This window comes from Burkholderia sp. MR1-5-21 (genome assembly GCF_053427715.1).
The window spans coordinates 1-55,249 of the sequence record NZ_JBSAXD010000008.1; the positions used below are offsets into that span (position 1 = coordinate 1).

General features: G+C 68.4%; 55 protein-coding genes, 1 tRNA gene, 1 other RNA gene, 1 pseudogene and 1 riboswitch. Of the genes and pseudogenes, 30 read left to right on the plus strand and 28 right to left on the minus strand.

All coding sequences use genetic code 11. The features are described 5' to 3' along the window. Both ACV229_RS12920 and ACV229_RS12925 read left to right on the plus strand, forming a co-directional pair. Positions 1–192: pseudogene (locus tag ACV229_RS12920) on the plus strand (ABC transporter ATP-binding protein); the annotation flags it as partial. 331 nt (positions 193–523) lie between these two features. Beyond that, on the plus strand, positions 524–1,195 hold the full coding sequence (locus ACV229_RS12925; protein WP_448083519.1) for a DUF2278 family protein: 672 nt from the start codon (positions 524–526) through the stop codon (positions 1,193–1,195). A 41-nt stretch (positions 1,196–1,236) separates the two neighbouring features. Here the strand turns inward: ACV229_RS12925 and ACV229_RS12930 are convergent, their stop codons facing one another. The 3 genes from ACV229_RS12930 to ACV229_RS12940 form a co-directional block, all read right to left on the minus strand. Continuing rightward, positions 1,237–1,692, minus strand: coding sequence for a GNAT family acetyltransferase (locus tag ACV229_RS12930; protein ID WP_448083520.1), 456 nt, complete (start codon positions 1,690–1,692; stop codon positions 1,237–1,239). A 13-nt stretch (positions 1,693–1,705) separates the two neighbouring features. Further along, entirely contained in the window at positions 1,706–2,890 is a 1,185-nt protein-coding gene (locus tag ACV229_RS12935) for an acetylornithine transaminase (RefSeq protein WP_448083521.1), read from the minus strand. Positions 2,891–3,200: 310 nt separating this feature from the next. Beyond that, positions 3,201–4,232 carry a CDP-6-deoxy-delta-3,4-glucoseen reductase gene (locus ACV229_RS12940; protein ID WP_448083522.1) on the minus strand — a complete coding sequence of 344 codons (1,032 nt, stop codon included), beginning with the start codon at positions 4,230–4,232 and terminating at the stop codon, positions 3,201–3,203. 83 nt (positions 4,233–4,315) lie between these two features. Here ACV229_RS12940 and ACV229_RS12945 point away from each other — a divergent pair, with 83 nt between their 5' ends. After that, complete coding sequence (locus ACV229_RS12945; RefSeq protein ID WP_448083523.1) at positions 4,316–5,347, plus strand: NAD-dependent epimerase/dehydratase family protein; 1,032 nt, start codon at positions 4,316–4,318, stop codon at positions 5,345–5,347. On the opposite strand, the gene ACV229_RS12950 is transcribed toward ACV229_RS12945, so the two are convergent. Together ACV229_RS12950 and ACV229_RS12955 are read right to left on the minus strand one after the other, a co-directional pair. Further along, positions 5,330–5,518 carry a hypothetical protein gene (locus ACV229_RS12950; RefSeq protein ID WP_448083524.1) on the minus strand — a complete coding sequence of 63 codons (189 nt, stop codon included), beginning with the start codon at positions 5,516–5,518 and terminating at the stop codon, positions 5,330–5,332. The two genes, ACV229_RS12945 and ACV229_RS12950, sit on opposite strands and share 18 nt — an antisense overlap. Before the next feature lie 106 nt (positions 5,519–5,624). Continuing rightward, positions 5,625–6,341: a pseudouridine synthase gene (locus ACV229_RS12955; RefSeq protein WP_448083525.1), complete on the minus strand. Its 717-nt coding sequence runs from the start codon at positions 6,339–6,341 to the stop codon at positions 5,625–5,627. Positions 6,342–6,467: 126 nt separating this feature from the next. Between ACV229_RS12955 and copC the strand changes: the two genes are divergently transcribed. From copC to ACV229_RS12975, 4 genes are all read left to right on the plus strand, one after another. Then, positions 6,468–6,842: a copper homeostasis periplasmic binding protein CopC gene (gene copC / locus ACV229_RS12960; RefSeq protein WP_448083526.1), complete on the plus strand. Its 375-nt coding sequence runs from the start codon at positions 6,468–6,470 to the stop codon at positions 6,840–6,842. Positions 6,843–6,915: 73 nt separating this feature from the next. Then, entirely contained in the window at positions 6,916–7,416 is a 501-nt protein-coding gene (locus tag ACV229_RS12965) for a DinB family protein (RefSeq protein WP_448083527.1), read from the plus strand. 133 nt (positions 7,417–7,549) lie between these two features. Continuing rightward, positions 7,550–8,323 carry an SDR family oxidoreductase gene (locus ACV229_RS12970; protein WP_448083528.1) on the plus strand — a complete coding sequence of 258 codons (774 nt, stop codon included), beginning with the start codon at positions 7,550–7,552 and terminating at the stop codon, positions 8,321–8,323. Positions 8,324–8,641: 318 nt separating this feature from the next. After that, positions 8,642–9,571, plus strand: coding sequence for a LysR substrate-binding domain-containing protein (locus tag ACV229_RS12975; RefSeq protein ID WP_448083739.1), 930 nt, complete (start codon positions 8,642–8,644; stop codon positions 9,569–9,571). A 25-nt stretch (positions 9,572–9,596) separates the two neighbouring features. Here the strand turns inward: ACV229_RS12975 and ACV229_RS12980 are convergent, their stop codons facing one another. The 5 genes from ACV229_RS12980 to ACV229_RS13000 form a co-directional block, all read right to left on the minus strand. Further along, on the minus strand, positions 9,597–9,764 hold the full coding sequence (locus tag ACV229_RS12980; RefSeq protein WP_448083529.1) for a hypothetical protein: 168 nt from the start codon (positions 9,762–9,764) through the stop codon (positions 9,597–9,599). A 98-nt stretch (positions 9,765–9,862) separates the two neighbouring features. Beyond that, positions 9,863–11,224, minus strand: coding sequence for a TAXI family TRAP transporter solute-binding subunit (locus ACV229_RS12985; protein ID WP_448083530.1), 1,362 nt, complete (start codon positions 11,222–11,224; stop codon positions 9,863–9,865). A 278-nt stretch (positions 11,225–11,502) separates the two neighbouring features. Then, positions 11,503–11,587: transfer RNA gene (locus ACV229_RS12990), tRNA-Leu, on the minus strand. 87 nt (positions 11,588–11,674) lie between these two features. Next, positions 11,675–12,832: an ABC transporter substrate-binding protein gene (locus tag ACV229_RS12995; RefSeq protein ID WP_448083531.1), complete on the minus strand. Its 1,158-nt coding sequence runs from the start codon at positions 12,830–12,832 to the stop codon at positions 11,675–11,677. Positions 12,833–12,988: 156 nt separating this feature from the next. Next, positions 12,989–13,930: a CysB family HTH-type transcriptional regulator gene (locus ACV229_RS13000; RefSeq protein ID WP_448077415.1), complete on the minus strand. Its 942-nt coding sequence runs from the start codon at positions 13,928–13,930 to the stop codon at positions 12,989–12,991. Positions 13,931–14,144: 214 nt separating this feature from the next. Between ACV229_RS13000 and ACV229_RS13005 the strand changes: the two genes are divergently transcribed. The 6 genes from ACV229_RS13005 to cobA all read left to right on the plus strand — a co-directional run bounded on the left by ACV229_RS13005 (position 14,145) and on the right by cobA (position 20,359). Beyond that, positions 14,145–15,824 carry a nitrite/sulfite reductase gene (locus ACV229_RS13005; RefSeq protein WP_448083532.1) on the plus strand — a complete coding sequence of 560 codons (1,680 nt, stop codon included), beginning with the start codon at positions 14,145–14,147 and terminating at the stop codon, positions 15,822–15,824. 25 nt (positions 15,825–15,849) lie between these two features. Beyond that, complete coding sequence (locus ACV229_RS13010) at positions 15,850–16,401, plus strand: DUF934 domain-containing protein (protein ID WP_448083533.1); 552 nt, start codon at positions 15,850–15,852, stop codon at positions 16,399–16,401. After that, entirely contained in the window at positions 16,398–17,144 is a 747-nt protein-coding gene (locus ACV229_RS13015; protein ID WP_448083534.1) for a phosphoadenylyl-sulfate reductase, read from the plus strand. The genes ACV229_RS13010 and ACV229_RS13015 overlap by 4 nt, the downstream gene beginning before the upstream one ends. A 75-nt stretch (positions 17,145–17,219) precedes the next feature. After that, entirely contained in the window at positions 17,220–18,182 is a 963-nt protein-coding gene (cysD, locus tag ACV229_RS13020; RefSeq protein WP_448083535.1) for a sulfate adenylyltransferase subunit CysD, read from the plus strand. Positions 18,183–18,204: 22 nt separating this feature from the next. Continuing rightward, a complete protein-coding gene (locus ACV229_RS13025; protein WP_448083536.1) occupies positions 18,205–19,521 on the plus strand; it encodes a sulfate adenylyltransferase subunit 1 in 1,317 nt (438 codons plus the stop codon). Between the two features lie 88 nt (positions 19,522–19,609). After that, positions 19,610–20,359, plus strand: coding sequence for a uroporphyrinogen-III C-methyltransferase (cobA, locus tag ACV229_RS13030; protein ID WP_448083537.1), 750 nt, complete (start codon positions 19,610–19,612; stop codon positions 20,357–20,359). Between the two features lie 58 nt (positions 20,360–20,417). Here cobA and ACV229_RS13035 read toward each other — a convergent pair whose 3' ends face one another. The 3 genes from ACV229_RS13035 to lptF are packed head-to-tail and all read right to left on the minus strand — an operon-like array spanning position 20,418 to position 23,082. After that, entirely contained in the window at positions 20,418–20,810 is a 393-nt protein-coding gene (locus ACV229_RS13035) for a sirohydrochlorin chelatase (protein ID WP_448083538.1), read from the minus strand. Positions 20,811–20,835: 25 nt separating this feature from the next. Further along, on the minus strand, positions 20,836–21,984 hold the full coding sequence (gene lptG, locus ACV229_RS13040) for an LPS export ABC transporter permease LptG (RefSeq protein ID WP_448083539.1): 1,149 nt from the start codon (positions 21,982–21,984) through the stop codon (positions 20,836–20,838). A 3-nt stretch (positions 21,985–21,987) separates the two neighbouring features. Beyond that, positions 21,988–23,082: an LPS export ABC transporter permease LptF gene (gene lptF / locus ACV229_RS13045; RefSeq protein WP_448083540.1), complete on the minus strand. Its 1,095-nt coding sequence runs from the start codon at positions 23,080–23,082 to the stop codon at positions 21,988–21,990. Between the two features lie 122 nt (positions 23,083–23,204). Between lptF and ACV229_RS13050 the strand changes: the two genes are divergently transcribed. From ACV229_RS13050 to ACV229_RS13060, 3 genes are read left to right on the plus strand one after another with little or no spacing between them, the layout of a single operon-like run. Continuing rightward, positions 23,205–24,716, plus strand: coding sequence for a leucyl aminopeptidase (locus ACV229_RS13050; protein ID WP_448083541.1), 1,512 nt, complete (start codon positions 23,205–23,207; stop codon positions 24,714–24,716). A 34-nt stretch (positions 24,717–24,750) separates the two neighbouring features. Then, complete coding sequence (locus ACV229_RS13055) at positions 24,751–25,167, plus strand: DNA polymerase III subunit chi (protein ID WP_448083542.1); 417 nt, start codon at positions 24,751–24,753, stop codon at positions 25,165–25,167. 25 nt (positions 25,168–25,192) lie between these two features. Next, positions 25,193–25,879, plus strand: coding sequence for a DUF2486 family protein (locus ACV229_RS13060; RefSeq protein ID WP_448083543.1), 687 nt, complete (start codon positions 25,193–25,195; stop codon positions 25,877–25,879). A gap of 85 nt (positions 25,880–25,964) precedes the next feature. On the opposite strand, the gene ACV229_RS13065 is transcribed toward ACV229_RS13060, so the two are convergent. Continuing rightward, positions 25,965–26,288, minus strand: a complete 324-nt coding sequence (locus tag ACV229_RS13065; RefSeq protein ID WP_448083544.1) for a c-type cytochrome — start codon at positions 26,286–26,288, stop codon at positions 25,965–25,967. A gap of 124 nt (positions 26,289–26,412) precedes the next feature. Beyond that, entirely contained in the window at positions 26,413–28,086 is a 1,674-nt protein-coding gene (gene ilvD / locus ACV229_RS13070; RefSeq protein WP_448083545.1) for a dihydroxy-acid dehydratase, read from the minus strand. A 141-nt stretch (positions 28,087–28,227) separates the two neighbouring features. Here ilvD and ACV229_RS13075 point away from each other — a divergent pair, with 141 nt between their 5' ends. After that, positions 28,228–29,145 (plus strand): LysR substrate-binding domain-containing protein, encoded by a 918-nt coding sequence (locus tag ACV229_RS13075; protein ID WP_448083546.1) that lies wholly within the window; start codon positions 28,228–28,230, stop codon positions 29,143–29,145. A gap of 90 nt (positions 29,146–29,235) precedes the next feature. Further along, positions 29,236–30,126: a prolipoprotein diacylglyceryl transferase gene (lgt, locus tag ACV229_RS13080; RefSeq protein ID WP_448083547.1), complete on the plus strand. Its 891-nt coding sequence runs from the start codon at positions 29,236–29,238 to the stop codon at positions 30,124–30,126. A gap of 91 nt (positions 30,127–30,217) precedes the next feature. Here the strand turns inward: lgt and ACV229_RS13085 are convergent, their stop codons facing one another. From ACV229_RS13085 to ACV229_RS13105, 5 genes are all read right to left on the minus strand, one after another. Next, entirely contained in the window at positions 30,218–30,958 is a 741-nt protein-coding gene (locus tag ACV229_RS13085) for an SIMPL domain-containing protein (RefSeq protein ID WP_448083548.1), read from the minus strand. Between the two features lie 183 nt (positions 30,959–31,141). Continuing rightward, positions 31,142–31,603 (minus strand): EVE domain-containing protein, encoded by a 462-nt coding sequence (locus tag ACV229_RS13090; protein ID WP_448083549.1) that lies wholly within the window; start codon positions 31,601–31,603, stop codon positions 31,142–31,144. A gap of 290 nt (positions 31,604–31,893) precedes the next feature. Further along, positions 31,894–32,075: non-coding RNA, 6S RNA (gene ssrS / locus ACV229_RS13095), on the minus strand. An 81-nt stretch (positions 32,076–32,156) separates the two neighbouring features. Further along, entirely contained in the window at positions 32,157–32,471 is a 315-nt protein-coding gene (locus tag ACV229_RS13100; protein ID WP_448083550.1) for a cell division protein ZapA, read from the minus strand. Further along, positions 32,468–32,818: an ATPase gene (locus ACV229_RS13105; protein ID WP_448083551.1), complete on the minus strand. Its 351-nt coding sequence runs from the start codon at positions 32,816–32,818 to the stop codon at positions 32,468–32,470. The genes ACV229_RS13100 and ACV229_RS13105 overlap by 4 nt, the downstream gene beginning before the upstream one ends. A 166-nt stretch (positions 32,819–32,984) precedes the next feature. Continuing rightward, positions 32,985–33,237: riboswitch (cobalamin riboswitch) on the plus strand. A gap of 65 nt (positions 33,238–33,302) precedes the next feature. Between ACV229_RS13105 and ACV229_RS13110 the strand changes: the two genes are divergently transcribed. From ACV229_RS13110 to cobC, 6 genes are read left to right on the plus strand one after another with little or no spacing between them, the layout of a single operon-like run. Next, positions 33,303–35,228 (plus strand): TonB-dependent receptor domain-containing protein, encoded by a 1,926-nt coding sequence (locus tag ACV229_RS13110; protein WP_448083552.1) that lies wholly within the window; start codon positions 33,303–33,305, stop codon positions 35,226–35,228. 42 nt (positions 35,229–35,270) lie between these two features. Beyond that, positions 35,271–36,287 carry a FecCD family ABC transporter permease gene (locus ACV229_RS13115; RefSeq protein ID WP_448083553.1) on the plus strand — a complete coding sequence of 339 codons (1,017 nt, stop codon included), beginning with the start codon at positions 35,271–35,273 and terminating at the stop codon, positions 36,285–36,287. Continuing rightward, positions 36,284–37,096, plus strand: a complete 813-nt coding sequence (locus tag ACV229_RS13120) for an ABC transporter ATP-binding protein (protein ID WP_448083554.1) — start codon at positions 36,284–36,286, stop codon at positions 37,094–37,096. Before ACV229_RS13115 ends, ACV229_RS13120 begins: the two co-directional genes overlap by 4 nt. Positions 37,097–37,148: 52 nt before the next feature. Continuing rightward, positions 37,149–38,201: a nicotinate-nucleotide--dimethylbenzimidazole phosphoribosyltransferase gene (gene cobT, locus ACV229_RS13125; protein ID WP_448083555.1), complete on the plus strand. Its 1,053-nt coding sequence runs from the start codon at positions 37,149–37,151 to the stop codon at positions 38,199–38,201. Then, positions 38,191–38,967: an adenosylcobinamide-GDP ribazoletransferase gene (locus tag ACV229_RS13130; protein WP_448083556.1), complete on the plus strand. Its 777-nt coding sequence runs from the start codon at positions 38,191–38,193 to the stop codon at positions 38,965–38,967. Before cobT ends, ACV229_RS13130 begins: the two co-directional genes overlap by 11 nt. Then, on the plus strand, positions 38,952–39,554 hold the full coding sequence (cobC, locus tag ACV229_RS13135; RefSeq protein ID WP_448083557.1) for an alpha-ribazole phosphatase: 603 nt from the start codon (positions 38,952–38,954) through the stop codon (positions 39,552–39,554). The genes ACV229_RS13130 and cobC overlap by 16 nt, the downstream gene beginning before the upstream one ends. Before the next feature lie 24 nt (positions 39,555–39,578). On the opposite strand, the gene ACV229_RS13140 is transcribed toward cobC, so the two are convergent. Genes ACV229_RS13140 through cobU form a run of 4 tightly spaced genes read right to left on the minus strand, consistent with a single transcriptional unit; the run spans position 39,579 to position 43,006 of the window. Further along, positions 39,579–40,499 (minus strand): cobalamin-binding protein, encoded by a 921-nt coding sequence (locus tag ACV229_RS13140; RefSeq protein ID WP_448083558.1) that lies wholly within the window; start codon positions 40,497–40,499, stop codon positions 39,579–39,581. A 2-nt stretch (positions 40,500–40,501) separates the two neighbouring features. Further along, positions 40,502–41,521 carry a threonine-phosphate decarboxylase CobD gene (gene cobD / locus ACV229_RS13145; RefSeq protein WP_448083559.1) on the minus strand — a complete coding sequence of 340 codons (1,020 nt, stop codon included), beginning with the start codon at positions 41,519–41,521 and terminating at the stop codon, positions 40,502–40,504. Then, entirely contained in the window at positions 41,514–42,458 is a 945-nt protein-coding gene (gene cbiB, locus ACV229_RS13150) for an adenosylcobinamide-phosphate synthase CbiB (protein WP_448083560.1), read from the minus strand. Before cbiB ends, cobD begins: the two co-directional genes overlap by 8 nt. Further along, positions 42,452–43,006 carry a bifunctional adenosylcobinamide kinase/adenosylcobinamide-phosphate guanylyltransferase gene (gene cobU / locus ACV229_RS13155; RefSeq protein WP_448083561.1) on the minus strand — a complete coding sequence of 185 codons (555 nt, stop codon included), beginning with the start codon at positions 43,004–43,006 and terminating at the stop codon, positions 42,452–42,454. Before cobU ends, cbiB begins: the two co-directional genes overlap by 7 nt. A gap of 60 nt (positions 43,007–43,066) precedes the next feature. Between cobU and ACV229_RS13160 the strand changes: the two genes are divergently transcribed. The 4 genes from ACV229_RS13160 to ACV229_RS13175 all read left to right on the plus strand — a co-directional run bounded on the left by ACV229_RS13160 (position 43,067) and on the right by ACV229_RS13175 (position 46,219). Next, positions 43,067–44,611, plus strand: a complete 1,545-nt coding sequence (locus tag ACV229_RS13160) for a cobyric acid synthase (protein WP_448083562.1) — start codon at positions 43,067–43,069, stop codon at positions 44,609–44,611. Positions 44,612–44,724: 113 nt separating this feature from the next. Then, positions 44,725–44,859: a hypothetical protein gene (locus ACV229_RS13165; protein ID WP_448083563.1), complete on the plus strand. Its 135-nt coding sequence runs from the start codon at positions 44,725–44,727 to the stop codon at positions 44,857–44,859. A gap of 161 nt (positions 44,860–45,020) precedes the next feature. After that, positions 45,021–45,434 carry a DoxX family protein gene (locus tag ACV229_RS13170; RefSeq protein WP_448083564.1) on the plus strand — a complete coding sequence of 138 codons (414 nt, stop codon included), beginning with the start codon at positions 45,021–45,023 and terminating at the stop codon, positions 45,432–45,434. Positions 45,435–45,568: 134 nt separating this feature from the next. After that, complete coding sequence (locus ACV229_RS13175; RefSeq protein ID WP_448083565.1) at positions 45,569–46,219, plus strand: ParA family protein; 651 nt, start codon at positions 45,569–45,571, stop codon at positions 46,217–46,219. A 194-nt stretch (positions 46,220–46,413) separates the two neighbouring features. On the opposite strand, the gene panD is transcribed toward ACV229_RS13175, so the two are convergent. From panD to ACV229_RS13195, 4 genes are all read right to left on the minus strand, one after another. Continuing rightward, the gene (gene panD, locus ACV229_RS13180; protein WP_448083566.1) at positions 46,414–46,806 is read right to left on the minus strand and encodes an aspartate 1-decarboxylase; all 393 of its coding nucleotides are present in this window, start codon (positions 46,804–46,806) and stop codon (positions 46,414–46,416) included. A gap of 44 nt (positions 46,807–46,850) precedes the next feature. After that, positions 46,851–47,690, minus strand: coding sequence for a pantoate--beta-alanine ligase (gene panC, locus ACV229_RS13185; RefSeq protein WP_448083567.1), 840 nt, complete (start codon positions 47,688–47,690; stop codon positions 46,851–46,853). A 211-nt stretch (positions 47,691–47,901) separates the two neighbouring features. Continuing rightward, on the minus strand, positions 47,902–48,774 hold the full coding sequence (locus ACV229_RS13190; RefSeq protein WP_448083568.1) for a segregation and condensation protein A: 873 nt from the start codon (positions 48,772–48,774) through the stop codon (positions 47,902–47,904). Between the two features lie 4 nt (positions 48,775–48,778). After that, the gene (locus tag ACV229_RS13195) at positions 48,779–48,967 is read right to left on the minus strand and encodes a DUF3460 family protein (protein WP_448083569.1); all 189 of its coding nucleotides are present in this window, start codon (positions 48,965–48,967) and stop codon (positions 48,779–48,781) included. 315 nt (positions 48,968–49,282) lie between these two features. On the opposite strand from ACV229_RS13195, the gene ACV229_RS13200 reads away from it, so the two are divergent. Together ACV229_RS13200 and ACV229_RS13205 are read left to right on the plus strand one after the other, a co-directional pair. Beyond that, complete coding sequence (locus ACV229_RS13200) at positions 49,283–51,040, plus strand: autotransporter assembly complex protein TamA (protein WP_448083740.1); 1,758 nt, start codon at positions 49,283–49,285, stop codon at positions 51,038–51,040. A gap of 23 nt (positions 51,041–51,063) precedes the next feature. Next, positions 51,064–55,113: a translocation/assembly module TamB domain-containing protein gene (locus tag ACV229_RS13205; RefSeq protein WP_448083570.1), complete on the plus strand. Its 4,050-nt coding sequence runs from the start codon at positions 51,064–51,066 to the stop codon at positions 55,111–55,113. Positions 55,114–55,249 lie beyond the last annotated feature (136 nt).

A 55,249-nucleotide genomic window follows, 5' to 3' on the forward strand; every position in this document is an offset into this window, starting at 1 on the left:
AAGATCTTCGAAGTGGTGCGCACGATCTCGAACGAGGGCATCACGGTGCTGCTGGTCGAGCAGAACGCGCGTCTCGCGCTGCAGGCGGCCGACCGCGGCTACGTGATGGACTCGGGCACGGTGACGATGGAAGGCGACGCCAAGACGATGCTCGACGATCCGAAGGTGCGGGCCGCGTATCTGGGTGAGTGAGTGAACGAGTGAGTCAATGAGCGGGCCCCGCGTATCGGGGCGGCTGCGGCCGCACGCGATGCGCAAGGGCTTTCGAAAGGCTGTCACGGTGTGCCGTGACAGCCTTTTTTTCGCGCTGCGCGATGGCCGCAGAACTGTGCGCGCTTGCGTGACTCCATCAGACGAGCGCGTCGCACCCGCGGCGCGGGGCTGCAGCATGCCGTCCAACCGGCCGTCCGCAACCGGCGGTCCGCAACCGGCCGTCCGCAACCGGCCGTCCGCAACCGGCCGTCCGCAAACCGACACGCGCGCGGCGTAGCATGAGCAGCCCATCGGCACACGGAGAACACGCATGAGTCTGGACTACGGTTTCGTGAAGGCGAAGGTCAAGTCGGTGGCGGGGCTGAAGGCGTCGCCGCATGGCAGCGAGATTCAGTATCACATCCACCTGACGCTCGCGCTGCCGACGGGCGACTGGGACGTCGCGATCAACGTCGGCACCAACGACGCGGACGACCTGCTGAACTACAAGCTCGTCTACGACTTCCATCATCCCGTCACGCAGACGCTCGCAAACGCGCAGCAGGGGTACGCCGACCTGACCGGGACTGCCGCGCTGCCCGCGCTCGATTTCCTGCGCAGCGACATCCTGAACGAGACCGGCGCATGGCGCCCGAGCGACGTGATGGACGGAACCGGGCACCCGGAGCCGATTCCTTCGCTGCTGCGGCTCGTCGACGCCGCGCAGTCGCAAGGGCTCGACGTGGTCGTGTTCGGCCGCACGTACGTCGAGGGCAACGGCATCCACGATACGCACATGAACCAGGGGTCGTCGGGTCCGCACTTCCTGCATCGCGCGGGCGACGACAGCAACGACCACAACGATATCTGGCAGGACGGCGCGCTGATCGTCCGCGTGAGCGATACGCAATGGGCCGCGTATTTCGCCGCGTTCGAACAGCAGGCGGTGCCGACCGATGCGCTCGGCAATCCGCTGCCGGGCGCGGAGCCGATCACGCACTGATCATGCACTGACGCCGGCCGCTGCCGGCGCAAGCGGTGGCGTCACGTTGCCGGCAGCAGCTTGCCGAACGAGATGCGTTCCTCGACGTGATAGCCGAGCGCTGCGTAGAACCGGCACGCTTCGTCGTTGCCGGGCAGCACCTGCAGATTGATCTTCAGGCAGCCGCGCGCGGCGAGCGCGTCCTCCGCATGCGCGATCAGCGCGCGGCCGACGCCGAGCCCGCGCGCGTCGCTCGCGACGCCAAACGAATACAGCCAGCCGCGATGTCCGTCGAAGCCCGCCATCAGCGTGCCGACGACGCGCGCGCCGCACACCGCGACGAAGAACAGCTCGGGCTGCGTCGCGAGCTTCAGCTCGATCGATCGCAGCGGATCGCGGTGCGGCGGTGCGGCCGCCTCGTTGTACTGCGGGAACGCGTCGCGCCAGACCGCAAGCACGGCGTCGGTATCGGCGCGATCGAACGGACGGATCGCGACATCATCGGCGGCGGCATCCATCGGGCGGTTCTCCTCAGAGGGTGTCGAGCACCGACCGCAGCATCGCCATCATCTGGTCGATCTCTTCGGTGGTCACGTTCAGCGCGGGCATGAAGCGCAGCAGGTTCGGGCGCGCCGCGTTGAGCAGCAGGCCATCCGGCTGCATGTCGCGCGCCTTCTCGACGATCTGCGGGCCGATGTCCTTGCCGAGCAGCAGCGCGCGCAGCAGGCCCTCGCCGCGCTCGCCCTCGAAGCCGCGCTCTTCCGACAGCTCGAGCAGCTTGCGCTTCAGGTATTCGCCGCGGGCGCGCACGCCTTCGAGGAAGCCAGGCGCGACGAGCTGCGAGATCACCGCGTAGCCGGCCGCCGTCATCAGCGGGTTGCCGTTGTAGGTGCCGCCCTGGTCGCCGGCCTCGAACACCGCGACGTCGGCCTTCGACAGCAGCGCCGCGAGCGGCACGCCGCTGCCGATCCCCTTGCCGAGCGTCATGATGTCCGGCTCGATGTCGGCGAGTTCGTACGCGAACAGCGTACCCGCGCGGCCGCAGCCGCTCTGCACTTCGTCGACGATCAGCAGCAGGTTGTGCTGCTTCGTCAGTGCACGCAGTTCGCGCATGAACTCACGCGTTGCCGGGATCACGCCGCCTTCGCCCTGGATCGGCTCGAGCATCACCGCGACGGTCTTGTCGCTGATCAGCTTCTCGACCGAGTTGATGTTGTTCAGCTCGGCCTTCGGGAAGCCCGGCACCTGCGGCGCGTAGATCGTGTCCCAGCCCGGCTTGCCGCTCGCCGACATCGTCGCGAGCGTGCGGCCGTGGAAGCTGTGGTCGAACGTGATGATCTCGTACGCGCCGTTCCTGAACTTGCGGCCCCACTTGCGCGCGAGCTTGATCGCGCCTTCGTTCGCCTCGGCGCCGCTGTTCGTGAAGAACACCTTGTCGAACACGCTGTGCTGCGTGAGCAGGCCCGCGAGCTTCGCCATCGGTTCGTTGTAGAACGCCGGCGACGGGTTCAGCAGCTTTTCCGCCTGCGTCTTGAGCGCTTCGACGACACCGTCGTTGCAGTGCCCGAGGCTGTTGACTGCCCAGCCCTGGATGAAATCCAGATAGCGCTTGCCGGTGTGATCGTAGAGCCACGAGCCCTTGCCGTGCGTGAACACGATGTCGGGGCGGTTCGTGATGTACATCAGCGAGTCGATCGGATGGTCGTTCAGGGGCATGGCGGCAGACTCCAGCGGACGGTCAAATGGAAAGGACAATAAAAAAGCCACGGGGCATGCCGTGGCTGGGTGGTTCGAACAGCTTGTGCGTAACCGGTGAAGCGGGGTTGGGGGTTACGCGCGAGTCCGTGACGAGCCGGCGGCATCCGGGCGGAGCGGCGAGCGGCGACGTCGAAGGGTGGACAGGAAGCTATTCATGTGCGCAAGCATACGGTATCCCGCGCCCCGCTGTAAACCGCCGCGATGCAACAAATGTGTCGCGGCGGCGGCGGCGGCGGCGGCGGTGGTGGGGCGTGGAAGCCGACCGGGCTCAGACCGGATTCGCGAGATCGGCGGCGCTCGTGAACGAGTCCGCGTAGAACTCGTCAGCGGGCAGGCCGTGGTGCTGCGTGAAGTCGCGCTGCGCGGACTCGACCATCACCGGTGCGCCGCACGCGTAGACCTGATAGGCCGACAGGTCGGGCAGGTCCTCGATCACCGCGCGATGGACGAAGCCGGTGCGGCCCGTCCACGCGTCGGCGTCGTCCGGCTCGGACAGGACCGGCACGAACCTGAAGTTCGGGATCTCGCTCGCCCACTGCTCGGCGAGCTCGGCGAGGTAGATGTCCTTCTTGCGGCGCGCGCCCCAGTAGAGCGTCATCGGGCGCGTGATGCCGCGGTGCTTCACGTGCTCGATGATCGCCTTGATCGGTGCGAAGCCGGTGCCCGATGCGAGCAGCACGATCGGCTTGTCGGAATCCTCGCGCAGGAAGAACGTGCCGAGCGGGCCTTCGAAGCGCAGGATGTCGCGCTCCTTCATCGCGCCGAACACATGGTCGGTGAACTTGCCGCCCGGCATGTGGCGGATGTGAAGTTCGACCGGGCCTTCCTCGTGCGGCGCGTTCGCCATCGAGTAGCTGCGGCGCGACCCGTCCTTCAGGATGAATTCGATGTACTGGCCCGCGAGGTATTGCAGGCGTTCGTTGGCCGGCAACTGCAGCTTCAGCACCATCACGTCGTCGGCCTTGCGCTCGAGCGCGGCGATGCGGCACGGCAGCTTCTTGACCTGCACGCCGTCGACGCCGGCGATCTCGCGCACGTCGATCTCCAGATCGCATTGCGCCTTCGAGCAGCACAGCAGCGCGAGGCCGCGGGTACGCTCGTCGTTGGACAGTGCCGACGCGGCGTGCGGGCCTTGCTCGATCTGGCCCGACACGATCTGGCCCTTGCAGGAGCCGCACGCGCCGTTCTTGCAGCCGTACGGCAGGTGGACGTTCTGGCGCAGCGCGGCTGCCAGCACGGTTTCGTCCGACTCGACCTGGAACTGCCGGCCGCTTTGCTTGAGAGTGACGTTGAATGCCATAGAACCAACTAGAACAAAATGTGGGGACCGTGCAAGTTGCGCACGGCAGCTACAATGCTTCCGCTACTGATTTCGCAACCATCATGATCGCGACACGAATCCTGCGCCGGCCGCGCGTACTGATCGTCGGCTGCGGCGACGTCGGCCTGCGCTGCATCGCGCAATGGCGCGCGCGGCGCGGCGACCTGCGGATCGTCGCGCTGACGAGCCATCCGGCCCGGCGTGACGAACTGCGCGCCGCGGGCGCGACACCGATCGTCGGCGACCTCGATCGCCCGTGGACGCTCGGCCGGCTCGCGGGCCTTGCCCGCACGATCCTGCATCTCGCGCCGCCACAGTCCGACGGCAGCGAGGACCGGCGCACGCGCGCGCTCGTCGCGGCACTGACCGCGCCCGCGCGGCGCTCGCCGGTTCAGCCGGCGTATGGCAGGCTGCGCAGCGTTCGCGCGGCGGCACGGCCTGCCGGCGCGCCCGTCCGGGCAGCGCGTATTGTACCCGACGGCCTTCGCGCGCCGCGGCTCGTCTACGCCAGTACGACGGGCGTTTACGGCGATTGCGGCGGTGCGCGCATCGACGAGACGCGCCCGCTGCGTCCGGCGAATCCGCGCGCCGTGCGCCGTGTATCGGCGGAGCGCCAACTGCGCGCCGCGACGGCGCGCGGCGTGCTGTCCGCGCGGATCGTGCGCATTCCCGGCATCTATGCGGTGAACCGGCTGCCGCTCGCGCGCCTCGAGCGCGGCACGCCGGCGCTCGACCCGGCCGACGACGTCTACACGAACCACATCCACGCGGATGACCTCGCGGCGATCCTGCGGCGCGCGGCAGTGCGCGGCAGGCCGTCGCGCGCGGTGCACGCGTCGGACGACAGCGAACTGCGAATGGGGGAGTATTTCGACCGGGTCGCGCACGCATTCGGCCTGCCGCCACCGCCGCGCGTGAGCCGCGCCGACGCCGAGCGCCTGCTCGAACCGACGCTCCTGTCGTTCATGCGCGAGTCGCGGCGCCTGTCCAACGCACGCCTCAAGCGCGAATTGTGCGTGACGTTGCGCTATCCGACCGTAGACGAATTCCTTCAAACGCTCGGGCCCGGCAACGCGTCAGGTCAGCGCCGGTAGTGCCTCGATCAGCAGGAAGCACAGCAGCGCGCCGATCAGCGCGCCAATCAGGTTCGGATGATATTTGTGCTTCGCGCGCATGTACGCAAGCAGCCCGCCGATTGCGAGCGCACCTGCCACGGCGAACGCGAGCATCACGTATGACACGTCAGTCAGAATGTGGATTTGCATGATGTCTCCCCTGCATCGCTGCTCGTAACAGCTTGTAATTCGAGTATAGCGGGGGATAGGGCGGCCGCCACGCGGCCGACTACCGAACGGTCGTGCGGATTTTCCCTTACAGGGTTTTGGCGGTGTCGCGCAGCGATGCGAGATCGGCGTCGCTCAGCCAGCACCATGCGCCCGGTTCGAGGTCGGCGGGCAGCGTGAGGCCACCGATGCTTTCGCGGTGCAGCGCGTCCACGCGGTTGCTGGCGGCTGCGACCATTCTTTTCACCTGATGGTATTTGCCTTCGAGCACGGTCAGCGCGAGCACGTGCGTGTCGCGCGCGTCGGCGGCCACCGCGGCGATCGGTTTCGGCTCGCCATGAAGCTGCACGCCCGTGCGCAGCGCGTGCAGCTGCGCGTCGTCGAGCGGATGGCGCACCGTCGCGACGTAGGTCTTCGGCACCTTGCGCTTCGGCGACGTGTACGCATGAACGAACTGGCCGTCGTCGGACAGCAGCAGCAGGCCCGTCGTGTCCTGGTCGAGGCGGCCGACGCACTGCACGCCGCGGGCGGCGAATGGCGCCGGCAGCAGGCTGAACACGCTCGCGTGGTGCTGCGGATCGCGCGAGCACTCGTAGCCGGCCGGCTTGTTGAGCGCCAGATACGCGTGCGCATGGAATGGCCACGCGGTGTCGTCGACCGAGAACACGAGCGCGTCGGTAGCGAAGTCGGCATCGGGGTCGGTGCAGCTTGCGCCGGCGACCGTGACGCGCGCGGCCTCGATCAGTCCGCGGCACTGGCGGCGCGAGCCGAAGCCCTGGGAGAAGAGAATGCTTTCGAGATCCATAGCGCGCGCATTCTATCAAGCGGCACACGGTCGCTGTCACGGCGGCGCATGCGGCTGGTAAGCTGCCGGAACGTTTCGGACGGGCACGCTTCGTGCGCATCCGCTGATTTTCTTCCCGGACAATCCATGACTTTCGATCTGCTCTCGCTCGGCCGCAAGGCCGCCGCCGTCGCCCTCGCCGCGACCGTCTCGTCGGCCGCATTCGCGCACGCGCGGCCCGAGAAAACCGACCCGGCCGCGAACGCGGCGCTGACCGCCGCCCCCTCTGCCGTCACGATCGACTTCAGCGAGACGCTCGAGCCGGCGTTCAGTTCGATCGTCGTCGTCGACGGCGCCGGCAAGCCGGTGTCGGACGGCAAGGCGAGCGTCGACGCGGCGAAGCGCAAGCAGATGGCGGTGCCGCTGTCCGCAATCGGCGCTGGCGCCTATACCGTGAAGTGGGTGGCCGTCGCGGCGGACGGGCACCGCACCCAAGGCAGCTACCGCTTCAGCGTGAAGTGATGGCGGCGGCGGGCGGTCCTCGATGGCCGCGCGCCACCGCCGTTTCCCGACCATCCGACTGGGAGGCCCCCGCATGAACCCGACGACCCTCGACGCGCTCGCCGATTTTCCCCGCCTGCTCGAAGCGCATTTCGCGGCGGTGCCCGACGGCTATGCGCGCTGGACGCCCGGCGACTGGGACGGGATCCCGAGCGAACACTACTCGCCGCTCGGGCAGCTCTGCCACGTGCGCGACATCGAGACCGACGGCTATCACGTGCGACTGCGCCGGATGCTCGACGAGGACCGCCCGCTGCTCGTGTCGCTCGACGGCGACACGCTTGCGGTCGAGCGGCGCTACGACGACGCGTATGCGTCGGACGTGCTCGCCGCGTTTCGCGACGCACGGCGGCAGACGCTCGAGCGCCTGTCGCGTCTCACGCCGGAGCAGTTCGCCCGCACCGGCGAGTTCGAGGGCTACGGCGGGGTGACCGTGCGCGGGCTCGTCCATTACCTGTGCAGTCACGACCAGCAGCATCTGGCCGGGATGCAGTGGCTGCTCGGCAAGATCGACGCGGAACGGCACGCCCGCTGAGCGGCCGGGCGTCCGGCGCTGCGCATGCCGGATTGGAACGATTTCCTGGACAATCCATCCAGCCGCGACCGGCTGACCGGCGCCACGGACGTGCCTACACTCGGGATTTCGTTCAACGAGAAAGGAGTCAACCGTGGCCACTCATACGCTCGCAGACAAGGTCGTCCTGATCGCAGGCGGCGCGAAGAACCTCGGCGGATTGATCGCGAGGGATCTGGCGAGCCACGGCGCGAAGGCGGTGGCGATTCACTACAACAGCGCGGCGACGCAGCCGCAGGCCGAGGAAACGGCCGCCGCGGTACGTGCGGCGGGCGCGGACGCCGCGACGTTCCAGGCTGACCTGACGACGGCCGGCGCGGTCGAGCAGCTGTTCGACGCGGCGAAGCAGCGTTTCGGCAAGGTGGATATCGCGATCAACACGGTCGGCAAGGTGCTGAAGAAGCCGATCACCGAGATCAGCGAGGCCGAGTACGACGACATGTTCGCGGTCAACAGCAAATCGGCGTTCTTTTTCATCAAGGAAGCGGGGCGGCATCTCGAGGATCACGGCAAGCTCGTCACGCTCGTGACATCGCTGCTCGGCGCGTTCACGCCGTTCTATGCGGCATACGAAGGGTCGAAGGCGCCGGTCGAGCACTTCACGCGGGCGGCCGCGAAGGAGTACGGCGCGCGCGGGATCTCGGTGACGGCCGTCGGGCCGGGCCCGATGGACACGCCGTTCTTCTATCCGGCCGAAGGCGCCGATGCGGTCGCGTATCACAAGACTGCCGCCGCGCTGTCGCCGTTCAGCAAGACGGGCCTGACCGACATCGAGGACGTCGTGCCGTTCATCCGCCACCTCGTGACCGACGGCTGGTGGATCACGGGCCAGACGATCCTGATCAACGGCGGCTATACGACCAAGTAAGCGACCAAGCAAGCGACCAAGCAAGCGACCAAGCAAGCGACCAAGTAAGCGACCAAGTAAGCGGCCAAGCAAGCGGCCAAGCAAGCGGCCCCAGGCAAGCGGCCAGACAAGCGGCCAGACAAGCGGCCAGACAAGCGGCCAGGCAAGCTGCCGGGCGCGGGACGCGTACCGCAATGGCCGGTTTCCGTGGACAATGGACGGGCGCGCGGGCGTAAAGGCTGCGCGCCTTTTTCATATCGATCGCCGGATCGTATCGTGGTCGTCGCGCCTGCCGTGGCGGACGCGTCCGGTCGCCCGAACGAACCCCTGTCGTTGCCGATGGACAAGCTGGATCAGGTCAGAATCTTCCTGCAGGTTGCCGAGCTGGGCAGCTTCATCAAGGCGGCGCATGCGCTTGACGTGCCGCGCGCGACCGTGTCGGCGGCCGTCCAGCAGCTCGAAACGGGCCTCGGCACGCGCCTTCTGCACCGCACGACGCGGCAGGTGCAGCTCACTGCCGACGGCGCGCTGCTGGTCGAGCGCGGCCGGCGTCTGCTCGCGGAAGCCGACGAACTCGATCGCCTGTTCCGCGGCCGCGACCGCGAAGTAGTCGGGCGGCTCAACGTCGACGTGCCGAGCCGGATCGCGCGGCGCGTGATTGTGCCCGCGCTGCCGGCGCTGTTCCGCCGTCACCCGAAGCTGCAGCTGTCGCTCGGTTCGTCCGACCGATCGATCGATCTCGTGCAGGAGGGCGTCGATTGCGCGATCCGCGTCGGGCGTCTCGCGGAAAGCAGCCTGGTTGTACGGCCGCTCGGCCGGTTCCCGCTGATCAATTGCGCGAGCCCGGATTACCTGCGCGAATACGGCTTGCCGGATCACCCGGATGCGCTGGCGCACGGGCATTGGGCGGTCGGCTATGCGTCGCCGGCGACCGGGCGCGAGCTGCCGTGGGAATACGTCGCCAACGGCAATACGCACGCGCTGACGCTGCCGAGCCGCGTGATCGTCAACAACGCGGAGACCTACATCGCGAGCTGCCTTGCCGGGATGGGGCTGATCCAGATTCCCCGGTTCGACGTCGAGCACCTGCTCGACAGCGGCGCGCTCGTCGAGGTGATGCCGGGCTACCGGGCCGCGCCGATGGACGTGTCGGCCGTGTATCCGCACCGGCGGCACCGGTCGCGCCGGCTCAATGCGTTCATCGAGTGGTTCGAAGCGCTGATGGGCGGCGCGCTGGCGGAGCGGGCGCGCGGCGGCGGACCGGCGTGATGCCGGACGCGCGTGCGGCGCGCGCTCATTCGGTGCGATGCGGAACGTTGTCCGGGAACGGGTAGGGTGCGTGCGGGCCCGGCCAGTCCGGCACGGGCGGCTGGGTCAGGAGGTCGCAGCCGGACAGCGCGAACCAGAGCGCGGATGCGAGCACACCCGCGCAGATTCGTTTCGAAGTTGCTCGCAGGGACATAGGCCGCCTCCGTGTTGTGTCGTGCCTGTTGCTTGGACAAGCGGGCAAGCCGGTGCGTTGCGCTGCACGCGCGTGAGCGCCTGGGACGTCACTGTCTTTCAGTTCCGCGTCGTGGCGGAGGAGGAGGGGTGCTTGATTTCAGTCGAGATGCGCTCCCTTACAACGCCAATCGCCTGCTTGAGCGCGTAAAGGTCCTGAAAATAGCGCTTCGGCATCCGCATCTGGCTGGCGTGCGCGTCGATGTTGTCGATTTCCTGGTTCCATCGCGCGATCTGGTCGCGGGTCGGCTGCCGGTTGGCCCAGATTTCGTCATCCAGCAGCTTGAGCTCCCCGTAGCAGATCAGCAGCCGCTTTTTCAAATGCGCCTCCACCATGCGCGGCAGTGCCTGCAACAGGCCCAGGAGCAACGCTGCGAAAGGAACCAGGACGAGCAGGCGCCGTTCGATGAAGCTGGCCAGCCAGAACGGCAGGTAGCGCTGCAGGAAGGGGCGGCCGGACGTGAAATAGCGCGTGCTTTCGTCCGCGATCGGAAATTCCTGGGTGTTCAGGTTGGGGAACGTGCCGATCGGCGTGAAGTAGTCCTCGCGGCCGTGGACCATCTTCGCGACATCAAGCAGCAGATAGACGAAGGCGGGATGCAGCGTGTCCTTTGCCACGAGCAGCGCCGTGGCGGCCAGCAGGGTGACGTCTGCCTGCGGACGATCGTTGGCGATGCTGGTCGAGCCGCGCGGATAGACGATTCTGGACAGGGATGGAAACTTCTGCACGAGCGCGTCGGCCTGCGCGAAACTCATCAGCTTCAGATCGCTGTTCAGCAAGGTTTGCTGCATCGGCGCGTCGGGCCGGCCGATGAAAAAAGCGGCGTCGAGCTCTCCCCGCTCGAGGCGCTGATATGCGGTGGCTGCATCGACTTCCTCCAGGGTCGTGTTGTTCCCTGTGATGCCGCTATAGCCGAGCAAGACAAGGGAGACATTGAGCAGTCCGCTGCCGGGCACGCCTATGCCCACCCGTTTGCCGCGCAGTTGCGACAACCGGTCGACGATCGTGTTGCCACGATAGAACACCCAGATCGGCTCATACGAGACGGCGGCGATGGTCTGCAGGTGGTCGGTCTCTTTCGGCGTCGTCGTGCCCGATTGAATGAAACCCACTTCGTACTCGCTGTCGGGCTTCGTCAACCGCTCGTAATTTTCGACCGAGCCGGACGAGCTGCGGATATCGAGCGTGATGCCGTCGCGCTTGAGGATCGCCGCGTAGCGATCCGCAAAGCCGCGATAGATGCCGTTGTCGGCGCCCGTCGTAATGACGATCGTATGGCGCAACGCAGGCTGGATGACGCCGGCGAGCACCCATCCCAGCACGGCCAGGATCAATGCGGTGGCGGCCGCGACGAGGAATCGGTGTGCCGGCGACGCGGGAGGTTTCCCGTGCGGGCGAAGCGCTCCGTGATCTCTGGGCATCGTTGGGTCTTCTCTCATCGGGCCTCATGTGCGCCGCGAGGCCAACGTCAGGGCTCTCGAGGTTGATCTCGACGGTTTTCTTGCCTGGTGGTGCCGGAGGCTGCGGCGGATGGCGCGCCGGAATTGGCATGTGCTCCCGCGCAGACGGGGTTCTTCAGGGTGAAAGCGAGCGGGGCCAGGCGTCGCGTCGCAGCGCGGCAGTTACCGCAGAAGTTACCACAGAAAGACGCGCTTGAAGGCCGGGAAGCCTTGACTGATAAGGCTTTGAAGGAATTTGATGGTGCCCAGGGCCGGAATCGAACCGGCACGCCTTGCGGCGGGGGATTTTGAGTCCCCTGCGTCTACCAATTTCACCACCTGGGCTTTTCCGGACCGCGCACGCGATTGCGCGCGGCGAAAACGCAAATTATCGCTGAAAATGCGGCACCGGGCAAGCAGCCCGGCCGCCGGTCACTGGCTGAGATAGACGAACGCGCCGTGTTTCACGATGCCCATCACGCTCGCGCGCTGGTCGAGCCCGACATGATCCTTGTCGCTCGTGTTGACGACGCCGTTCGGCACGACGAGTTCGTGCGCGTGCTCCAGTTCGCGCCGCAGCACGTTGCGGAATTCGGGCGTGCCCGGCTGCGCGGTCTTCAGCGCGCGGCCGACCGCGTCGGCGAGGCGCGGATAGACGCCCGCCGCGTCGCCCGCGAACTGCGTGACGGTGCCGGCACCATACTTCGCCTCGTACGCATCGACGAACGCGAGCGCGGCCCTGCGGGCCGGATGGTCGGCCGGCAGCGTGCGCGCGACGACGACGGGCTGCGTCGGGAACAGCGTCCCGTCGACGTCCTTGCCGCCGAGCTTGATGAATTCCGGCGTCGCGATTCCGTGCGTCTGGTAGATCGGGCCCTTGTAGCCGCGCTCGATCAGCGTGCGCTGCGGCAGCACGGCCGGCGTGCCGGATCCGGCGATCAGGATCGCGTCCGGCTTTGCCGCGATCAGCTTCAGCGCCTGGCCCGTGACGCTCGCGTCGGTGCGGTTGAAGCGCTCGGCCGCCACCACGCGGATCTTGCGCAAGTCGGCGAAGCGCGTGAACTCGCCCAGCCAACTGTCGCCGTAGCTGTCCGCAAAGCCGATGAAGCCGACCGTCTTCACGCCGTGGTTCGCCATGTAGCGGATCATCACGTCGGCCATCGCGCGGTCGCTCTGCGCCATCTTGAACGCCCAGGTGCGCGCGCCTTCCTGCGGCTCGACGATCGCGCCGGAGCCGACCAGCGTGATCATCGGCGTTTGCGCGGTGGCCACCGCGTCGAGCGCCGCGAGCGCGGCCGGCGTGATGTTCGGCCCGATCACGACGTCGACGTGGTCCTCGGACACGAGCTTCCTGATGTTGCGCACCGCCGCGCCCGGGTCGGACGCGTCGTCGAGCAGCGTTACCTGCACGTTCTGCCCGGCGATCGTCTTAGGCCACATCAGGATCGCATTCTTGCTCGTGATGCCGATCGCGGCGGCCGGGCCGGTCGTCGACAGGTCGATGCCGACCTTCAGGTCCGCGTGCGCGGCAGCGCACGCCAGCACGAGGGCGGCGCCGGCGGCGCCGCGCAGCAGGGCGGAAAGCGTCATGCGGAGTCCTCCGTCGGACAGAAAAAGGGGCGCGATTTGCGCCCCTGTCTTTATACACGTCGCTTCAAGGTCGCTTCAAGAAAACGCCGGGCCGCCCCAAGTTTTCTTGACCCCCTCGGGGGGCCTGGCGCGAAGCGACAGGTCTGGGGGCGCCAATTAAAGCTCGTACGATTCGGATTCGCCCTTGAGCGCCTGCTCGATCAGCTTGCGGTTCAGCGTCGGCGACAGCAGCTCGACGAGCGTATACACATAGCTCCTCAGGTACGCGCCCTGCTTGAGCGCGACGCGCGTGACGTTGCTGCCGAACAGATGGCCGACCGGAATCAGCCGCAGGTTGCGGTCGCGCTCCGGGTTGAATGCGATGTCGGCCATGATTCCGACCCCGAGCCCCAGCTCGACGTAGGTCTTGATCACGTCGGCGTCGATCGCCTCGAGCACGATGTCCGGCGACAGCCCGCGCAGCGCGAACGCGTGGTTGATCTTCTTGCGGCCCGCGAACGCGTCGTCGTAGGTGATCAGCGGGTACTGAGCGAGATCGTCGAGGGTCGGCGTCTTGCGCTCGAGCAGCGGGTGATCGACGGGCACGACGGCCGCGTGGTGCCACTGGAAGCAGGGCAGCGACACGAGATCCTTGTAGTCGGCGATCGCTTCGGTCGCGATCGCGACGTCGGCCTGGTCGTGGATCACCATCTCGGCGACCTGCGTCGGGCTGCCCTGCAGGATCGACAGGTGCACCTTCGGGAAGCGCTTCTTGAATTCGGCGATCGCGGCCGGCAGCGAGTAGCGGGCCTGCGTGTGCGTCGCGGCGATCGTCAGGTTGCCCTGGTCCTGCGCCGCGTAATCCTTTCCGACCCTTTTAAGGCTCTCGACCTCCTGGAGGATCCGCTCGACGGACGCGAGGATGATCCTGCCGGGCTCGGTCAGCGAGCGCACCCGCTTGCCGTGCCGCGTGAAGATCTCCACGCCCAGCTCGTCTTCCAGCTCGATGATCGCCTTCGACACCCCCGGTTGCGACGTGTACAGCGCCTTGGCGGCCTCGGTGAGGTTGAAATTCTGCCGGACGGCCTCGCGCACGAAGCGAAATTGGTGCAGGTTCATTTATAACCCTTCCGCATATCAACAGAATTTTTTAGTCGTTTGAAATATAAGGCGAGTTTATTACGATTCACCGGAGTTTTTCAAATATGGATATCTGTTTTCGTCATTAGCAATCCACCGGGCAGCGGAACGCCGGGGGCGCGACGGAACGGAGATTCGGGCGCGACGTGGCTAGGACGTCGCGCGGTCACCACGAAAACCCTGGGGTCCCCGAATGTATCAGTACGACCAATACGACCAGACGATCGTCGACGAGCGCGTCGCGCAGTACCGCGACCAGGTCCGCCGCCGCTTGTCGGGCGAGTTGAGCGAAGACGAGTTCCGCCCGCTGCGGCTGCAGAACGGCCTGTACATGCAGCGTCACGCGTACATGCACCGCATCGCGATTCCGTACGGCAACCTGCGCAGCGACCAGCTCCGGATGCTCGCCCGGATCGCGCGCGAGCACGACCGCGGCTACGGCCACTTCTCGACCCGCTCGAACATCCAGTTCAACTGGGTCCAGCTGGAAGAGACGCCCGAGATCCTCGCGAAGCTCGCGTCGGTGCAGATGCACGCGATCCAGACGTCGGGCAACTGCATCCGCAACATCACGGCCGACCAGTTCGCCGGCGTCGCTCAGGACGAGGAGATCGATCCGCGTCCGTGGTCGGAAATCCTCCGCCAGTGGTCGACGTTCCATCCCGAATTCGCGTGGCTGCCGCGCAAGTTCAAGATCGCGGTGTCCGGCTCGAAGGACGACCGCGCGGCCGTGCAGATCCACGACCTCGGCGTCTACCTGAAGAAGAACGCGCAGGGCGACGTGGTCGCGAGCATCCTCGCGGGCGGCGGCCTCGGCCGCACACCGATCGTCGGCGCGGTGATCAAGGAAGACCTGCCGTGGCAGCACCTGCTGACCTACTGCGAAGCCGTGCTGCGCGTGTACAACCGCTACGGCCGCCGCGACAACCTGTACAAGGCCCGCATCAAGATCCTCGTGAAGGCGCTGTCGCCGGCGAAGTTCGCGCAGCAGGTCGAGGAAGAGTGGCAGCACCTGAAGGACGGCCCGTCGACGCTCACGCAGGCGGAAGTCGACCGCGTGTCGCAGTGCTTCAAGCCGCCCGTCTACGAAAAGCTCGCGGACACCGACGCGTCGTTCGAGCAGCACCTGCTCGACAGCAAGGCGTTCGCGCGCTGGGTCGAGCGTAACGTCGCGCCGCACAAGGTGCCGGGCTACGCGGCCGTCACGCTGTCGCTGAAGAACCACCGTGTCGCGCCGGGCGATGCGACCGATACGCAGATGGAGCAGGTTGCCGACTGGGCCGACACCTACTCGTTCGGCGAACTGCGCGTGTCGCACGAGCAGAACCTGATTCTCGCGAACGTGAAGAAGCGCGACCTGTACGCCCTGTGGGAAAAGGCGAAGGCGGCCGGCTTCGCGACGCCGAACGTCGGCCTGCTGACCGACATCATCGCGTGCCCGGGCGGCGACTTCTGCTCGCTCGCGAACGCGAAGTCGATTCCGATCGCGCTCGCGATCCAGCAGCGCTTCGACGATCTGGACTACGTGTACGACCTCGGCGACCTGTCGCTGAACATCTCCGGTTGCATGAACTCGTGCGGCCACCATCACGTCGGCAACATCGGCATCCTCGGCGTCGACAAGGACGGTGCCGAGTGGTACCAGGTGTCGCTCGGCGGCGAGCAGGGCACGGGCCGCAACGGCGCGCGCCTCGGCCGCGTGATCGGGCCGTCGTTCTCCGCGGAGGAAGTGCCGGACGTGATCGCGAAGCTGATCGACACGTTCGTCGAATCGCGCGTCGACGGCGAGCGCTTCGTCGACACGTACGATCGCATCGGCATCGCGCCGTTCAAGGAGCGCGTGTATGCGGCGCGCCAGGCTGTGAACGCGTAACCAACCGGGTAGAAGGAATTAGCAGATGGCTTCGATTATCAAGAACCGCGCAGTGATCGACGATGCATGGCAGGTCGTGCGCGCGGCGGAAGACGGTGCGCTGCCCGCGGTCGACGCGTTGCCGGCCGGCAAGGTGCTGGTGCCGTTCGTGCTGTGGCAGGCGGAGCGCGCGGCGCTCGTCGCCGCGAAGACGAAGGGCGAACTCGGCGTGTGGCTCGCGCCGGACAGCGAGCCGGCGGATCTCTCCGCCGACTTCGACGCGATCTCGCTGATCGCCGTCGAGTTCCCGCGCTTCGCGGACGGCCGCGGCTACAGCATTGCGCGCCTGCTGCGCGAGCGCTACGGCTGGACGGGCGAGCTGCGCGCGATCGGCGACGTGCTGCGCGACCAGCTGCTGTACATGTCGCGCTGCGGCTTCGACGCGTTCGCCGTGCGCGCGGACAAGGACATCCACGACGCGCTGAATGCATTCGGCGAATTCTCGCAGCGCTACCAGGGCGCGTTCGACGAGCCGGTGCCGCTGTTCCGCCGCCGCGGCGCGGCCGCAGCGACGTCCGACGCGAAGGTGAACGCATGAGCGCCGACGCCACCGCACTGACGCCGGAGCTCGCTGCGAAGGTCGAGCGCCTCGACGCGCTGCTCGCGCAGATCGCCGAGCGCCATCCGAAGGTGAAGTTCGCGAGCAGCCTCGCGGCCGAGGACATGCTGGTGACGCACGCGATCCTGTCGAAGGGCGTGTCGATCGGCATCTTCTCGCTGAACACGGGTCGCCTGCACGCGGAGACGGTCGGCATGATCGACCGCGTGCGCGAGCGCTACGGCTACGAGATCGAGCAGTTCCGCCCGCAGCAGGATGCGGTCGACCAGTACGTTGCCGAGCACGGGCTGAATGCGTTCTACGAGAGCGTCGAGCTGCGCAAGGCGTGCTGCCACATCCGCAAGGTCGAGCCGCTCAACCGCGCGCTCGCCGACGTCGGTGCGTGGGTCACGGGCCAGCGCCGCGAGCAGTCGGTGACGCGTGCGGAGCTGCACGAGGAGGAGCGCGACGATGCGCGCGGGATCGCAAAGTACAATCCGCTCGCGGACTGGACCGAGGCAGAAGTGTGGGCCTACCTGAAGGCGTTCGACGTGCCGGTCAACCCGCTGCATGCGCGCGGCTACCCGAGCATCGGCTGCGAGCCGTGCACGCGCGCGATCCGTCCCGGCGAGGACAGCCGGGCGGGCCGCTGGTGGTGGGAATCGCGCGATTCGAAGGAATGCGGGCTGCACATCTCGATCACGCCGATTCCCGCGACGGCCGAAGCCGGCGCGACGCACTGAACGACCGACACAAGACCGAACATGCGCCGCCTGCGAAAGCGGGCGGCACGAACCCAGAAGAGAAGGACTGAAATCATGAGCACGACGCTCGAGCAATCCGCCTTTGCCCCGCCCACCGGCGCCGACAGCCGCATGGGCCACCTCGACTGGCTCGAAGCCGAGTCGATCCACATCCTGCGCGAACTCGTGGCCGAGTGCAGCAAGCCGGCGCTGCTGTTCTCGGGCGGCAAGGATTCGGTCGTCGTGCTGCATCTCGCACTGAAGGCGTTCGGCCTCGGCGCGAACCGCAAGACCTCGCTGCCGTTCCCGCTCGTGCACATCGACACGGGCCACAACTACGACGAAGTGATCGACTTCCGCGACCGCCGCGCGAAGGAGATCGGCGCCGAGCTGATCGTCGGCCACGTCGAGGATTCGATCAAGCGCGGCACCGTCGTGCTGCGCCGCGAGACCGATTCGCGCAACGCCGCGCAGGCCGTCACGCTGCTCGAGACGATCGAGCAGCACGGCTACACCGCGATGATCGGCGGCGCGCGCCGCGACGAGGAGAAGGCGCGTGCGAAGGAGCGCATCTTCTCGTTCCGCGACGAGTTCGGCCAGTGGGACCCGAAGGCGCAGCGGCCGGAACTGTGGAGCCTCTACAACGCGCGCCTGCACAAGGGCGAGCACCTGCGCGTGTTCCCGATCTCGAACTGGACCGAGCTCGACGTGTGGCAGTACATCGCCCGCGAGAACCTCGAACTGCCGTCGATCTACTACGCGCACGAGCGCGAGATCGTGCGCCGCAACGGGCTGCTCGTGCCGGTCACGCCGCTCACGCCGATGCGCGAGGGCGAGACGAGCGAGGTCGCTCAGGTGCGCTTCCGCACGGTCGGCGACATCAGCTGCACGTGCCCGGTCGAGAGCGACGCGGACGACGTCGAGAAGATCATCGCCGAGACGGCGGTGACCGAGATCACCGAGCGCGGCGCGACCCGGATGGACGACCAGACCTCCGAAGCCGCGATGGAACAGCGCAAGAAGCAAGGTTATTTCTGAAGCACACGAGGACATTCACATCATGAGCATCATCGAGAACAACGAAGACCTCGGCGTGCTGCGCTTCATCACCGCAGGCAGCGTCGACGACGGCAAGAGCACGCTGATCGGCCGCCTGCTGTATGACAGCAAGGCCGTGCTGTCCGACCAGCTGTCCGCGCTGTCGCGCGCGAAGAACAAGCGCACGGTCGGCGACGAGCTCGACCTCGCGCTGCTGACCGACGGGCTGGAAGCCGAGCGCGAGCAGGGCATCACGATCGACGTCGCCTACCGCTACTTCGCGACCGCCAAGCGCAAGTTCATCATCGCCGACACGCCGGGCCACGAGCAGTACACGCGCAACATGGTGACGGGCGCGTCGACCGCGCACGCGGCGATCATCCTGATCGACGCGACGCGCGTGACGGTCGAGAACGGCGTCGCGGAACTGCTGCCGCAGACGAAGCGCCACAGCGCGATCGTCAAGCTGCTCGCGCTGCAGCACGTGATCGTCGCGATCAACAAGATGGACCTCGTCGACTACAGCGAAGCGCGCTTCAACGAGATCCGCGACGCGTACGTCGCGCTCGCGAAGCAGCTCGGCCTCGCCGACGTGCGCTTCGTGCCGGTGTCGGCGCTCAAGGGCGACAACATCGTCGGCGCGAGCGAGCGCATGCCGTGGTACGCGGGCGAGCCGCTGCTCGACGTGCTCGAGACGCTGCCCGTCGAGACGCAGGCGCATGACGCGCTGCGCTTCCCGGTGCAGTGGGTCGCACGCCAGGACGGCAGCTCGGCCGACGATTTCCGCGGCTACATGGGCCGCATCGAGGCGGGCGAAGTGAAGGTCGGCGACGAAATCACCGTGCTGCCGTCGAACCGCGCCGCGACGGTCGCCGAGATCATCGCGCCGGTGCCGGGCGGTACCGCGGCCGTCGAACGGGCGTACGCGGGCCAGACGGTGACGATCCGCCTCGCGGAAGACGTCGACGTGTCGCGCGGCGACGTGTTCGTCGCGACGGGCGAGCCGGTCGAGCCGGCGAAGAAGCTCGAGGCCGATCTGTGCTGGTTCGACGAAACGCCGCTGTCGCCGCAGCGCAAGTACCTGCTGAAGCAGACCACGAGCACGGTGTTCGCGAAGGTCGGCGCGGTCAAGCAGGTGCTCGACGTGCACACGCTGTCGCATGCGACCGACCGCCACGACCTGAAGATGAACGACATCGGCCGCGTTGCGCTGACGCTGCAGAAGCCGATCGTCTGCGACACGTACGACGCGCATCCGGGCACGGGTGCGTTCGTGCTGATCGACGAGGCGACGCATCATACGGTCGCCGCAGGGATGATCCGGGCGTTCTCGGCGTAATCAGGGAACCGCGCGGGAAACGGCGCGGCGAACCGCGCCGCTTCGTGCGGCGCGGACCGATGCCGGCGTTCGCAGGGAAGCGACCAACATGGGCAAGGTGTATCTGATCGGAGCAGGGCCGGGCGCGGCGGACCTCATCACGGTGCGCGGCGCGCGCCTGCTCGCGCAGGCCGACGTCGTGCTGCACGACGCGCTCGTCGAGCCGGCGATGCTCGACTATGCGCCGAATGCGCGCAGGATCGCGGTCGGCAAGCGCTGCGGGCAGCGTTCGAGCGCGCAGCATTTCATCAACAAGCAGATCGTCGACGCGGCGCGCGAGCATGCGTGCGTCGTGCGGCTGAAGGGCGGCGACCCGATGCTGTTCGGCCGCGCGGACGAGGAAATGCGCGCGCTCGAGGCGGCCGGCATCGACTACGAGATCGTGCCGGGCATCACCGCGGCGCTCGCCGGGGCGGCCACGCTGAAGCGCTCGCTGACGCTGCGCGGCGTCGCACGCAGTGTCGCGTTCGCGACGCACAGCCGTGCGCCAGGCAGCGACGAGATCCGCGAAGCCGCGCGCGCCGATTCGATCGTCTACTACATGGGCCGCGACAGCGCGCCGGGCATTGCGCAGCAGCTGATCGACGCGGGCCGCGCGAGCGCGACGCCGGTCGCGATCGTCGAGGCATGCAGCACCGCGCGCGAGCGCACGCTGACGTTGACGCTTGGCGAGATGGCGGCAGGCGCCGCACAGGCGTGGCTCGATCCGGCCGAGCCGAGCCTGCTGATGATCGGCGACGCGTTCGCCGAACGCGGGAAGCAGGCGAAGCAGGGCGGCGCGTTGCGCGACGCGGCCTGAGCGAAACGAAAAAACGCTGGCATCGGCCAGCGTTTTTTCTGTGTGGCGCTTGCTGCGCTTACGCGTCGTCGCCCGACTGCTCGAGGCAATAGCGCGCGATCGCGTCGAGCACGCCGTCGTCTTCGCCGACGGCAGTCGTGCAGCGGATCTCGACGCCCGGATGCGCGGCGCGGCACGCATCGACGAGCTGCGGCAGGTCGCGGCGGATATGGCCGCCCTGGCCGAAGAACACCGGCACCACGGTGATGCGCGTGCAACCGGCCGCCACCTGCGCGGCGACCGCGGTATCGAGCGACGGCGTCATCAGTTCGAGAAACGCGAGCGAAACGGATCCCGGCGGCGCATCGGCGCCGCGCGCGGCGCGCAGCCGCGCGGCGAGCCGCTCGAACGGCTCCGCCCAGCGCGGATCGCGGGCGCCATGACCGAACAGGACGATACCGTGCAAACTCATGCGGTTCTCCGTCGCGTGCCGGCGCTCAGTGCCGGTCGACCCATTTGAGCGCGAACAGCCCGAGCGCGAGGTAGATCAGGCCGGGGGTGGCCGCCGTCAGCGGCGCGGGCCACGTGTTCAGCGTGCCGATATGCGAGAACAGCGTATTGAGGAGCTGGAAGCTCATGCCGAGCATGATGCCACCGAACACCTTCACGCCGACCACGCCCGCGCGCGTATGCAGGTACGCGAACGGCAGCGACAGCACCAGCATCACGAACACCGCGAACGGATACAGCAGCTTGCGCCAGAGCGCGATGTCATAACGCTGCGTGTCCTGCTGGTTTTCCTTCAGATGCTGGATGTAGCGGAACAGGTTGATGATCGACATCCGGTCAGGCGACACGAGCAGCACCGACAGGATCTGTGGCGTCAGGTCCGAACGCAGCCGGTATTCCGGTAGCGTGACCTGCTGCGACCGGTACACGGGGTTCAGCGCGTCGGCGGGCTGGCCGCTGATCGGCTTGATCGGCGTGAGCTCCGTCTCGGTCACGGCCGTCAGCAGCCAGTGGCCGGGCGACTCGTAGCGGCCCGTCTGCGCGATCCGCACGTTCTGCAGCTGGAATTTTGAATCGAATTCGTAGATGCGCACGTTGCTGATCGTCGAATCCGGCGACAGGCTGCCGACGTTCACGAAGCGCGTGAGCTGCTCGCCGTTGTCTCGCGCCGCGAGCGTGTCCTTCACCCACACGCCGGACTGGAAGTTCGACGACACGGACGCGCCGAGCGCCTGCAACCGCACGCGCTCGGACAGCTGGTCCGCGTACGGGCCGACGAACTCGCCGATCAGGTAGGTGACGATCACGAGCGGAATGCCGATCTTCAGCAACGAGCGCAGCGCCTGGTTGGTCGCGAGGCCCGATACGCGGAAGATCGTGAACTCCGAGTTCGCGGCCATCTGTGCGAACACGTAGATCGCGCTGATCAGCGCGGCGACCGGGATGATCTCGTAAAAGCGCGACGGCGTCTGCAGCGCGACGCGCAGCACCGCGTAGCCGAACTTGTAGTTGCCGTGCCCGACCGAGTTCAGTTCGCTGATCAGGTCGAAGAAGAAGAACAGACCCGAGAACGCGAACAGGATGAAGACGAACGCGATGTAGATCTGTCGCGCGAAGTATTTTTCATAGAGCCGCATCGATCATGCTCCCGTCGAGCGGCTGAACAGCGCGCGTGTAAACAGCGGGCGGTTGCGCACCCGCAGCCAGAAGATGACTGCGACGATCGCCGCGACGATGAGGTGCAGCCCGACGAGGCCGACGACGAACGACAGCTTGCCCTGCTCGATCTGCGCCTGCACGACGTTGAGCAGGTTCGAGTAGGTCAGGTAGATCAGCACGGCCATCACGAGGTTGATCGTGCGGCTGCGGCGCGGGTTCTGGTACGCGAGCGGGATGCCGAGCACGAGCAGGTTGATCGCGATCAGCGGCAGGCCCGCGCGCCACGCGAATTCGGCGAGGTTGTCGCGCGTCGGGTTGCGCAGCAGCTCGAGGGTCGGCGTGCTGTTGGTGGTCGGCACATTGACGACCGGCTTGCTCGTGATCTTCACGCCGTAGCGCTCGAACTCCATGATCTTGAAGTTCGGCTGGCCGGGCGTGCCATCGTAGCGGCGGCCATTCTCGAGCACGACGAAGCGGTCGCCGTCCTTGGACTCCGTGTGGCCCGTCTGCGACACGACGACGTTCACCTTGCCGTTCTCGGTCGACGTCACGAACACGTTCTGCACCTTCGACTGGTCCGGCGTCATCTTCTCGATGAAGAACACGCGGTGGTTGGTCGCCGATTCGCGGAACTGGCCGGGCGCGAGCAGCGAGATCTCGTCGCGCTGCTGGAAGCGCGCCTTGATCATCTTGCTCTGCTGGTTCGACCACGGCCAGCCGACGAACGCGAAGAACGCGATCAGCAGGATGATCGGCGTCGCGAACATGCCGATCGGCTTGATGAGGCGCGTGAGGCTCACGCCGGATGCGAGCCAGACGACCATTTCGGAGTCCCGGTACCACCGGGTCAGCACGAACAGGATCGACACGAACAGCGTGACGACGAGCATCACGGCGAGGTAGCCGATCACGGTGAGGCCGATCAGCACGAGCACGTCCCGCGGATCGATTTCGCCGGACGCGGCATAGCCGACGATGCGGATCATCATCGTCGTGAGCATGATCGTGAGCAGCACCATGAACACGGCGCCAGCCGTATACGCAAGCTCGCGCTGGAGGGAGCGTTCGAAGATCATTCTTGATGAGAAGAGGGCGGGGCGCTACGCCCGCGTGGGTCGGCGCTCGCGCCGCCACGGGAAAAATAGCGGATAATTGCGGCTTTCATCCTTAGCCCAGATTTTATCCGAGGACAAGCGCGATGGACTTTAGCATAAAAGGCTGTGATTGGAGCAAAGGCGAGTCGAAGGGGTTCCTGACCGGGAAGTCCGACTGCATCGTGCTCGGCATCTTCGAGGCGCAGACGCTGTCCGGCGCCGCGCTCGACATCGACACGGCCACCAAGGGACTGATCTCGCGCATCGTGAAGGCCGGCGACATGGACGGCAAGCGCGGCAAGACGCTGTTCCTGCACGAGGTGCAGGGCATCGGCGCGTCGCGCGTGCTGCTCGTCGGTCTCGGCAAGCAGGATGCTTTCAACCAGAAAGCCTACAACGACGCGGTGACCGCCGCTTGGCGCGCGCTGCTCGCGACCAAGGTCGTTCAGGTCACCTTTACGCTGGCCCAGCTGCCGGTCGACGAGCGCAGCTCGGACTGGGGCGTGCGCGCGGCGATTCTCGCGCTGCGCAACGAGACCTACCGCTTCACGCAGCTGAAGAGCAAGCCGGAGCCGGCGTCGCATGCGCTCAAGCGCATTGTGTTCAGCGTCGACCCGGCGGACGAGAAGGCCGCGAAGGTCGCGGTCAAGCAGGCCGTCGCGCTCGCGAACGGCATGGATCTGACCCGCGATCTCGGCAACCTGCCGGGCAACGTCTGCACGCCGACCTACCTCGCGAACACCGCGAAGCAGCTCGCGAAGGACTGGGGCCTGAAGGCCGAGGTGCTCGGCCTGAAGCAGATCCAGGCGCTGAAGATGGGCTCGTTCCTGTCGGTCGCGCGCGCGTCGGTCGAGCCGCCGCAGTTCATCGTGCTGCACTACCAGGGCGCCGCGGTGAAGGCCAAGCCGGTCGTGCTGGTCGGCAAGGGCATCACGTTCGACACGGGCGGCATCTCGCTGAAGCCGGGCGAGGGCATGGACGAGATGAAGTACGACATGTGCGGCGCGGGCTCGGTGCTCGGCACGATGCGCGCGGTCGCCGAGATGGGCCTGAAGATCAACGTCGTCGCGATCGTGCCGACCTGCGAGAACATGCCGGGCGGCAACGCGACGAAGCCGGGCGACATCGTCACCAGCATGAAGGGGCTGACGATCGAGGTGCTGAACACCGACGCCGAAGGCCGGCTGATCCTGTGCGACGCGCTGACCTACGCGGAGCGCTTCAAGCCGGCCGCGGTGATCGACGTTGCGACGCTGACGGGCGCGTGCATCATCGCGCTCGGCAACCACAACAGCGGCCTGTTCTCGAAGGACGACGCGCTCGCGGGCGAACTGCTCGACGCGTCGCGCGAGGCGAACGATCCGGCCTGGCGCCTGCCGCTCGACGACGAGTACCAGGACCAGCTGAAGTCGAACTTCGCGGACATCGCGAACATCGGCGGGCGTCCGGCCGGCAGCGTGACGGCCGCGTGCTTCCTGTCGCGCTTCACCGACAGCTATCCGTGGGCGCACCTCGACATCGCGGGCACCGCATGGAAGAGCGGTGCGGCGAAGGGGGCGACCGGCCGTCCGGTGCCGCTGCTCGCGCAGTTCCTGATCGACCGCGCCGGCCAGTGATGGCGGTGCGCATGACGTTGCGGGCGAGCGGGCGATGACGCGGATCGATTTCCATTCGAACGTCGGCGATTCGCTCGCCTACGCGTGCCGGCTGCTGCGCAAGGCCTACCAGGCCGGGCAGCCGGTCGTCGTGCTCGCGGAGCCCGCGCGCCTGCGCGCGCTTGACGAGCGGCTCTGGACGTTCTCGCCGCTCGATTTCATTCCGCATTGCGGGGTCGACAGCGCGCACGCGGCCGATACGCCGATCGTGCTCGCGGCCGACCTCGACCGTGCGCCGCATCACCACGTGCTGCTGAATCTCGGCGCGGCGGTGCCGGCGCAATTCGCACGCTTCGAGCGGCTGCTCGAGGTGGTCGGCAACGAGCCGGCCGAACTGACCGCGGGGCGCGAGCGCTACCGCTTCTATCGCGATCGCGGCTACGCGCTCAATAATTACAAGCAGGGCGGCTAGTCGCACCCGTCGACGGAGTATCCACGTGGGGCAAACCGAATCATCCTCGATTCCGACGCTGACCGACGTGCTGGTGCCGGGCAAGCCGGCGGCGGCACGCGCGCCCGCGGCCTCGGCCTCGGCCGACGTGCCGCATGACGATGCAGCCATTCCGGTGCTGACCGACGTGATCGCGCCGGGCAAGCCGGGGCAGGACGCAGCGGGAACGTCGCCCGTCACGGCTGCCGAACCTGCTGCGCCAACCGAAATCGATGCCGACCCCGACACGGTGATCGTCGAACCGGTGCCGACGCCTCACGTGCCTGCGGTCGAATGGCCGCCGGCCGGTGAGGTTGCCGCGTCGCGTGCCGCCGCCACCGAGCCGGTCGTCGACACGCTTGCCGCGTCGCGTGCCGCCGCCGAGCCGGTCATTGACACGCCTGCGGCGCCGGCAGCCCCGGAAACCATCGCCACCACGCCCGTCACGCTCACGCCCGAAGACGCGCAGCACATCGCCGAGCGGCTGCGCAACCGTCTGACGAATTACCTGACCGGGGAAGGGCGCGAAGCGATCGAGGCACGCTGTCGCGACGCGCTGCTCGACCACTCCGCGTGGCTCGTCAGCCAGATCACGCGCGAAGTGGCGCTCGCGCTTGAAACCGAAGTGATGGAGTGGGTGCGGGATGCGGTCGACGACGAGATCGCGCGCCGCCGCACGGGACATTCGGGCTGAACCGGGCGCGCGATCCGGTCGGGCCTTGATGGCCCGGAACGGCTGCACGGTGCGGCTGCAGCCCGCGGGCGGCAGCCTGCCGGTTTCATTTCAGCGACAGCACCCAGTGCGCGAGCGCGTGCGCTTCGGCACCCGTCAGTTGCGTATTCGCGGGCATCGGCACGCTGCCCCACACCCCGACACTGCCTTTCACGATCGTCTGTGCGAGGTAATCGCCGGCGTCGCCGCGCGCTGCGTATTTGTCGGCGATGTCATGGAAAGACGGCCCCATCAACGGCTTGCTCACCGCGTGGCAGGCCATGCAGTTCTTGCGCTGCGCGAGCGTCAGGCCGTCGGTCTGCTCGGCGTGCGCGGCCGCGCTGCCGATCAGCAGGGTCAGGATCGTTGCGCACAATATCGTCTGTTTCATGCGGTTCTCCGCCGGCGGCACAGCCGGCTTGACGTTCGCGCATTATAAAAGCAAAGGGAGCGCACGTTTTTGCGCTCCCCTGGCGTGCGGCCGGATTGAGGGCCGCATCATGGTCCGCCCGATGTCAGCCGGTGACGGCGCCCTGGTTCGCCGGGCGCGCGAGCGCCGCGAACTTCGCGAGCACGCCGCGCGTGTAGCGCGGCGCCGGCTGCTTCCACGCGGCGCGACGACGCGCCAGTTCAGCGTCGTCGACGTTCAACTGCAGCATCAGCCGGTGCGCGTCGATCGTGATCGAGTCGCCTTCCTGCACGAGCGCGATCGTGCCGCCGACGTACGCTTCCGGCGCGACGTGGCCGACCACCATGCCCCAGGTGCCGCCCGAGAAGCGGCCATCGGTGATGAAGCCGACCGATTCGCCGAGCCCCTTGCCGATGATCGCCGACGTCGGCGCGAGCATTTCCGGCATCCCCGGGCCGCCCTGCGGGCCGAGATAGCGCAGCACGAGCACGTCGCCCGCATGGATCCTGTCGCCGAGGATCGCTTCCATCGCGCTCTGCTCGTCGTCGAACACCCGCGCGGGGCCGGTGATGACCGGGTTCTTCAGGCCGGTGATCTTCGCGACCGCGCCGTCTTCAGCGAGGTTGCCCTTCAGGATCGCGAGGTGGCCTTCCTTGTACAGCGCCTGGTCGATCGGGTAGATCACCTTCTGGTCCGCGCGCGGCACGCTCGGCACGTCTTTCAGCTCGTCGCCGAGCGTGCGGCCCGTGATCGTGATGCAGCCGCCGTGCAACAGGCCCGCATCGAGCAGGATCTTCAGCACCTGCGGAATGCCGCCCGCCCGGTGCAGGTCCGTCGCGACGTACTGGCCCGACGGTTTCAGGTCGCAGATCACCGGCACGCGCTTGCGGATGCGCTCGAAGTCGTCGATCGTCCAGTCGACCTCGGCCGCGTGCGCGATCGCGAGGTAGTGCAGCACCGCGTTGGTCGAGCCGCCCGTCGCCATGATCAGCGACACCGCGTTCTCGATCGATTCCTTCGTGATGATGTCGCGCGGCTTCAGGTCCTTCTTGACCGCTTCGACGAGCACGCGGGCCGATTCGGCCGCGGAGTCAACCTTTTCCTCGTCCGGGTTCGCCATCGTCGACGAATACAGCAGCGACATGCCGAGCGCCTCGAACGACGAGCTCATCGTGTTCGCGGTGTACATGCCGCCGCACGAGCCGGTCGTCGGGCATGCGTTCTGCTCGACCCCTTCGAAATCCTCCTGCGACATCCGGCCCGCGGTGAACTCGCCGACCGCCTCGAACGACGACACGATCGTCAGGTCGCGGCCCTTCCAGTTGCCGGGGCGGATCGTGCCGCCGTACACGTAGATGCCCGGCACGTTCAGGCGCGCGAGCGCGATCATGCCGCCGGGCATGTTCTTGTCGCAGCCGCCGACGACGACCACGCCGTCCATCCACTGGCCCTGCACGCAGGTCTCGATGCAGTCGGCGATCACTTCGCGCGACACGAGCGAGTACTTCATCCCCTCGGTGCCCATCGACATGCCGTCCGAAATGGTCGGCGTGCCGAAGATCTGCGGGTTCGCGTCGGCAGCCTTCACGGCCGCGACCGCCGCATCCGACAGGCGCTGCAGGCCCGCGTTGCACGGCGTGATCGTCGAATGGCCGTTGGCGATGCCGATCATCGGCTTGTCGAAATCTTCCTTCCGGTAGCCGAGCGCGTAATACATCGAGCGATTCGGCGAACGCGCCACGCCTTGCGTGACGTTCTTCGAGCGGCGGTTGTATGACATGGGGACTCCATCCTTGCGTGGGTGATGTCGGCGCGTGCATCCGGGGCGGTGCATCGGCTCGGATGAGGCTAGGATGCGATTTCCCTCTGAGTGTGTCCAATATATTATTCATCGCCTATTAGGTCGATTTTCATATGACTGATGCCTGAGCTGACCCCTGATCTGCGCCAGTGGCGCTATTTCGTGACCGTTGCCGAAGAGCGCCATTTCGGCCGCGCGGCGACGCGCCTGTCGATGACGCAGCCGCCGCTGTCGCAGGCGATCCGCGCGCTCGAGGAGCAGCTCGGCGTGGCGCTGTTCGTGCGCACCAAGCGCTCGGTCGCGCTGACGGCGGTCGGCGTGGCGCTGCTGCCGGACGTGCGCAAGCTGCTCGAGGCGGCCGATGCGCTGCCGCCGCGTGCGCAGAGCCTCGCGCGCGGCGAGACGGGCTCGCTCGCGCTCGCGTTCGTGTCGACCGCCGACTACGGATTGCTGCCGTCGCTGCTGCGTGCGTTCGGCGCGCGCTATCCGCAGGTGCGGCTGCAGCTCGCGGAGGCGACGAGCGACGTGCAGATCGAGGAGCTCGCCGCCGGCCGCATCGATGCCGGGCTGATCATCCCGCCCGTGCCGCCGCGCCATGCGGCCGAGCTGTCGTACCTGCCGGTCGTGCGCGAGCCGCTCGTGCTGGCGATGCCCGCGGCGATGTCCGACGCGCCCGACGACACGCCGCTGCGGCTCGCCGACGTGGCCGCGTTGCCGCTCGTGATCTTCCCGCGCCGTTTGGCGCCTGGCTTTTATGACATCATTACGGGCTGCTACGGCGCGGCGGGGGAGACCCCGCGCATCGGCCAGGAAGCGATCCAGATGCAGACGATCGTGAGCCTCGTGTCGGCCGGCATGGGTGTCGCACTGGTGCCGCAGTCGCTGCGTAACCTGCGGCGCACCGGCGTGGTCTACCGGCCGCTCGCGGACGGCGCGCCCGTCGTCGAGACGGGCCTCGTGTGGCGCACGGGCGACGTCAGCCCGGTGCTGGCCGGCTTCATCGACATCGTGCGTGCGCGGGCGTTCCTGAGCGCATGACGCGAACGATGGCGCGCCGGCGTCGTCCAATGCGCGGCGCGCCACGTTTGCGCGCCGTTGCACCGAATTCGAAACCTTCACCGCTAACCCATGATCATTCACCCGAATTTCGACCCCGTTGCGATCCATCTCGGGCCGCTCGCCGTGCGCTGGTACGGGCTCATGTATCTCGTCGGCTTCATTGCCGCGATCGTCGTCGGCCGCGTCCGCCTGAAGCTGCCGCACGTCGCCGCGCAGGGCTGGACCGCGAAGGACATCGACGACATGATGTTCTACGGCGTGCTTGGCACCGTGCTCGGCGGCCGGCTCGGCTATGTGCTGTTCTACAAGGCGAGCTTCTACTTCGCGCATCCGCTCGACATCTTCAAGGTGTGGGAAGGCGGGATGTCGTTCCACGGCGGCTTCCTCGGCGTGACGCTCGCGATGATGCTGTTCGCGTGGCAGCGCAAGCGCAACTGGCTGCAGGTCACCGATTTCGTGGCACCGATGGTGCCGACGGGCCTCGCGGCGGGCCGGCTCGGCAATTTCATCAACGGCGAACTGTGGGGCCGCGTGACCGATCCGGGCGCGCCGTGGGCAATGCTGTTCCCGGGCGCGTCGCGCGACGATGCGGCGTGGCTTGGCGCGCATCCGGAACTCGCCGCGAAGTGGCACCTGAACGACGTGTTCCTGCAATACCAGATGCTGCCGCGCCATCCTTCGCAGCTCTACGAAATTGCGCTCGAAGGCATCACGCTGTTCTTCGTGCTGTTCTTCTTCGCGCGCAAGTCGCGTCCGATGGGGGCGGTGTCCGCGCTGTTCCTGATCGGCTACGGCCTCGCGCGCTTCACGGTCGAGTTCGCGCGCGAGCCGGACGATTTCCTCGGCCTGCTTGCACTCGGCCTGTCGATGGGGCAGTGGTTGTCGCTGCCGATGATCCTCGCGGGCATCGCGCTGATGATCTGGGCGTATCGCCGCCGCGCGGCCGCGGCCACCGCGTGATGCGCTTGCGCGCGTGACGCACCAACGAAAAACGCCGGCCCAGGGGCCGGCGTTTTCGCATCTGGCGTGCAGACTGCCCGCGTTGCTTCAGTTACTTCATCTGCACCGAGCCGTTGACCGTGACCGTCACGGTCGCCTTGCCGCCTTCGACCGCGATCGGCGCGCTCATCTTCGCGCTGTCCATCGCAGGCGCGGCCATCGCCATCATGCGCGGATACGGCTGCACGTTGCGGCCGCTGCCGACGTTCACGTCGCGAATCGAATAGCTGCTGTAGCCGAATGCCTTCGCGGCTTCGTCCGCGCGCGTGCGGAACGACTTGATCGCTTCGGTCGTCAGCTTCTCTTCGGCCGCGCGCTGCGCTTCCGGCGAAAGCGAGAACTCGACGTTCGCAACCTGCATCAGGTTCGACAGCTGGCCCGCGAGCTTCGACGCCGCGGCGAAATCGCGCGACTCGAGCACGACTTCCGTGCGGCCGCGCCATGCGGAGATCTTGCCGTCGCGATCGGTGCTCGGATAGACGGAGAACGCGCCCGTATGCGCGGTCACGCCGGACACGCTCTTCGCTTGTGCGAGCGCGGCGTCGGCGCGCTGGTTCAGCTGGGACGTCAGGCTGCCCGGATCCTTCGCCTGCTCTTCATAGAACAGCGTGATATGGATGATGTCCTGCGGCACTTCGCTGCTCGCCTGCGACGACAGCGACAGCACGCCCGACGGCTGCGGGAAGTGCGGGCTGACAGACTGGGCCTGCGCGGTGGCCGGGGCGAGCGCCAGCGCGGCGGGCACGGCAGCGGCAAGCATCAGGGACAGCGCGAGTGCGGATTTCTTCGTCATTGTTGGACTCCTTGTGCGAGGGCGCGCACGCGGATCGCGCGTGCGCGACGCGGGCGGACCGCGCGAGGAAAAAACGACAGCCGGCCGGATCGGCCGGTCGCGGTTGCTTAGGCCGGGCGACGCGCCGGCGAGTTCCGCACGGGACGCGCATGCTGACCAAATTTGACGTTTGCACGCCCGCGCTTACTTCATCAGCCGTTCGGTGATGAAGCGCCATTCGGCGCGCGTGACGGGCGTGATCGACAGCCGGTTGCCTTTTGCAAGCACGCGCATGTCGGCGAGCTCGTCGTATTCGCGCAGCGCCGCGAGCGGCACGAGCGACGCCTTCTTCACGAAGCGAACGTCGACGAGCAGCCAGCGCGGTGTTTCCTGCGTCGACTTCGGATCGTAATAGGGACTCTTCGGATCGAACTGCGTGGGATCGGGGTAGGGTGTCGACGACACTTCGGCGAGGCCCGCGATGCCAGGCTCGGGGCAGCTCGAGTGATAGAACAGCACGCCGTCGCCGAGCTTCATCGTGTCGCGCATGAAATTGCGCGCCTGATAGTTGCGCACGCCGGTCCAGGGCAGCGTGCGCTGCGGTGCGTTCGCGAGATCGTCGATGCTCGCTTCGTCCGGTTCGGACTTCATCAGCCAGTATTGCATGGATCGTGATCGACGCAGAAAGAGGCAGTCAGGGTCTGTTTGCATACGGAACGCGCATGCGTTGCCACGAGAACGGCCGTTCTCGTGGCAACCCCAAACTTAAAAATCCATTCCACGGGAATGCCCGAAATCGCCCGCATGGCGGCGTCGCTCGTCGCTTGTTTGGCTTGGCCAAACGGCGCTCCTCACTTCTTGCCCTGCGAGCGATTTCGGGCATTCGCATGTGCGTTCCGTATGCAAACAGACCCTGGAAAAGGAAACGGCACCGGGTGAGACCCGGTGCCGTTGGATAGGCCCCCGCCTTAGCCGCTAGGCCGGCATCCTGAACCTAGGGTTCAGAATTGGTCGCAGTTAGCAGCACTTCGGGTACATCAGACAGAGTGACGCGCGCGCCCGTGCTACAAATTTCCGCAACCGTGCACATGGCATTGGTTCAAGGAATATATGACCTTGGCGAACCAGGCAGGGAAGCTGACTGAACTGTGAATCGTTGTGTCCAATTTGACCACCGTTGACCCCGGAGATCAAGGGGAATCGACACATCGATTCGAGGTTACTGCGTCTCGTGCTGTGCGAGCACCGCACCGAGCTTTTCGTTCATCTGGCGCATTGTACGCCGGATTTCTTCCGCCGGAAATGCTTCACCGTGACGCACGCTCGTTTGCAGTCGCAGCAGTTCGGACGCGAGCGACAGCGCCGCCATCACTGCGATGCGATCGGTGCCGCGCACCGAGCTGTTCGAGCGGATCTTCGTCATTTCCGCGTCGACACGCGCGACAGCCTCGAGCAGCGCCGCTTCGGTCTCGGCCGAACAGGCGAGCCGATAGGCCTGGCCGAGAATCGAGACTTCGATCTGCTTGGTGCTCATGCGTGTTCTCCGTGGCTGGCCGCGTCGTCGCTATCGGCGCGCGCCTGTGTATCGAGCAGGTCGAGCTGGTTGTCGGCTTCCGCCACGCTCTTCGAGCGCGGCAGCTTCTCGAGAATCGCGTTCAGTTTCACCTGGGCGTCGTCGATCTTTGCCGACAGCGTGTCGCGTTCGGCCGCGAGCGCATTGCGCTCCTCGCGCAATTGCGCGAGCTCCGCGCGCACCGTGTCTGCTTCCGCGCGCAATTGCGCGACTTGCTCTTCGAGCGCGAGCCGTTCCGAGTGATAGCGCTGGTTCAGTGCAATCAGTCGGCCAATATTTTGAGATAGGGTTTCGAGTTCGTTGAGCATCTGCTGCGTCCTCTAAAGACCCAGCATTTTAGCGCGGAATAACGCGCATTCCGACATCTGTAACGTTTCCAGTCGTAACACCCCTGCTTCTTGCCGCGAATTGGCGAGACAGGGGCCGGTTTCGCGTGCGTGCCGACCGCTTTCTTGACGCTCCCGTGGCCCGCTCCTAAACTGGCGCCGCCTCGGTGCTCGCGCGTACGACGCGCGGTTAAACGGGAAGCAGGGCGCCGGCTCCGCCAGGAGCGGCCAACCTGCGCTGCCCCCGCAACGGTAAGCGGCCGCATCGAACGATGCAGGCCGGCTCGGGTGCGCTCGGCGTGTGCGGTTCGCATGCGAGCGCAGGCCACTGCGCATGAAAGCGCGGGAAGGCGAGCCGGTGTGCCGCCAGCCCGGATACCGGCCGAGGCGGGGAGCCCGTGCGCGGGCTTCATGACGCGCGGCCTGCGGGGAAGCGGGGCGCGCAGCCGTTCACAGGATGTCTTCGATGCTGACCCCAATCGCCCGCACCGCGCTCGGCGCGCTATGCGGGCTGCCGCTCGCCGCCACGGCCCAGACCGTTGCTGCCGATGCCGCTGCACCGGCCGTACCCGCCATACCTGGCACACCCGCTGCCGGCGCGCAGACCGGACAGAATACCGGCGCGCAGCTGCTCGCGCCGGTCGTCGTCACCGCGCGGCGCGCGCCGCAGGCCCTCGCCGATGCGATTCCGCAAACGACCGTGTTCGACGCGCAGGACATCGCTGCGCATCCGGGCGCCGACCTGCCGACGCTGCTCGCGTTCGCACCAGGCGCGCAGATCGTGCGCAACGGCGGCCCCGGCGCGAGCGCGACGCTGTTCTTGCGTGGCGCGCAATCGACGCAATCGCTCGTGCTGATCGACGGCGTGCGCGTCGATTCCGCGAGCCTCGGCGCCGCGCAGCTGAGCCAGTTGCCGCTCGACCAGATCGAGCGGGTCGAGGTCGTGAACGGCAACGTGTCGTCGCTGTACGGCTCTGGCGCGATCGGCGGTGTCGTGCAGGTGTTCACGAAGGAAGGCGGCAATCATCCGCCGCGTTTCAATTTCGCGGTCGGCCTCGGCAGCTACGGCACGCAGACGCAGCAGGCGGGCGTGTCGGGCCGGCTCGACGCCGACGGCAAGACGACCTTCAGCGTGTCGATCGCGCGCAACAAGGACAACGGCTTTTCCGCGCTCGATCCGGCGAAGCAGCCGAATGCGAACCCGAATGCGAACGGCTACCTGAACGAGAGCGTCACCGCATCGCTGCGGCATCGCTTCGACGATCGCTGGGATGCGGGCATCACGTACTTGCAGTCGAACGGCAACAACAGCTACGACAACGCGTTCGGCGTGCCGACCGACCTGAACACCCTGTACTCGCGCGTGCAGCAGGCACGCGTGTTCGCGAACGGCAAGCTGTTCGACTGGTGGACCACGCATGTCAGCGTCGCGACCGGCAACGACCGCAGCCAGACGGAGCTGAACGGCGTCTACACTGACCACTTCAATTCCGACAACCGCCAGTACACGTGGCAGAACGATTTCCGGATCGCGCCCGACCACATGATCCAGGCTGGCTATGAGCGGCTCGACCAGCAGTTCATGTCGAACGTGTATTCGGCGCCGCAACGCCACGTGAATTCCGGCTGGCTCGGCTACACGGGACGCATCGGCCGCCAGCAGTTCCAGGCGAGCCTGCGGCGCGACCAGTATTCGGATTTCGGCGGCGCGAACTCGTACTATCTGGGCTATGGTCTCGACCTCACCGATCGCTGGAAAATCACCGCCAGCTATTCGGATGCGTTCCGCGCGCCGAGCTTCAACGACCTCTATTACCCGATCGCCGGGAATCCGTCGATCCAGCCCGAGCGCAGCCATTCGGTCGAGGCCGCGCTGCAATATGCGTCGAACGCGGTGGGTGTGGTGCGCCTCACCGCGTTCCAGACGCGCTATTCGAACCTGATCGACTACCGGCCCGAGGCGAACAGCTTCTTCTATGTCGCGCAGAATGTCGGCCGCGCGAAGGTGCAGGGGCTCGAAGGCTCGTGGCAAGGGCACGTCGGCGCGACCGACGTGCGGGTTGCCGCCACCTTGCAGAACCCGATCGACGAAACGCAGAATCAGGACCTGGACCGGCGCGCGCGGCGGTTCGCGTCGGCGGCGGTGAGCCGCGCGTTCGGCCCCGTGCGCGTCGGCGGCGAGTGGCTCGTCAGTGGCGCGCGCAACGACTCGGGCGGCGGGCGGCTCGGCGGATATGGGCTCGTCAATCTGTTCGCGCGCTACAACATCACGAAAGCGTGGTACGTCAGCGCGCGCATCGACAACCTCTTCGACAAGGACTACGAGCTTGCCTACGCATACAACACGCCGCGGCGCGGCGCCTATGTCACGCTCGGCTGGCAGCAGCAGTAGGCGCCGGGCGGGCGCGCCGGCCTGCGCGCGACGGTGCGCCGCATGAGCGCCACGCGCGCGGCGGCGATCTGGGCGGCGCTCGCGGCCGCGGTCGCCGTGCTGTTCATCGCGTCGCTGACGATCGGCAGCGTGCCGATGTCGCCGCTGCAGGCGCTCGCCTCGCTCGTTCCGCACGGCGGCGGCGATGCGTCGGGCAACGCAGCGCTGTTCGCCGACATCGTCCGCACGCTGCGCCTGCCGCGCGCGCTCGCGGGCTTCGCGTGCGGTGCGTTGCTCGCGCTCGCGGGCGCGCTGCTGCAGGTGCTGCTGCGCAATCCGCTCGCGGAACCGTACGTGCTCGGCGTGTCGGGCGGCGCGGCCGGCTTCGCGCTCGTCGCGATGATCGCGGGCGCCGCGTGGTGGCTTGTCGACGCGTCGGCGTTCGCCGGCGCGCTCGTGTCGGTGGGGCTCGTGCTCGGCCTCGCGCGCCGCGAGCTGTGGCGCGGCGAGTTGCGCGACGCGTCGCCGCGGTTGCTGCTCACCGGCGTCGTGATCGCGGCCGGGTGGGGCGCGCTTGTCACGCTGCTGCTGTCGCTCGCGCCCGATGCCAGCCTGCGTGGCATCATCTTCTGGTTGACCGGCGACCTGAACGGCGCCGCGGCGCCATGGTTTGCGTGGGCCGCGCTTGCGCTCGCCGCGTGCGTCGCGCTGCCGGCCGCGCCGCAACTGAACGTGCTGCTGCGCGGCGACGCGGTCGCCCTCGCGCTCGGCGTGCCGGTCGCGCGGCTGCGCGTGCGGATCTACCTGGCCGCATCGCTGGCCGCGGCCGCCGCGGTGACGACCGCAGGGACGATCGGTTTCGTCGGCCTCGTCGTCCCGCATGCGTTGCGTCTCGCGTTCGGCAACGACCAGCGCATGCTGCTGCCTGCCGCGATGCTCGCGGGCGGCGGCGGCGTGATGGCGGCCGACCTGCTCGCGCGGACGGTGATCGCGCCCGCGCAATTGCCGGTCGGCGTGATGACCGCGCTGATCGGCGTGCCCGTGTTCCTGTGGATGTTGCTGAGGAGACCGACGCGATGAATGCAGCCGCATCCTTGCCCGCCAACGGTTTCTCGTATGCGGCGGTCGACCTGACGCTGCGGGTCGGCGCGCGCACGTTGCTGAGCGGCTTCACGCAGCGGTTCGGGCCCGGCGAGATCTGGTGCGTCGCGGGGCCGAACGGCGCGGGCAAGACGACGCTGCTCGCGACGCTCGCGGGCCTGCACGCGCCGTCGGGCGGCCACGTCGAAGTCGACGGCCGGCCGCTCGCCGCGTGGTCGCCCGCTCGGCTCGCGCGGCGGCGCGCGCTGATGCCGCAACACCTGCACGATGTGTTCAGCGCGACGGTGTTCGACACGGTGCTGCTCAACCGCTTCCCGTATCTCGGCGGCTGGGGCTGGGAGCGCGATGGCGACCGTGCGGCCGCGCGCGACGCGCTCGCGACCTTCGGCCTTGCGCCGTTTGCCGATCGCGACGTGCTGTCGCTGTCCGGCGGCGAACGGCAGCGCGTCGCGCTGGCCGCGACGCTGTGCCAGGATGCGCCGCTGCTGCTGCTCGACGAGCCGCTCGCCCATCTCGACCTGCATCACCAGATCGATTGCCTGACCGCGCTGGCCGCGTGGCTCGACGCCGGCCAGCGCACCGTGCTGTTCTCGTGCCACGACCTGAATCTCGCGCGCCGCTTCGCGACGCATGCGCTGCTGCTTGATGGCCGCGGCCGCGCATGGGCGGGCCCCGTGCACGACGTGCTCACGGCCGAGCGCGCGAGCGACGCGTTCGGCTATCCGCTCGTGCTGATCCGCCAGGATGGCCGCGACGCATTGCTGCCTGCGTGGCCGGAGCGGCGATGACTTCCTTTCTTTCGACGTGCGGCCGCTGCCGCGCCAACGAGGCGAACTACCGATGAAACAGACCGACTTCCTGCCCGACATCGCGCCGCTCGACGCATCATTGCGCCCGCGCCTGCAGCACGTGATCGACCACAAGACCAAGCCGCCCGGCAGCCTCGGCCAGCTCGAGCCGCTCGCGCTGCAGCTCGGCCTTATCCAGTGCACCGAGCGGCCGCTCGTGCAGCGTCCGGCGACGATCGTGTTCGCGGGCGACCACGGGATCGCGGCCGAAGGCGTGAGCCCGTATCCGCAGGCCGTGACCGCGCAGATGGTCGCGAACTTCCTGGCCGGCGGCGCGGCGATCAACGCGTTTTCGGGGGTCGCGCAGAGCACGCTCGAGATCGTCGATGCGGGCGTCGCGTCGCCGCTGCCCGAGTCCGACCGGCTGATCTCGCTGCCGGTCGCGCGTGGCACGCGCAACTTCGCGCAGGAGCCGGCAATGACGCGCGACGAGGCGCTCACCGCGCTTGCCGCGGGCGACGCGCGCGTGCGTCATCACGCGGCGCTCGGCACCAACGTGATCGGCTTCGGCGAGATGGGGATCGCGAACACGTCTTCGGCCGCCTGCCTGATGAGCCGCCTGCTCGACGTGCCGATCGACGCGTGCGTCGGACGCGGCACGGGACTCGACGACCAGGGGCTCGCGCACAAGCGCGCGGTGCTCGGACGCGCACTCGTGCGGCATTCGCACGCGATCGCGCCGCTCGACGTGCTCGCGACGTTCGGCGGCTTCGAGATCGCGATGATGACGGGCGCATTTCTGGCGGCGGCGAGCGAGCGGATGACGATCCTCGTCGACGGCTTCATCGCGACGTCGGCGCTGCTCGTCGCGGAGCGGCTCGCGCCGGCCGTGCGCGACTACTGCGTGTTCTCGCACACGTCGAACGAAGCAGGGCATCGCCGCATGCTCGAGCATTTCGGCGCGAAGCCGCTGCTCGCGCTCGACCTGCGGCTCGGCGAAGGCACGGGCGCGGCGCTCGCGCTGCCGCTCGTGCGCGCGGCGGCTGCATTCATGACCGAGATGGCGAGCTTCGAATCCGCGGGCGTCGACAATCGTGACGCCTGAGCGCGCACGCGGCCTGCGCGCCGAGTTGCGCTACTTCTTCGTCGCGCTCGGCTATTTCACGCGCGTGCCCGTGCCGCGCGCGATCGGCTACGCGTCCGGCGATCTCGACCAGGCCGCGCGCTACTTTCCGCTCGTCGGCGTATGCGTCGGCGCGTGGGGTGCGCTCGTCTACCTCGCCGCGCTGCGCGTGCTGCCGGCGTCGATCGCGGCGGGCCTGTCGATCGCCGCGACGCTGCTCGCAACCGGCGCGTTCCACGAGGACGGACTCGCCGACAGCTGCGATGCATTTGGCGGCGGCTACACGCGCGACGACGTGCTGCGGATCATGCACGACTCGCGGATCGGCACGTTCGGCGCGGTCGCGCTCGTGATCGCGCTCGGCCTGAAATGGCAGGCGCTAGCTGCTCTGCCGCCGCTGCGCGCTGCGTGGACGATGATCGCCGCGCACGCCGCGAGCCGCGCGATGGCGGTGAGCCTGCTGATGTCGCTCGATTATGTGCGCGCCGAAGGCAAGGCGAAGCCGGTCGCGCAGCGAATGGGGCCGCGCGCGGCGCTCGTCGCGGCGGCGTTCGGCCTGCCGTGGCTACTCTGGCCGGACTGGCGCGCGGGCGTGGCCGCGCTCGCGGCGCTCGTGCTGCTGCGCGCGTGGCTCGCGCGCTATCTGGTGCGGCGCATCGGCGGCTACACCGGCGACTGTCTCGGCTTCGCGCAGCAGTTGGGTGAACTGACGATCTATCTCGTGGTGCTCGGATGGACGTCGTCCTGATCCGGCATCCGGCGGTCGATGTCGATGCGGGCGTGTGCTACGGGCGCAGCGACGTGCCGCTCGCGGCGCCGGCGGAGGCCGGCGCGCAGGCCGTGCGCGCGCGTGTCGCGACGCTGCGTGCGCCGTTGCCGGCGCGCATCGGGTGCAGCCCGCTGACACGCTGCGCATCGGTCGCCGATCGCCTTGCGCACGCGCTCGGCGTGCCGCTGCAGCGCGACGTGCGCTGGCAGGAGATGGATTTCGGCGCATGGGAGATGCAGCGCTGGGACGACATCGACCGCGCGGCGCTCGATGCGTGGGCCGCGGACCTGATGCACGCGTGCGCGCACGGCGGCGAGAGCGTCGCGCGTTTTGCCGCGCGGGTCGCGCAGATGGTCGACGCGATCGTGCAGGCCGATGGGCCGCAATGGGTGGTCACGCATGCGGGCGTGATCCGCGTGTTTGCGTCGCAGGTGTTGCAGATGCCGCTCGACTCGCTGTTGTCGCGGCCGGTGCCGTATGGCGGCATCGTGTGGCTGCGCAGGCGCGATGCATCCGGTGCGTGGGAGATCGTGCACTGGGACGATCAGGGCCCGCTATCGGCGTGAACAGGCCCTGGGCGCGCGCATGCGTCAGCGCGCGGGCCGCCGCTTGCGTGCGATGTCGAGATCGTCGCAGAGCGCCGCCGCGCCTTGCGCGATGCGCGGCGACGGGCGCGTCAGCAGATCGCCGTCGATCGCGAACAGGTTGCCGCGCGCGGCGGCCGTCAGCGCCGGCCACGCGCGCCAGCGCGCGAGGCTCGGCAGCGGCTCGCGCGACGGCGTCGCGCCGGCACTCGTCGTCACGATCGCTTCCGGATCGGCCGCGAGCACGGCTTCGTCCGTCACGGTCGGCACGAGCGGCTTCAGCGACGCGAACACGTTGCGGCCGCCGCACAGCGCGATCACGTCGCTGATCAGATGCGTGCCGTTGAGCGTCATCAGCGGGCGGTCCCACACCTGGAAGAACACCGTGACGGGCGCGCGCGTCGCGTAGCGTGCGCGCAGCGCGTCGACGTCGCGCGTGAACGCGGCCGCGGCCGTGTCAGCGACGGGCTGCGTGCCGAGCAATGCGCCGAGCTGGCGCAGCGACGACGCAATGTCGTCGAGATGCTTCGGCTCGCTGAAGAACAACGGAATGTGCAGCGCGCGCAGTGCGTCGGTCTGCCGCTCCGCATTGCCGTGCCGCCAGATGACGATCAGGTCGGGCTTCAGCGCGGCGATCCGTTCGAGATCGAGCGCCTTGTTGTCGCCGACGCGCGGCACGGATTTCGCGGCGCTCGGATAATCACTGTACGTGACGGTGCCGACGAGCTTCGCGCCGCCACCGGCCGCGTAGATCAGCTCGGTTGCATGCGGCGCGAGACTGACGACGCGTTGCGCGGGCATCGGCAGCGTGACCGTGTTGCCCGCGTCGTCGCGGGCGCTGACGTCCGCTTGCGCGGACGGCGCGCTGCCGAGCGCGAGCAGCGCGAGCAGAGCGGTTGCCGGCAGCATGCAGGCGAGCGGTCGCATTCTCAAGGCGCTGCGCCGTGCAGTCCGGGTACGCATTCTGCGAGCGCGTCGGCGAGGCGCTGCCATTCCGCTTCGTTGCCCGGCAAGCCGACCCGCACGCTCGACGGTTGCGCGAAGTGCCGCGTCCAGATGCCGTGCCGCGCGAGCGCCGCATGCAACGCTTCGGCGCGCGGATCGGCGGTCCAGCTGAACAGCGGCGTCGCATGCACGACGTAGCCGTGCCCGCGCAGCAGCGCGGCGAGCCGTTCGCCGTCTGCGGCGAGCCGCTCGCGGGCCGCCGTCTGCCACGCGCGATCGGCGAACGCGGCCGTGACCGCATGACGCGCGGGGCCGCTGACGGTCCACGCGCCGAGCGTGTCGCGCAGCGCGGCGATCCGTTCGGGATGCGCGAGCACGAAACCCGCGCGGATGCCCGCCAGCCCGAAGAACTTGCCGACCGAGCGCAGCACGACGAGCCCCGGACGATCGACGCAGGCGGCGAGCGAATCGGCCGCACCCGTGTCGGCGAACGCCTCGTCGACGATCAGCGTGCCGCTGCGCGCCGACAGTTGCGCGTGCCAGCCGAGCAGGCGCTCGGCGTCGACGCGCTCGGCGGTCGGATTATTCGGATTCCCGACGATGACGTGGCGCAGCGTTGCCGGCAACGTATTCGCCGCGATGTCGAGCGGTTCGATGCGGTGGCCGTGGCGCGCGAATGCGGGCCCGTATTCGCCGTACGCGAGCGCGGCGACGCCTGCATTGCCGTGCGGCAGCAGCGCGGGCAGCGCGCGGATCGCGGCCTGGCTGCCGGCGACCGGCAGCACGTGCGCGGCGTCCGGCGCGCCGTAGTAGCGGGCCGCGCACGCGGCGAGCCCGTCGCCTTCGTCGGGCAGCCGGCGCCACGCATCGGCGGGGACGGGCGGCACCGGGTAGCCGGCCGGATTGATGCCGGTCGACAGGTCGAGCCACGCGTCGTACGGGATGCGGTGGCGGCGCGCGGCTTCGTGCAGGTTGCCGCCGTGCGTGATGCGGGTGTCAGACATGCTGGGTGCCCATGACGAGTGCGGCGCTCGCGACGAGCAGCGCGAGCCATAGCGCGAGCGTGCGCGTGACGAGCGACAGCGCGGCGACGATGTGTGCGGCGCTCGCGGGCGAGCCGCTGCCGAGCTGCGGACGATGTTCGATTTCTCCGTGATACACGGCCGGGCCGCCGAGCTGCACATTGAGGCTGCCGGCGCCCGCGGCCATCACCGGGCCCGCGTTCGGGCTGTCCCAGTGGCGCGCCTGCGTGCGCCAGCAGCGCCATGCGTTCGCGGTGTCGCCGAGCAGCGCATAGCTCGCGGCCGTGAGGCGCGCGGGAATCCAGTTCAGTGCGTCGTCGATCCGCGCGGCCGCCCAGCCGAACGTCAGGAAGCGCGGCGTGCGGTAGCCCCACATCGCGTCGAGCGTGTTCGCGAGACGGAACATCAGCGCGCCGGGGCCGCCCGCGACGGCGAACCAGAAGAGGGCGCCGAAGATCGCGTCGTTGCCGTTCTCGAGTGCCGATTCGACGGCCGCGCGCGACAGCGCGCCTTCGTCCGCGTCGCTCGTGTCGCGCGACACGATCCGCGCGGTCAGCGTGCGCGCGCCGGGCAGGTCGTGCCGCAGCAGCGCGGCGGCAATCGGCGCGAGGTGGTCGGCGAGACTCTTCGCGCCGAGCGCGAACCACAGCAGCGCGACGTGCAGCGCGGCCGCGAGCGGGCCGGGCAGCGCGGCGGTCAGCCACGCGGCGAGCACGACCGGCGGCGCGACGGCCGCAAGCCACGCGGCGATGCCCGCGAGGCGGCCGCGCCGGCCGGTGTTCAGCGCGGCTTCGATCCGCGCGGCGAGCCGCCCGAATGCGACGAGCGGGTGCGCGGCCGACGGCTCGCCGAGCACGCGGTCGACGATCACGGCGACGATCGCGAGCATCGCGACCGCAGGCAACGACAGCATCAGCATGATGCGGGCTCCGTCTTGATCGCGACCGGCAGCCCGGCGACGAGCAGCGTGACGCGTGTGGCGAGCGCGGCGACGCGCTGGTTGAGACGGCCGAGCTCGTCGACGTAGCGGCGCGTGATCGAGCCGAGCGGCACGACGCCGAGCCCGATCTCGTTGCTGACGACGATCACCTTCGCGCGCGCGTTGCGCAGCGCCGCGTCGAGCGCCGCGACGCGCGCCGCGTATTGCGCGTCGTCGAGCGGTTCGCCTTCGGCCGGGCACAGCAGGTTCGTGAGCCACAGCGTCAGGCAGTCGACGAGCAGGCACGCATCGGGATCGTCGAGTTGCGCGAGGGTTTCGGCGAGTGCGACGGGTGCGTCGGCGAATCCCCAGCTCGCCGGACGGCGCGCGCGATGATGCGCGATCCGTTGCGCGAATTCGGCATCGCCCGCATACGCGGTCGCGATATAGGTGACGGCGCGGCCGCTGTCGGCCGCGAGCCGCTCGGCGTACGCGCTCTTGCCCGAGCGCGCGCCGCCGAGGACGAAGGTGAGATCGTGCGGAATCATCGCGTGATTGTAACGGCGCGGGCGATAATGCGGCCTTCGTTTCGCCACGCCTTTCACCCGATGAATGCAACCGAGATGCGGCCGAGCGGCTCGCTGATGATCCAGGGCACGACGTCCGACGCGGGCAAGAGCACGCTCGTCGCGGGTCTGTGCCGGCTCGCGCGCCGCGCCGGCGCGCGCGTCGCGCCGTTCAAGCCGCAGAACATGGCGCTCAACAGCGCGGTGACGGCCGACGGCGGCGAGATCGGCCGCGCGCAGGCGCTGCAGGCGCTGGCCGCCGGCGTCGCGCCGCATACCGATTTCAACCCCGTGCTGCTGAAGCCGACGAGCGACCGCGGCGCGCAGGTGATCATCCACGGCAAGGCGCGCGCGAACCTGAATGCGCGTGCTTACCACGACTACAAGCCGGTCGCGTTCGACGCGGTGCTCGAATCGTACGCGCGGCTGCGCGCCGGCTATGACACCGTGATCGTCGAAGGCGCGGGGAGTCCCGCCGAAATCAACCTGCGAGAAGGCGACATCGCGAACATGGGCTTCGCCGAGCGCGTCGACTGCCCGGTCGTGCTCGTCGCCGACATCGACCGCGGCGGCGTGTTCGCACACCTGGTCGGCACGCTCGCGTGCCTGTCGGACAGCGAGCGCGCGCGCGTGCGCGGCTTCGTGATCAACCGCTTTCGCGGCGACTTCAAGCTGCTCGAACCGGGCCTCGACTGGCTGCGCGCGCAGACCGGCAAGCCGGTGTTCGGCGTGCTGCCGTACCTGCACGGCCTCACGCTCGACGCGGAGGACATGCTGCCCGCGCAGGCGCGCAGCGGCGCCGCTCGCGCCGACGCAGGCGTGCTGCGGGTCGTCGTGCCGGCGCTGCCGCGCATCAGCAACCACACCGATTTCGATCCGCTGCGCGCGCATCCGCAGGTCGAGTTCACGTACTGGAAGAGTGGCCCCGTGCCGGCCGCCGACCTGCTGATCCTGCCCGGCTCGAAGAGCGTGCAGCGCGACCTCGCATGGCTGCGCGACGCGGGCTGGGACGCGGTGATCCGGCGCCACCTGCGCTATGGCGGCAAGCTGATCGGCATCTGCGGCGGGATGCAGATGCTCGGCCGCACGCTCGACGATCCGCTTGGCCTCGAAGGCGCGCCGGGCAGCGTGCCGGGGCTCGGGCTGCTCGATTACGACACGACGCTGCTGCCGGACAAGACGCTGAAGAACGTGACGGGGCAGCTCGCGCTGCCGGGCGGTGCGGCGGTGCGCGGCTACGAGATCCACATGGGCGACACGCGCGGCCCCGCGCTCGCGGCGCCGGCGCTCGCGCTGGCGGACGACGATCCCGGCGGCGCAAACGGCACGCACGGCACGCACGGCACGCACGGCACGCAGGGCACGCGCACGGACGGCGCGCAGTCGGCCGACGGGCAGATCCTCGCGACCTACGTGCACGGCCTGTTCGACGCGCCGGGCGCGTGCGCGGCGCTGCTCGCATGGGCGGGCCTCGACGCGGCCGAGCGGATCGACTATCCGGCGCTGCGCGAAGCGTCGCTGGAACGGCTCGCGGACACGTTCGCCGCCCATCTCGACCTCCCGGCGCTGTACGCTGAATTCCGCTGACGGCTGCTGATATCTGCTGACAGCGGACGATCAGGCTGGCGGTTCGTCCTCGCTTTTTTCGCCGCGTGGCATACAACAAAGGAGGGCGGATACCCGTCCGGAGGAGCGCGACGATGAAGGCTCGACGGTGGTGGTGCGCGGTGTTGTTGGGGTTGCTGATGGCGTCGACGTGGGTGCAAGCGTGCGATTCGTATTCACCGGATGGCGGCCAGTCCAGCGGATCCTCGCAAGGCAAGGGCGGCTATTGAAGCAGCTGAAGTGCGAATCGCGGGGGCATGGTGGTCATGCCCCCTTTTTGTTCCGTATTCGTTCGTATCGGGAAATAATCTAAGCGCGGCAGTCTGTTTATCGGCGAAACGGGTTCGAATAGAGTGCGTTCCATTCTCATCCACTCACGAAGGAACCCGACATGAACCCGAACCGACTGAACGACTTCGCCGCGACGCTGCTGCGCGTCGCGCTCGGCGTGCTGTATCTCGCGCACGTCGCGCAAAAGGTATTCGTCTTCACGTTGCCCGGCACCGCGCAATTCTTCGCGTCGATCGGCCTGCCTGCCTGGCTCGCTTACGTGACGACCGCTGTCGAACTGGCCGGCGGCCTCGCGCTCCTCGCCGGCTTCCAGGTCCGCATCGCCGCGTTGGTGCTGCTGCCGTTCATGCTCGGCGCGACCGCCGCACATCTGCCGAACGGCTGGGGCTTCGCATCGCCGCATGGCGGCTGGGAATACCCGGCGTTCTGGGCCGTGACGCTCGCCGTGCAGGCACTGCTGGGCGGCGGCGCGTTCGCGTTCGGGTCGCAACGGGCGGCCGCCCAGCGCGCGTGAGCGCCGTCCGGAGGACCTGTGCCGAGTGACAGGTTCCGGTGACGCCCCGTTTGCCGATATCATCGCTCCCTGTATCCGCAATTGTGCGGCGCCCGCCTGCCGGCCGGCGTCGCGCGGCTTCTTCGGGGGAATTCATGACGGTCATCGTGGTGGCGAATCCGAAAGGCGGCGTGGGGAAGAGCACGCTGTCCACCAATCTCGCTGGTTATTTCGCGGCACAGGGCGCCTGGGTTGCGCTCGCCGATCTCGACCGGCAGCAGTCGGCGCATGCGTGGCTCGACCTGCGCCCGGCCGGGCTGCCGACGATCGAGGCGTGGGGGCTCGACCCCGATGCGCCGTCGAAGCCGCCGCGCGGCCTCGAATACGCGGTGATCGACACGCCGGCCGGCCTGCACGGCAACCGGCTGAACGTCGCGCTGCAGCTCGCCGACAAGGTGATCGTGCCGTTGCAGCCGTCGATGTTCGACATTCTCGCGACCCAGCATTTCCTGGAACGCCTCGCGAACGAGAAGGCGGTGCGCAAGGGCAACGTCGAGGTCGGGATCGTCGGGATGCGGGTCGATGCACGCACGCGCTCGTCCGAGCAACTGCATCGCTTCGTCGAGGGCCTGAAGCTGCCGGTGCTCGGCTACGTGCGCGACACGCAGAACTACGTGCAGCTCGCCGCGCACGGCCTCACGCTGTGGGACGTCGCGAAAAGCCGCGTCGACAAGGATCTCGAGCAATGGCGGCCGATCGTCGAGTGGGCGCAGGACAAGCCGGCGAAGGTGGCGAAGGCGTCGTAGCGGGCCGAGCGCAGCGTGCGGCGGGCGTGCCGGTCGCCGCGGCACTACGGCACCAGCGGCGAGCGCGGCGCCAGCCGGTACACATGACAAGGGCCGGATTCCGTACGCGACGGAATCCGGCCCTTCGTTCATCCGGCGGCGTGAACCGCGAGCCGGCGGCCGTGTGCCGGCCGTGGCCGCGGCGCCGCGCCCGATTACGTCCAGTTCTGGGTCGGTACGTGGTCGCGGCTGCCCTTGATCCTGTTGCCTTCGTCCGCGTCGACGAAGACCAGGTCCGGCTTCCAGCCGGCCTTCAGTTCGGCTTCGTCGACCATCGCGAACGCCGCGATGATCACGAGGTCGCCGAGCTGCGCGCGGCGCGCGGCCGAACCGTTCAGCGAGATCATCCCGCTGCCGCGCTCGCCCTTGATTGCATACGTCGAGAAGCGCTCGCCGTTGTTGATGTTCCAGATGTCGATCCGCTCGTTCTCGACGATGTTCGCGGCTTCGAGCAGATCTTCGTCGATCGCGCACGAGCCTTCGTAGTGCAGCTCGCAGTGCGTGACGGCCGCGCGGTGGATCTTCGATTTGAGCATGTGGCGCTGCATGGTGCCTCCTTGATGCGTCGTAATGCGCTGGCGGACGTAAGCCGTCAGATTTCCAGGTTGTCGATAAGGCGGGTCGCGCCGAGCTTCGCGGCGGCGAGCACCACGAGCGGCTCGCCAGCCTCGAGTTCGGCGGCGCTCGGCGCGATCAGGTTCGCGCGCCGGCGGATCGAGATGTAGTCGGGTGCCCAGCCGCGGCCGGCGAGGTGCGCGTGCGCCTGCTGTTCGAGCTTCACGAGGTCGCGCTCGCCGCCGAGCACGGACTCGCGCACGCGCTGCAGCGTCTTCGCGAGCTCCGGCGCCTCCTGGCGCTCGGCCGCCGCGAGATAGCGGTTGCGCGACGACAGCGCGAGGCCGTCGGTGTCGCGCACGGTCTCGGCCGCGATGATGTCGACCGGCAGCGCGAGCTGCTGGCACATGCGACGCACGATCATCAGCTGCTGGTAATCCTTCTTGCCGAACACGGCGACGCGCGGCTGCACGCACGACATCAGCTTCGTGACGACGGTGCACACGCCGGTGAAGAAGCCGGGCCGGAACTCGCCCTCGAGAATCCCGCCGAGGTCGTTCGGCGGCTGCACGCGGTATTCCTGCGGCTCCGGATACATGTCGCGCTCGGTCGGCGCGAACAGCACGTAGACGTTTTCTTTCTGCAGCTTCTCGATGTCGTCCTGCATCGTGCGCGGATACTTGTCGAAATCCTCGTTCGGGCCAAACTGCAGCCGGTTCACGAAGATGCTCGCCACGACCGGGTCGCCGTGCTGGCGCGCGAGCCGCATCAACGACAGGTGCCCTTCGTGCAGGTTGCCCATCGTCGGCACGAAGGCGGTGCGGTTCTGTCCGCGCAACTGGTCGCGCAGTTCCTGGATCGAGCTGATGACTTTCATGATCGGGTAGCGGGTTCCTCGCGCTGGCGCGCGTTGCGCCGCGATGCGCGGCGTCGGGGTCGAAGCGTCAAACGTGCCCGCGCGCGGGCGGCGCGTCGGGCGTCGGCGGATTGTAGTGGATTTGTCCGCGGGACGCACCGATAAACGCACGGTCGTTCATTTCTGTCGGGAATACCGCCGCACGCACGCAAACTGGCCCTTATAACAGGCCCTAAGCGGGAAGGTACGCGAGGCGGACGTAGATCGGCGCGAACGGTTCGGCCTGGGTGATCTCGACGAGCGATTCGCGCGAGAGTTCGAGCATTGCGATGAAGTTCACGACGACGACCGGCACGCCGCGCGTCGTGTCGAACAGGTCGGCGAACTCCATGAAGCGCGCGTTCTGCAGCTTGCGCAGGATCAGGCTCATGTGCTCGCGCACCGAAAGCTCCTCGCGGGAGATCTTGTGATGCTGCACGAGCTTCGCGCGCTTCAGCACGTCGGCCCACGCGGCGCGCAGGTCGTCCGAATTCACGTCGGGGAAGCGCGGCGTGACGCTTTGCTCGATGTAGACCTCGGCGCGCAGGAAGTCGCGGCCGAGTTGCGGCAGCTGGTCGAGGCGCTGCGCGGCGAGCTTCATCTGCTCGTACTCGAGCAGGCGGCGCACGAGTTCGGCGCGCGGATCCTCCGCTTCCTCGCCCGTGTCGGCCTTCTTGACCGGCAGCAGCATCCGCGACTTGATCTCGATCAGCATCGCGGCCATCAGCAGGTATTCGGCCGCGAGCTCGAGGTTCGACGTGCGGATCTGGTCGACGTAGCCGAGGTATTGCGCGGTGACCTGCGCCATCGGGATGTCGAGCACGTTGAAGTTCTGCTTGCGGATCAGGTACAGCAGCAGGTCGAGCGGGCCTTCGAACGCTTCGAGGAAGATCTCGAGCGCGTCGGGCGGGATGTAGAGATCCTGCGGCAGCTTGAAGAGCGGCTCGCCGTACAGGCGTGCGAACGCCGCGACGCCGTCGACCGTGTCGGGCGTCGAATCGGCGCCCGCGGGCGCGGCGACCGCGTCCTCCGGCTGGGCGGCGCTGGCCTCGTCGGCGGCGCTCACGACGTCAGAAGTTCTGGTAGTAGACGTAGGACGTCTGCTTCACACGCGATTCCTGTTGCTCGGCACGCTCGTCGAGGTCGATCGGCTGCTTGTCCCACAGCAGCGCGCGGCCCTTGCGCTGCTCGTCTTCGAGCGTCGGCTTCTGCTGCTTGAGCTGGTTCAGGAATTGCGTGACGTCGGACTGGTACGGCATGGCTTGGCTTTCCGTTTCGGGCGGCGCGCGACGCGCCGGAATGTGGGATGGCGGGATTTTACCGCATCGCGGGGAACAGCCGGTGTCAAACGCGCGTCGAAATCGCGGGCCGTCGTCGGGCATTCGGGCGCGGGCCGTCGCGTGCAGACCCCGGCGCGGCCGGGGCCGGCCGGTGCGGCGTTCAGAAACGTTTCGCTTTGATATGAACACCCTGTGGTCAAATACAGGGTTTCGAATAATCAACCGAGGGCGAGGTCATATTTGGCAGGGCAGGCGAACCAGCAACGAGAAGCGGCGCGCGGCGCCGTGCGCAGCGTGACCCGCGTCGGCGCCGGATCCGTGTCCAGGGCCGCGCGAGCGGCGATTGCCTGCGTTGCGGCGCTCGCCGCGCTGCCCGCCCACGCGAAATACGACGTCGAGATCGATGCGCCGCGCGCGATCCGCAAGCTCCTCAAGTCCCACCTCGACATCGCGCGCTTCGGCAAGCGCGACGACGTCAGCGACGACCAGTTCGACTTCCTCGTCACCACGACGCCGCAGCAGGTGCGTGACCTGACCGCGACCGAAGGCTATTTCTCGCCCGTCGTGCGCACGGACGTGCGCACGCGCAACGGCAAGCGCGACGTGAGGGTGTCGGTCGATCCGGGGCCGCAGACGGTCGTGTCGTCGGTCGCGCTGATCTTCAACGGGCCGGTCGGGTCGGAGGACCCGAAGCAGGAGACCGCGACGCGTTTCGCGTTCTCGCTGAAGAACGGCGACCCGTTCACGCAGGCGGGGTGGGACGGCGCGAAGAGCGCCGCGCTGCGGCAACTGCAGTCGCGCCGGTATCTCGGCGCGAAGATCACCGCGTCCGAGGCGCGCATCGATCCGCGCACGCAGCACGCGGCGCTCACGGTCACGTTCGACAGCGGTCCGACGTTCACGATCGGCAAGGTCGACGTCGAAGGCGTGCGCCGCTATCCGGAGAAGATCGTCACGAACGTCAATCCGCTGTCGGAAGGCGAGATCTACGACGTGCAGCGGATTGCCGAGCTGCAGCGGCAACTGCAGAACACGCCGTACTACGCGAGCGTCGCGATCGACGTCGGCGACGACACGGCGAAGCCCGACAACACGCCCGTGCACGTGAAGGTCAGCGAATATCCGTTCAACAGCGTGCGCGGCGGGATCGGCTATGCGACCGACACGGGCCCGCACATTCAGGGCTCGTACACGTACCTCGACACGTTCGGCGCGGCGTGGCCGCTCACCGTGTCGGGCCGGGTCGACCAGATCCAGCAGTACGGGCAGGTCCAGCTGTCGATGCCGCCGGGGCCGCGCGCGTGGACGAACAGCGTGCTCGCGTCGTACACGAACACCAATGTGTCGGACACGCGCATCTACAGCGCGCGGATCGGCCTGCAGCGCACGCGCACCGGGCAGTTCATCGACTACGCGTATTCGCTGATGTTCTACCAGGACCGGCTCGACCAGAACGGCGCGGGGCCGACCACGAGCCGCGCGCTCGTGCCGCAGTGGGCGTGGACGCGCCGCAACGTCGACGATCCGCTGTTCCCGCGCTCGGGCAACCTGATCCATGCGGAAGCCGGCTTCGCGGTGAAGAATGTGCTGACCGACCAGACCTTCATCCGCGGCTACGCGCGCGGCCAGCAGTATCTGCCGATCGGCAAGCGCGACCTGTTCGTGTTCCGCGCGGAGCTGGGCGGCGTGTTCACGAGCGGCAGCTCGTCGGGCGTGCCCGCGTCGCTGCTGTTCCGCGCGGGCGGCTCGAACTCGGTGCGCGGCTACGGCTACCAGAGCATCGGCAACAGCGTCGACGGCTCGGTGCTGCCGACCAAGTACCTGATGACCGGCACCGCCGAGTACCAGCACTGGTTCAATCGCGACTGGGGCGCCGCGACGTTCTTCGACATCGGCACCGCGACCGACGCGTGGGGCGAGAAAGTGTTCTATCCGGGCGTCGGCATCGGCGCGCGCTGGCGCAGCCCGGTCGGGCCGGTCAACTTCGATGTCGCGTACGGGCTGCGCAACCGCAGCGTGCGACCTTACCTGACGCTCGGCGTCGCATTCTGACACTCTGAACGCATTCTCCCCGCATGACGAAGGACGCCATCGACCCGCCACCGCCCCACGATCCGGATTCGCCCGACGACCGGCGCGCGGATGCGCCCCGCGCGCCGCGCCGGCCGCGGCTCGTGCGCGCGCTCGTGTGGACGCTCGCCGGCGTCGTCCTGGTCGTCGTGCTGGCGGCGGCGCTCGTGCTCGCCGCGGCCACGACCGAGCGCGGCACGCGGCTCGCGTGGCAGGCGGCGGTGCGCGTGCTGGGCGGCCGGCTCGCCGGCACGCTCGAAGGCGGTGCGCTCGCCACCGGCGTGCGCGTGACGTCGTTCGCGTGGACGAGCCCGGACGGCAAGGGCACCGAAGTGCGGATTGACCGCCTCGACGGCCGCTGGTCGTTGACCCGCGCGCCGTTGCGCGTGACGGTCGCGTATCTGCGCGCGGGCACGATCGACGTGCGGGTGGCGCCGAGCCCGCCGACACCGACCGTGATGCCGCAGGACCTGCGTCTGCCGCTGCAGCTGCGCATCGACGACTTGCGCTTCGATCACCTGGCGATCCACGAAGGCGCGTCGACGACGGAGCTCGACCATCTGGTGCTGAGCGGCCGCAGCGACGGCCGCCTGCACGAACTCGCGCTCGATCGGCTCGACACGCCGTTCGGCGCGCTGACTGCGCGCGTGAAGCTCGACGGCGTGCGACCGTTCGCGCTGACGGGCGACGCGACCTATGCGGGCAAGGTGTCCGACGAGCCGGTCGATGCGCGTGCGCGCGTGTCGGGCTCGCTCGAAGCGCTCGTCGCCGACGTCGACGCGAGCGGCCTGAAGCTGAACGGGCGCGCGCACGTCGAGGCGGCGCCGTTCGGCGCGGTGCCGCTCACGCGCGCGTCGCTCGCGTTCGATCACGTGAACCCGCAGGCGCTGTCGCCGGGCGCGCCGGCCGCGGATCTCGCGGTGCGTGCCGAGCTCGCGCCCGCGCCGGCCGATCCTGCGCATCCGCACGCGTTCGCGGTGACGGGCCCCGTGACGATCGTCAACGCGAAACCGGGCACGCTCGGCGACCACCTGCTGCCGGTCGTCGATGCGAAGGCGACCGTGCGGCTCGACGCTCACGCGCAGCGGATCGACGGCCTCGCGCTGAAGCTGGTCCGCGACGGCAGTGTGACGGGCAGCGGTACGCTGGCAGGCGGCAAGGGCCGTTTCGACCTGAAGGTCGCCAATCTCGACCTGAACACGTTCGTCGCCGAGCTGCGCCCGATGCGGCTCGGCGGGCCGGTTCGCGTGGCGCTCGCCGAAGGCGTGCAGACCGTCGATTTCGACCTGAGCGACCCGAAGCTCGCGCTCGGCGCCCGCGCAAAGGTTGCGCTGACGCCGCAGCAGACGGTGGTGACCGACGCGCGCGTGACGGCGGCCAAGGGGCGAGTCGACCTGACCGGCGTGTTCCGCCACGACGCGCACTCGAGCTATGACGCGAAGGCGACGCTCGCCGACTTCGATCCGCTGCTGCTCGCGGCGATGGGCGCGTCGCAGGCCGGCGCCGGCAAGGCGGGCGCCAACGCCGCCAAGGCCGCCAAGGCCGCGCCTGCCAGGCGCGGCGAGACGCGCGTGAACGGCACGCTGACCGCGTCCGGCGCGTTCGCGCCGCAGGTCTCGACGAAGGCGACCTTCCAGCTCGGCGACAGCGTGTACGACGGCGTGCCGTTGACCGGGGCGGGCGTCGTGCAGCTCGCCGGCACACGGATCCTGCCGAGCAACGCGACCCTGTCGATCGCGGGCAACCGCGTCGACCTGCGCGGCAGCTTCGGCGCGCCCGGCGACCGCCTGCGCTTCGCCATCGATGCGCCGCAGCTCGACCGTCTGGGCTTCGGGGTTGCGGGGCTCGTCGAGGCGCAGGGCGACCTGACGGGCAGCTTCGCGCACCCGAACGTGACCGCGACCTACAAGGCAGAACGCGTCGTCGTCGGGGCGAACCGGATCGGCGCCGCGCAGGGCCGCGCCGATATCCGCGACGGTGCGCACGGCGCGCTGGTGTTCACGGTCGACGCGAGCAACGTCGCGCTCGGCTCGCTGCAACTGAAGACGCTGCGCGCGAACCTCGACGGCACGCGCGCGAAGCACACGCTCGACGCGTCGGCGATCGGCATGGCGGGCGGCCGCGTGATCGACCTGACGCTCGCCGCGAACGGCGGCGTTGTCGAAAACCGTGACGGGATGCGCTGGGACGGCACCGTGACGCGCCTCGCGAACCGCGGCACGCCGGCCGTCGCACTGGAGACGCCGCTCACCGTGTCGGCGGGCGCCGGGCGCGTGACGCTCGGTGCGGCGCGCCTGACGCTCGAAGGCGCGGCGATCGATCTGAAATCGTTCGCGTTCGACCACGGCCAGCTGCGCTCGGCAGGCTCGGTGAGCGGCGCGTCGGTCGCGCGTTTCCTCGAGATCCGCCAGGAGCTGACGGGCGCCCGCCCGCCGGTGCGGACCGACGTCGTGCTCGACGCCGACTGGGATTTCTCGGTCGGCGCGACCGCGACCGGCTACCTGCAGGTCAAGCGGCGCAGCGGCGACGTGACGGTCGAGACCGGCCGCGGCATTGCGTCGCTCGGGCTGACCGACCTGCAGGCGCGCGCCGCGTTCGGCGCGGGCAACCGGCTGAACGTGACGGCGCAGGGCAAGGCGAACCGGATCGGCACGCTCGACGCGAACCTCGCGGTGCCGTTCGCGCCGCGCGACGGCGTGCTCGCGGTCGCCGACGATGGCGCGCTGTCGGGCCGCATCGATGCCGACATCCCGTCGCTGAAGACCACCGGGAACCTGTTCGGGCCGAGCTACCTGCTCGGCGGGCGCGCGGCGCTGAAGCTGACGGTGGCCGGCACGCCGGCGAAGCCGAGCCTGTCCGGGATGCTGACGGGCGACGAGCTGTCCGCGACGCTCGTCGACCAGGGTGTGCAGCTGAAGGACGGCATCGTGCGCATCAAACTGTCGGAGAACCTCGTCGAATTCCAGCAGGTCGAGTTCCACGGTGGCGAAGGCACGCTGCGTGCGATCGGCCGCGTGCGCCTCGACAACGAGGCGCCCGACCTGACCGCGAGCATCGTCGCGGACAAGCTCGAGCTGTTCGCGGCGCCGGACCGCAAGCTGTCGCTGTCGGGCAAGGCGACGGTCGCGAACGAGGGGCCGCGCGGCGGGCTCGTGATCGACGGCAAGTTCGTCGTCGACCGCGCGCTGTTCGACCTGCCGGAAGAGGCGGCGCCGCACCTGTCCGACGACGTCGTGATCGTGCGGCCGGACGGCACGGTGCGCGGCGAGACGCCGACCGGCACCGCGATCGCGAAGCCGCAGCCGGCCGCGGACAAGCCGGCGCCGTCGCTTGCACCGCGCGCGAACGTCGACATCAATCTCGGCAACAACTTCCGCTTCAAGGGCCACGGCGCGGACCTCGGGCTGCGCGGCACGATCACCGTGATGAGCGCACCCGGCGTGCCGCTGCGCGCGGTCGGCAACGTGCGCGTGACCGAAGGGTCGACGTATACGTCGTTCGGCCGCAAGCTCGCGATCGAGAACGGGTTCTTCACGTTCAACGGCCCGGTGTCGAACCCGGGCGTCAACATCCTCGCGATGCGGCGCAACCAGGAGGTCGAGGCCGGCGTGCAGGTGACGGGCACGATCCAGTACCCGACGGTGAAGCTCGTGTCGGAGCCGAACGTCACCGACAACGAGAAGCTGTCGTGGCTGCTGTTCGGGCACGGTACCGACCAGGGCAACAACGTCGGCCAGCAGAACACGATGACGGCCGCGCTCGCGCTGCTCGGCAGCGCGACCGGCAAGCGTGTCGCGCAGTCCTTCGGCATCGACGAGTTCTCGATTGGCCGCAGCGACGTCGGCCTGACCGACCCGCAGGTCGTGCAGATGTCGAAGGCGATCAGCGAGCGCTTCGTGCTCGGCTACGAGCAGGGGCTGCAGTCCGCGAGCAACGCGTTCAAGGCGACGATCAACCTGACGCGCTTCTGGTCGGTGTCCGCGTACGGCGGCACGTTCCAGGGCGTCGACCTGAACTACACGCGGCGCTTCGACCGGTGGTTCGGCGGGCGGTGACCCGATGACGATGGCGGCGGCGGCGCCCGTCGCGCGCGGCCGCCCCACGTGGACCGGATGATAAAAAACCCCGCGCGGTCGGCTGACCGGGCGGGGTTTCCTGTTGCAGCGGGGCGGGCGGCGACGCGCGCCGCCC

Coding starts and splice junctions, on each gene's coding strand:
- ACV229_RS12985 (WP_448083530.1), bottom strand. CDS start 11,224: ATGCCCAGAGATCACGGAGCGCTTCGCCCGCACGGGAAACCTCCCGCG.
- ACV229_RS13115 (WP_448083553.1), top strand. CDS start 35,271: ATGAGCGCCACGCGCGCGGCGGCGATCTGGGCGGCGCTCGCGGCCGCG.
- ACV229_RS13205 (WP_448083570.1), top strand. CDS start 51,064: ATGACGAAGGACGCCATCGACCCGCCACCGCCCCACGATCCGGATTCG.
- cobC (WP_448083557.1), top strand. CDS start 38,952: ATGGACGTCGTCCTGATCCGGCATCCGGCGGTCGATGTCGATGCGGGC.
- ACV229_RS13195 (WP_448083569.1), bottom strand. CDS start 48,967: ATGCCGTACCAGTCCGACGTCACGCAATTCCTGAACCAGCTCAAGCAG.
- ACV229_RS13085 (WP_448083548.1), bottom strand. CDS start 30,958: ATGACGAAGAAATCCGCACTCGCGCTGTCCCTGATGCTTGCCGCTGCC.
- ACV229_RS12930 (WP_448083520.1), bottom strand. CDS start 1,692: ATGGATGCCGCCGCCGATGATGTCGCGATCCGTCCGTTCGATCGCGCC.
- lptG (WP_448083539.1), bottom strand. CDS start 21,984: ATGCGGCTCTATGAAAAATACTTCGCGCGACAGATCTACATCGCGTTC.
- ACV229_RS12940 (WP_448083522.1), bottom strand. CDS start 4,232: ATGGCATTCAACGTCACTCTCAAGCAAAGCGGCCGGCAGTTCCAGGTC.
- ACV229_RS13055 (WP_448083542.1), top strand. CDS start 24,751: ATGACGCGGATCGATTTCCATTCGAACGTCGGCGATTCGCTCGCCTAC.
- ACV229_RS12975 (WP_448083739.1), top strand. CDS start 8,642: ATGGACAAGCTGGATCAGGTCAGAATCTTCCTGCAGGTTGCCGAGCTG.
- cysD (WP_448083535.1), top strand. CDS start 17,220: ATGAGCACGACGCTCGAGCAATCCGCCTTTGCCCCGCCCACCGGCGCC.
- ACV229_RS12965 (WP_448083527.1), top strand. CDS start 6,916: ATGAACCCGACGACCCTCGACGCGCTCGCCGATTTTCCCCGCCTGCTC.
- lptF (WP_448083540.1), bottom strand. CDS start 23,082: ATGATCTTCGAACGCTCCCTCCAGCGCGAGCTTGCGTATACGGCTGGC.
- ACV229_RS12945 (WP_448083523.1), top strand. CDS start 4,316: ATGATCGCGACACGAATCCTGCGCCGGCCGCGCGTACTGATCGTCGGC.
- ACV229_RS13140 (WP_448083558.1), bottom strand. CDS start 40,499: ATGCGACCGCTCGCCTGCATGCTGCCGGCAACCGCTCTGCTCGCGCTG.
- ACV229_RS13110 (WP_448083552.1), top strand. CDS start 33,303: ATGCTGACCCCAATCGCCCGCACCGCGCTCGGCGCGCTATGCGGGCTG.
- ACV229_RS13025 (WP_448083536.1), top strand. CDS start 18,205: ATGAGCATCATCGAGAACAACGAAGACCTCGGCGTGCTGCGCTTCATC.
- ACV229_RS13005 (WP_448083532.1), top strand. CDS start 14,145: ATGTATCAGTACGACCAATACGACCAGACGATCGTCGACGAGCGCGTC.
- ACV229_RS13090 (WP_448083549.1), bottom strand. CDS start 31,603: ATGCAATACTGGCTGATGAAGTCCGAACCGGACGAAGCGAGCATCGAC.
- ACV229_RS12925 (WP_448083519.1), top strand. CDS start 524: ATGAGTCTGGACTACGGTTTCGTGAAGGCGAAGGTCAAGTCGGTGGCG.
- copC (WP_448083526.1), top strand. CDS start 6,468: ATGACTTTCGATCTGCTCTCGCTCGGCCGCAAGGCCGCCGCCGTCGCC.
- cbiB (WP_448083560.1), bottom strand. CDS start 42,458: ATGCTGATGCTGTCGTTGCCTGCGGTCGCGATGCTCGCGATCGTCGCC.
- ACV229_RS12980 (WP_448083529.1), bottom strand. CDS start 9,764: ATGTCCCTGCGAGCAACTTCGAAACGAATCTGCGCGGGTGTGCTCGCA.
- ACV229_RS13170 (WP_448083564.1), top strand. CDS start 45,021: ATGAACCCGAACCGACTGAACGACTTCGCCGCGACGCTGCTGCGCGTC.
- ACV229_RS13050 (WP_448083541.1), top strand. CDS start 23,205: ATGGACTTTAGCATAAAAGGCTGTGATTGGAGCAAAGGCGAGTCGAAG.
- ACV229_RS13035 (WP_448083538.1), bottom strand. CDS start 20,810: ATGAGTTTGCACGGTATCGTCCTGTTCGGTCATGGCGCCCGCGATCCG.
- ACV229_RS12950 (WP_448083524.1), bottom strand. CDS start 5,518: ATGCAAATCCACATTCTGACTGACGTGTCATACGTGATGCTCGCGTTC.
- ACV229_RS13120 (WP_448083554.1), top strand. CDS start 36,284: ATGAATGCAGCCGCATCCTTGCCCGCCAACGGTTTCTCGTATGCGGCG.
- cobD (WP_448083559.1), bottom strand. CDS start 41,521: ATGTCTGACACCCGCATCACGCACGGCGGCAACCTGCACGAAGCCGCG.
- ACV229_RS13165 (WP_448083563.1), top strand. CDS start 44,725: ATGAAGGCTCGACGGTGGTGGTGCGCGGTGTTGTTGGGGTTGCTGATG.
- panC (WP_448083567.1), bottom strand. CDS start 47,690: ATGAAAGTCATCAGCTCGATCCAGGAACTGCGCGACCAGTTGCGCGGA.
- ACV229_RS13065 (WP_448083544.1), bottom strand. CDS start 26,288: ATGAAACAGACGATATTGTGCGCAACGATCCTGACCCTGCTGATCGGC.
- ACV229_RS13105 (WP_448083551.1), bottom strand. CDS start 32,818: ATGCTCAACGAACTCGAAACCCTATCTCAAAATATTGGCCGACTGATT.
- ACV229_RS12955 (WP_448083525.1), bottom strand. CDS start 6,341: ATGGATCTCGAAAGCATTCTCTTCTCCCAGGGCTTCGGCTCGCGCCGC.
- cobA (WP_448083537.1), top strand. CDS start 19,610: ATGGGCAAGGTGTATCTGATCGGAGCAGGGCCGGGCGCGGCGGACCTC.
- ACV229_RS13175 (WP_448083565.1), top strand. CDS start 45,569: ATGACGGTCATCGTGGTGGCGAATCCGAAAGGCGGCGTGGGGAAGAGC.
- cobU (WP_448083561.1), bottom strand. CDS start 43,006: ATGATTCCGCACGATCTCACCTTCGTCCTCGGCGGCGCGCGCTCGGGC.
- ilvD (WP_448083545.1), bottom strand. CDS start 28,086: ATGTCATACAACCGCCGCTCGAAGAACGTCACGCAAGGCGTGGCGCGT.
- ACV229_RS12995 (WP_448083531.1), bottom strand. CDS start 12,832: ATGACGCTTTCCGCCCTGCTGCGCGGCGCCGCCGGCGCCGCCCTCGTG.
- ACV229_RS13015 (WP_448083534.1), top strand. CDS start 16,398: ATGAGCGCCGACGCCACCGCACTGACGCCGGAGCTCGCTGCGAAGGTC.
- ACV229_RS13100 (WP_448083550.1), bottom strand. CDS start 32,471: ATGAGCACCAAGCAGATCGAAGTCTCGATTCTCGGCCAGGCCTATCGG.
- panD (WP_448083566.1), bottom strand. CDS start 46,806: ATGCAGCGCCACATGCTCAAATCGAAGATCCACCGCGCGGCCGTCACG.
- ACV229_RS13075 (WP_448083546.1), top strand. CDS start 28,228: ATGCCTGAGCTGACCCCTGATCTGCGCCAGTGGCGCTATTTCGTGACC.
- ACV229_RS13000 (WP_448077415.1), bottom strand. CDS start 13,930: ATGAACCTGCACCAATTTCGCTTCGTGCGCGAGGCCGTCCGGCAGAAT.
- ACV229_RS13160 (WP_448083562.1), top strand. CDS start 43,067: ATGAATGCAACCGAGATGCGGCCGAGCGGCTCGCTGATGATCCAGGGC.
- cobT (WP_448083555.1), top strand. CDS start 37,149: ATGAAACAGACCGACTTCCTGCCCGACATCGCGCCGCTCGACGCATCA.
- lgt (WP_448083547.1), top strand. CDS start 29,236: ATGATCATTCACCCGAATTTCGACCCCGTTGCGATCCATCTCGGGCCG.
- ACV229_RS13010 (WP_448083533.1), top strand. CDS start 15,850: ATGGCTTCGATTATCAAGAACCGCGCAGTGATCGACGATGCATGGCAG.
- ACV229_RS12935 (WP_448083521.1), bottom strand. CDS start 2,890: ATGCCCCTGAACGACCATCCGATCGACTCGCTGATGTACATCACGAAC.